The sequence below is a fragment of the Marinitoga lauensis genome (assembly GCF_004135675.1).
Classification (GTDB): Bacteria; Thermotogota; Thermotogae; order Petrotogales; family Petrotogaceae; genus Marinitoga; species Marinitoga lauensis.
Window position 1 is genome coordinate 1 of the sequence record NZ_QHLX01000001.1, and the last position, 57,671, is coordinate 57,671.

The window sequence follows — 57,671 nt, forward strand, 5'->3', positions numbered from 1 at the left end:
CACCACGCAGCATTATTTAATCCAGAACACATCATTGTAGGATGAGGAAATTCTTTAGCTAAAATATATCCTTCAATAGCCTTCTTATATGCTTCATCATATTTCTTTTCATCTCTAAACTTCCTTGCTTCAGAATATTTTAGTAATGACATCTGAACATAACTTTCATTATATTTATTACTGCATATATTTATATCACCTAAATCATCATTATAAATGGAACTTAAATGTTTTAAACCTGGAAAATTAAATTTCTAACATACTCTGGAATAACAGAAAAATCAAAAAAGTATTCTTTTTTAGCAAATAATAAGAATTTTATCTTTTCAAATCTTGTAAGTTCTTTTAGTATTGTTGTTGTTGTTGAAATAATAATATTTGCATATTTAAGAGCAATATTATGTTTTTTTCCATTTAGCTTTTAATAATTCAATATATAAATTTAAATGACTTTTTTTATCTAAAATTCCCATAACATAATTAAGGATAGGAAGAGAATATTTACCGTATTCAACAATACTAATAATTTTTTTTAAAGAAATTGCTTCCATTTTAATCACCTTGTATAACTATCTTAATATGATTGTTTCATAAAAATTCAAAATAAGTTAAAATTAAAAACCAAGGAAAAATCCAAAATGAAAAAACATGAAAAAATTTTTTGAATTTATTAATATAAGAGAAATACAAAAAATATTACATAAATGTAAAAGAAAACGAATTAATTAAAAATTAAAAAATTGCAGTTTCTAAAGCATTGATAAATAGCGGATTTTTATTTTGGTTTTGTTTAACAAAACCATAAAATTTCATTGATAAAATGAAAATTGTGGAGGTGAAAAAGTGAAAAAAATCATATTATTAATATTAATAATGTTTTTGTTTTCTATAATTATTTTCAGTGATGAAAATAATGAAGATATTTATTCTACCGATTCAACCAATCCTCAAATTCAAACTGAAGTTTCTGAATAAAAAACAGCTCTATGCTCAATTGTTTCATTAATATTATAACATATGATACTTTTGTAATACAATGTGGTTTTATAAACTAAAATCAAAATTTTTCAGCCGGCTGATTTTTCTTTAGTGCTAAAAATTATGGGTAAATTTTTATAGGTAAATTAGAAAGGGGAAGATGAATGGTATGGATTGAAAAAATCGAAGAAAAGAAAAAAACTGAATTTTGGTGCCCTTGCAAAGGACCTATATGTTTATTGGATTGCTGGTGGTTATGTACTTGTAATGGTCCAGGAGGATGTTATGAAGCATGTACAATAGTTCAATAACTAAATGTTTTAAAGAATAAGAAATAAAATCCTAGGAATATGAAAAAAGATAGTTATTTTATAAAATTTAAAATTATCATAAAATGGATTAATAATACTAATTTCAGAAATAAAAAACTTTGGGAGGTGAATGTATGCAATGGATCGAAAAAAATAATGATTATATGCTTGAATTTGAATTTTCTTGTGCAATTTTAAGACTTATATGCCCGTGTTTTGGAGAAAGTTGTTTGTTTAAATGTAATTGTCAAGGAGATAATTCATGTCATGAACGAAGGTAGAGAATGAAATAAATTATTTATCGGTATCTTGGTATGGTGGAGAACCGCTATTAGATTTAAAAACAATAAAAGAATTATCAAAAGAATTTATAAAACTTTGTGAAAATAATAGTATAAAATATAATGCATCAATAGTCACAAACGGATATTTGTTAAATGCAAAAATAGCAAAGGAATTAAAAAAATTAAAGGTAAAAACAGTTCAAATAACAATAGATGGGCCAAAAGAAATTCATGATAAAAGAAGACCTTTGATCAATGGAAAAGGTAGTTTTGATACAATAATAAACAATGTAAAAGAAGTAAAAGATTATTTTGAACATATAAGTATAAGGATAAACATAGATAAAACAAATGAAGATAAAATAATTGAATTATTAAAATATCTAAAAAATGAAAGGTTAACAGAAGGAAATTGCAGTCCGTATCTTGCATTTGTAGATGTATCAACAGAAGTATGTAGAGATATAGAAATAAACTGTATTGATATAAAAAATCGTTCAAAATACATGGAAGAAAAAGTAAAAGAAGCATATGAAGAAGGTATAAATATTATAAAATATCCAACTCCAATGTATTCACAATGTGGGGCAGTAAAACCAAATAGTTTTGTAATAGATCCAGAAGGATACATGTATAAATGTTGGCATGAAGTAGGAATAAAAACATTAGCAATAGGAAATATAAAAGGAAATGAAAAAAATAAAAATTTTGATAGATATTTAAAATGGAATACATTTAATCCTTTAAATTATGAAGAATGTAAAAATTGTAAGTTTTTACCATTATGTATGGGTGGTTGTCCTGATAAGACATTGTTTAAATATAGAGGAATAAATGAAGAAAGCTGTACAATGTACAAATATAATCTTGAAGAGATGCTAAAAATGCATCTAAAAGCAAAATTGAAAAAAGGTTTTTTACCAATACCAGTAAAATAAGGAGGGATTTCTATGTCATGGATAGAAAAACCAAAAAATCCAGAAGAAAAGATTTGTTGGTTCAAATGGTTAGAAGGCTTCTTTGATTGGTTTAGACACACTTTTCATATTTTTGAATGTAATTGTGAAGGTGAAGGTGTTTGTTTAGAAGTAAAGGAGTGAAATAATGAAGTGGATTGAAAAAATGAAGAATATTCAGAGGAATTCTGGTGTCCTTGTAAAGGACCTGATTGTTTAATACACTGGTGTAATTTATGTATAATTTTATGTGATTGTAAAGGCGAAAATTTTTGTAAAAGGAATTTTAATTAAACTGGTGAAATTATGAAAATAATAAAAAAGTTTTTGTATTTTCTTGCAAGAGACATATTAATATGGAAAAGCTATAAAACACAGGCAGTGTTGGGAATACTGAGTGGATTTCTGGATTATTACAATTTGGATTCATGGGCAGGTTTATAGCTCAAGGTAATTACTTCCCCATGATTGAACAGTATGGCGGAAACATACTTGCATATTTCATATCTGGAAGTGTATTCATGAGTTATACCACTCTCTCCCTGACAACATTTAAGAATGTAATAAGACAGGAGCAGGTAATGGGAACAATAGAATATCTGCTTCTGTCTGAAACGCCATTATGGGAAGTGTTTATATACACCATATTTTCAAAATTGGTATTTACAATATTAAACACAGGAATAGTCTTTATATTTTTAATATATACATTTGACGTGGAAATAAAAATGAATATAATAGCTTCAATAATACTATTAATAATAACAATGATAAGTCTAAGCGGAATAGGACTATTAAGTGCTGGATTCATTGTAATAACCAAAAAGGGAGATCCAGTAAGCTGGATATATTCATTTCTAACAGGAATGTTTTCAGGAATATATTATCCTGTAGAAATACTTCCAAAATGGTTAAGAGGAATATCCTATATATTACCAACAACATATGCAATGGATGGATTAAGAAAAACACTCATAAAAGGATATAGTTTATATCAAATAAAAGAAGATATAATAATATTAATAATAATGACAATAATAATATTACCAATAGGAATATACTGGTTTAAAAATAGTTTTGATAAAGCCAGGAAATATGGCACAATATCGCAATATTAGGAAGTGAAAAAATGGAAACAATAATAGAAATAAAAAATCTGACAAAAATATACAAAAATAGAATAAAAGCATTAAAAAACATAAATCTTACAATAAACAGAGGAGAAAAAATAACAATATTTGGACCTAACGGAGCAGGAAAAACAACATTAATAAAAACAATAGGAATGTTTATAATACCCGATGAAGGAGAAATAAAAATAAAGGGATATGACATAAAAAAAGAAGTAAAACAAATAAAAAAATTAATATCGATAGCAACATCAAATGAAAGGTCATTTTACTACAGATTGAGTTTAGAAGAAAATCTAAACTTCTTTGGAATGTTAAATAACCTAACAGGAAAAGAATTAAAAAAGAAAGTGGAAAAAGGATTAAAAGAGATGGGACTATACGAAAACAGAAAGATTAAATATATGGAAGCATCAACAGGAATGAAGAGGAGATTAAATTTAGCAAGAGCATTAATAAAAGAAGCGGAAATATATTTATTGGATGAACCGACAAATGGAGTGGATATAGAAACAAAGATAAAGATATATGAAATAATGGAAGAATTATCCAAAAATGGAAAAACGATAATATTGGCGAGTCATGATGTTAGTGAAATAGAAAAAACGGATAGAATAGTGGTATTAAAAAAAGGAGAAATAATAACAGACAGAAAAACAGGAGAATTACTGGAAAAAACAACAAGAAAGAATGAAGAGCGGTTACTGGAATTAATAAAATAAGGCGAATGCCTATGCTTCACTAATATTCTTCGCATCTAAAATAGATTTTAAGTATCTCTCAATGAAAGGAGTTGAATATGGGTAAAATAAAAATTATTTTTAAATTTGTATCTTCAAGATTTGGAAAGAAAATAAAACGAAATGTGCTTTTTATAATGTTAATTTCAATTATAGTGAATATTCTCACTATAATATTGCCATTACTTCAAAAGAATATAATAGATGCAATTATTAAAAATAATATTGAAAACGGATTAATTCTTGTTTTTCTTGTATCAGGATTAACCATTTCTATAATATATATAATAGAATCATTATTGTTAGAAAATCTATTCCTGAGTTTGACAGCAAATTCAAGATTTTTGAAAAATCGAAACGGTAGAATGCGGGTTTGCGACGATGAAAAGGGTGAAAATTGGGGTTGAAAAATTTTTGTAGTGACACAAATATTTTTAACAATAGCGTTATATTCTTGATTTCATAATATTTTTGTGGTATAATAAGTAATGGTATTATGAAATCAAGAGGTGATTTTTGTGTTTTTGAGAGTAGTTAAAAATAACAAAGGTGTTGAATATTTAAGAATTGTTGAAAGTTATAGGGAAAATGGTAAGATAAAGCAAAGAACTGTTGCAAACTTAGGAAGGATTGACTCTTTTAGTGAAAATGAAGCGAAAAATATAGTAAATAAACTCATACAAATATTTGATTTAAAAAATTATATTGATACGGAAGATATAAAAAAAGCACCAGATAAAAGAAATTACGGAGCCAAAGTAATAGTAAATAAGATATTTGAAAGATATGAGATGAAAAGATATTTTGAAAGACTGGATAAAGAAATAAAATACAATGCAGAAGAGATGCTAAAAATAATGGTGATGAATAGAATAGTAGAACCGAAAAGTAAATTGGGAATATTTAATAATTTAGAGTATTTTGGATATAACAAAGTGGAAGTTAAAAAAGAAAAAGACCTGGAAGAAAAAGATGTAATGCTGCACTGGTTATACAGAACATTGGATATATTGGCAGATAATAAAGAGTCGATAGAAAAACATATGTATAATCAAAGGATAAGTTTGTTTAATACAACGGTAGATTTAGTATTTTACGATGTAACGACATTAGCGTTTGAAACACAACAAACAAATGAAATATTACAAATGGGATATTCAAAAGATAAGAAATTTAATGAATCACAAATAGTATTAGGGATGTCAATAGATCAGGATAGAATGCCAGTTAGTTTTGATATATATGCAGGAAATACATTTGAAGGGCATACATTTAAAGATTCAATAGAAAAAATGAAAAAAGAATATCAATTAGGAAAAGTAATAGTAGTAGCAGATAGAGGAATGATGAGTAAAAAAAATATAGAAGTAGTAGAAAATTCTAATTATGAATTCATAGTAGGAAAATCAATAAAACAAATAAAAAAAGTAAATATATTTGAAGGAGAATTCATAGAACTAGCAAAAGGAATAAAATATAGAGAAGTAGAATATGAAAATAAAAGATTACTCATAATATATTCAGAAGAAAGAGCCAAAAAAGACAGAGCAGATAGACTACGATTAATAGAAAAAGCGAAAAAAATGTTAGAAGAAGGAAATATAGATTCAAAAAGTAAAAGAGGAGCGAAAAAATATTTAAAAGAACAGAATAAACAAAATTATATACTGGACATAGAAAAAATAGAAAATGATGAAAAATACGATGGATACTATGGAATAATAACAAACACAAAACTATCTCCAAAAGAAATATTAGAACAATATCATACATTATGGAAAGTAGAAGAAACATTTAGAACATTAAAAAATTATCTTGAAACAAGACCGGTATTTCATTGGACACCAAAAAGAATAAAAGGACATATTGTAATGAGTTTCATATCTTACATAATTCAAAGAACACTAGAATTAGAACTGGAAAAAAATAATGTTGAATACTCTCATGAAAAAATAAGAGAAGCTATTAAAAATATGGAATACATTGAATTTAAAACACAAAAGCAACATCTTGTAGCGAGAATGAATTTAAATAAATTAGGACAAAGAATATTAAATACATTAAATATTCCTGTACCAAAAATAATTTCACCCTATACAGAATTCAAAGAAAAATATAAAATTTAGGGGTGTAATGACACTTTTGTATTTAATAAAAAATTAACAATAACTGTTTTTTAGAATAATACAGCTTTTCCAAATTTTATTGAAATAAATACTGTCAAACTCAGGAAAAGAATATAATAGATGCAATTATTAAAAATAATATTGAAAACGGATTAATTCTTGTTTTTCTTGTATCAGGATTAACCATTTCTATAATATATATAATAGAATCATTATTGTTAGAAAATCTATTTAGAAGTTTAAAGGGCCGAATACAATATGAACTATTGTCTTCCATAACGAGACAGGATAATAAAATTATTGATCAAAGAGGACCCGGGCATATATGACAGGCCTTTTTGGGAATTCTGAACAAATATCAATGTTGTTAAAAAAGAATTACTTTTCCATGATTATAGGTGTTATGGTAAGTTTAGTTGCGTTAATAATCTCGGCAAAATGGACATTGATTTTTCCGGCATTAATTATAGTTTCTTATATATTAATATTTACTATAATAAAGATAACAAATAAAATACATATAAATAACTTTACAAAAGCACGGGAACTGGTATTTGAAACAAATCCAAAAGTGTTAGAGTTTATTGAAAACAAAAGAAGTATAAGTGGATATGGTAATATATTAAAACTTGAAAATATGGTATATGAACTATTTAAAAAAAGAGATAATTACTTTAAAAAAGCATCATACGCATCTATATTTGGTAATTCAGCGATAACCGCCATAAAAAATATAGTATTGACGTTATTTTTTATATTTGCAATGTTTCAAATACAGAAAGAGAAGTTGGAATTATCAGCATTTATTGCAATATTATCCTACTTTCCTATTGTATTTAAACCTATAGATTCAATTCAGGAAATATATTCTAATATAAATAAATTCGAAATGTTTTATAAGCGAATAGAAGATAATCTTTTAAAAAAGCCAAAATTATATTTACCTGAAAATAATACAATAAAAATAAACAATTGTTCATTTTCATATTCCAATGCGGAGATAATAGAAAACCTTAATCTGGAAATAAATAAAAAAATAGGTCTTGTGGGTTTATCTGGAGAAGGAAAAAGTACAATATTAAAAATGATTTTTGGAGAAATATCTCCTCTTAAAGGATATGTGGAATTAGGAAATATTGATGTAAGAAAAATACATAAACCTTTTATTTATTCCAGTATAAAGTATTATTCACAGGAAATGGAAATATTTGATGAAGATTTGAATTTTAATGTGACTCTTGGAAAAATTGGATTACCTGAGAATGAATACATGGAAAAGTTGAAAAATTACAAAAATCAATTATTTAAATTTATGGAAGAAATAAAAAAAATGAAAGAGCCTTTGAATATTAAAACACTAAACAATGAATATATAGAAATGATATATGAAATATATAATATTAATGACTGTTATACAGAAAAGGAGAAAATCCTGTATGAAATAACAGAAAAAATTAGAAACAATAAAATTAATATATCATTTATAGCTGAAGTACTATTTTCACGGAATTACTACATACGGGAAAAATATGAAAATATAATATCGGAATTGGAACTTGAAAAATTGGAAAATAGAAAGTTAGGTCAAAGAGGTAAAAAAATATCTGGTGGAGAAAAGAATAGAGTGTGTATGGCAAGATTTTTATTGCCAGAACATAATGGACCATTTATAATAGATGAACCATTTACAAGTCTTGATGCAATATCAGAAGAAAAAAATCTCAAAATATTGAAAAAATATATTGAAAATAAAAATGGCATAATAATATCGCATAAAATAAATGTCATAAAAGAATTGGCAGATGAAATAATAGTTATTGATAAAGGAAAAATAATAGAAAAAGGGAAACACGATGAATTAGTCAAAAATCAAAAATTATACAGTAAAATCTACAGGAACTTTGTGAAAATGAAAAATGTATAAGCTCATATTAAAAATAAATGAGGCAAAAGCCTCATTTTATTATTGATATGATATAATTGAATCAGGAGGTGGAATCGATGAAAAAATTGCCAATAGGGGTACAGGATTATAAAAAGATAATAGAAGGAAATTATGTATATGTAGATAAAACAAAATATATATATGACCTGATAAGTTCAGAAGTACCAATATTTTTATCTCGCCCAAGAAGATTTGGAAAGAGTTTAACAGTATCAACATTATATTATATATTCAAAGGAGAAAAAGAATTATTTAAGGATACATATATATATGATAGATGGGAATTTAAAGAATATCCAATAATAAAACTGGATATGTCTGATAATAATCTGAACTCATATGAAGAATTTATTAAATCATTATATGATAAAATTAATGAATTATATAAAGAACAGGAAATAGAACCAACAACAGATGATTTACCAACGATGTTTGGAAACTTAATAACTGGATTAAGCAAAAAACATAAAAAAAGAGTGGTAATATTAATAGACGAATATGAAGCACCAATATTAGAACATCTAAACAACAAAAAAGAAGCAGAAAAAGTAAGAAGATTTCTAAGGGAGTTTTATAAAAAAATAAAAACAAAAGATGAATACATAAAGTTCGTATTCATAACCGGAATAACGAAATTCACAAAAACAGGAGTATTCTCTGCATTAAATAATTTAAACGATATATCATTAAACAAAAAATACTCACAGATGTTAGGATATACACAGGAAGAATTAGAATTTTATTTCAAAGACCATATAAAAGAAACATCAGAAGAAATGGGAATAAGTGAAGAAGAATTATTAAAAGGATTAAAAGAGTATTATAATGGATTTTCATTTGATGGAGAACATTATGTATATAATCCATTTTCAATATTAAAATTTTTTGAAGAAAAGAAATTTCAAAATTACTGGTTTGAAAGTGGATCTCCATCATTCTTATACGAATACATAAAAAACAGAAAGATAACCTATGAGGATTTAGTAAAGGAAACAGTAAGTGCAATGGATTTCTCAACAAGAGAAATAGAAGATGCAAATGCAAATATATTCTTCACACAGGCAGGATATTTAACCTTTAAAGGAATAAAAAAATTGGGATTAAAAGAAAAATATATACTCGACTATCCAAACATAGAAGTAAAAAGCAGTTTCTCAAGATTAATATTAGAAGCAAACTATGGATTAAAAGGATTAGATGAAGCAGAAAATATAATATATGAAAAAATATATGACAATGATATAGAAGGATTAATAGAAGAAATAAAAAAAGTAATAAGTTCAATACCGTATAATCTACATGAAAAAGAAGAAAGATATTATCACTCATTAATATTTGCAATACTGGCAATAGCCGGATTAAATGTAAGAGCAGAAGAAATGACAAATATTGGGAGAAGTGATGTGGTATTAGAATTTAATGAAAGGGTATATATAATTGAAGCAAAATTAGATAAAAGTGCAGAAGAGGCGATAAAACAGATAAAAGAGAAGAAATACTATGAAAAATACAGAGGAAAAGAGATATATCTCATAGGAATAAACATAAGTTCAGAAAAAAGAAATATTGAGGATTATATTATTGAAAAAGACACTTCGCTACGTGAAGGATTTTAGGAATAATTATTATATAAAAAATAGAAAAAATAATTTTGCTTGGTAGCCTGTAAAATTTTGTGTAAATCCTCTTCTTGGATGGTAATAAAATAATAAAAAATTGATTGTTATTTTTTGATTTTTTCATATGAATAATCGACTGCATTCTAATAAGCTTTAATAGTTATTTTTAGTAATTTTTGATGGTGGTTTTTGGAATAAAAACCCTTTTGCAATTTCTACTGCAAGATTTAACATTATTAATTTTTATATTTTTTAGTATTATTTGTTATTGTATTTTAGCTATATTAACTGTTGTATATGTATTTTGTAATTCTGTTTTTGAAAAAGATGGATAGTTCGTTTAGGACTTTACTCCAGTCTCTATATCGAGCTGTCCATCTTTTTGTTGCGTTTATTGTTGCTAAATATAGTATTTTCATTAATGCATCGTCATTTGGGAATGAGGTTTTGTTCTTAGTTGCTTTTCTATATTGTCTATTCAATGATTCTATTACATTGGTTGTATACATTATTTTTCTTACTGGTTCTCCATAATCAAAATATGGCGATATTGTTTCCCAGTGTTTTTCCCAACTTTCTAATGCTAATCTGTATTTTGACCATCTATTATCTTTTAAATCCTGTAAATTAGCAAAAGCTACATCTTTATTTGGTGCTTTATATACTTTTTTTAAGTCATTTACAAATTCTTTCCTATCTTTGTAATTAACGTATTTTAATGTATTTCTTATTTGATGTATTATACATCTTTGCACTACTGTATCTGGGAATGCTGCTTTTATTGCTTGAGGAAATCCTGTTAATCCATCTACTGAAGCTATTAATATATCTTTTACCCCTCTATTTTTTAAATCATTTAATACCCTTAACCAGAATTTTGCTGATTCTATCTCACCTATGTATATTCCAAGCACTTCTTTAAATCCATCTATATTTACACCTATTACAACATATGCCGTCTTTTTTATTATTTCTCCATCTTCTTTTACTTTAAATACTATTCCATCCATGAATACGAATGTATATATTTCTTCTAATGGTCTGCTTTGCCATTCTCGTATTTCTGGTAATATTTTATTTGTTATTTTACTTATCATCTCTGCTGATGGTTCTACACCATATATATCATCTATATTTTTAGCTATATCTTTTGTACTTAATCCTAATCCGTACATCCCTATTATTCTGCTTTCTATATCTGATATATCTCTTTTATATTTCGGTATTAATCTTGGTTCATATTCCCCTTTCCTATCCCTTGGTATTTTTAATTCCATTTCTCCCATACTTGTTTTTACTGTTTTTGAACTATATCCGTTTCTGGAATTATCTGTCATCTTGTTTTCTTTATCGTATTTCTCATATCCTAACTCTTCTTCTAATTCCGCTTCCAATATTTCCTGTATTATTGGTCCCATCAATTCTTTTAATTTTTCATGCACATCTTTCATTGTTTTTACTTCTGGATCCCTTGCTATTAACTTTGCTAATTTTTCTATGTTACTTTCTTCTCTCTTTTTTCTCTTTGCCATTTTAAAAACCCCCTTCTTGGTTTTATTTTACCATACCAAGAAGAGGGTATTTTTTCCATTTACATAAAATTATTTAAGGTCTCTTTTGCTTTGCAAAAAGAGACCTTAAATAATTTTTATGGCCTCTAAAATTTTTCAATAATAGAATCAAGAAAAGCTCTTTCATTATCTTCAAAAGAATAATAGCCTAAAGCAACCATTTTTTGAGTAATGTTATACTTCAAAGCAAAAGATTTCAAATTACCATCAACTTTTGGAATAATAGCCCATTTTATATCATACCTAACAGCATTCCTTAAAAACACATCGAAAATATTTTTTTTCATTATCAGATAAATTAAAATAATTAACAATAAATTCTTTTTTGTTTTTCATATTCTTTAATAACTTCAAAATTAAATTTTTTCTAGCAATATAAAATAAACTGGCTTTGGCAGGAAGTATATCTTCAGTGAAATGAAAATTATTATAAAGATTATTTATCAGATTTTCTTCATGAAAATCTGATAACATCAAGTTAAAAAAATACATCTTCTCATAATCCCTTGAAAAGTATTTAATGATTTTATCTTTATTTCCTTCAAAAATCAATCTTAAAACATGACTTTTTGTAAAATGTGGTTTTTCTATTAATGCTGTATATGTTGCAAAAAACAATTTTGGTATCTTTCTTTCATTTTCTTTTTTAATTTGATTATATTATCCTTAAAGATTTTATTTATATGCATTTTATATAATTCATTTTTTATTTCATACGGATTGGTTTTGAAAAACTTCCGTACTCGACTATATCTATGATATTTTTAAGAAACATTTTATTAATCTTCATATATTATCACCAACCAAAATGTTACATAATTTACTAAAATTTAAAATCGAAATTCTCGCTATTTTTTAAAAAGTGAAATAAAAAGAATTATTATATAAAATATACTACTAAAACACATTATATAATTCACAAAATAATGTTACATAAACCTTATAACAGAAATGTAATTTTATTGCAAAATTAAAATCCTGATAAATAGAGACTTATTAACATTGTAGTAATAGTTGAAAACCATGTTAGAATTGCTAAAATAACAATTGGAGGTGATGGGATGAAAAAAATAGTGCTTTTATTTATTACTCTTTTATTAATTTCAACAAATATTATTTTTGCAGGCGATAATGAGGATAAATATAAAACCGATTCAACCAATACTCATATTTAAAATGATATTACTGAGTAAAAAACAAAAAATATAAATAGCAAAAAGGTTTATACCAAATTTTATTTGTGGAATATACTTAAATTATAGCATATGAGGTTTTATAAGACAAATATATTTATATATAAAAATTGGATTAGCGAGGTGACATTATGGATAAGATAAAAAATAAATCTCAAAAATATAAAAATTCAAGATTTAATGTTGAAATAAAAAAAGATGATGCCTGGATTATTTTTAATACATTCACCCATGGAATGCTTGAATTAAATGAGAAGTATTATAAAATTTATAAAAATTTTTATATTGAAAATCCAAAAATAGAGGAAAAAAATGAAAAGAATTATTATAAAAAAATATTAAGAAATCCATTCTCGGGAGAACGTTTAAATTGTAAAGTATTACCATGGTGTATGGGAGGATGTTTTTTGCTCGAAACAAAAAAACTTGAAAAATGTATACCAGAAAAATATATTTTGAATGACTTGATAAAACTATATTATGAGGAGGCAACAATTAATGAAAAAAATTCTAGAGTTTAGAGAAAAAAAGAATTTAGTAAAAATAATAGAATTGATATTATTTTCATTTATAGGAATATGTTTATATTATGTATTACCGCTATTTACTAAATATTTAATTGATGATATTATAAGCACTAATAGTATTAAAGGATTAAAAATCTGGTTATTTCTGGGATTGGGATTTTCAGTATTTTTGCATATATATATTTTTTATTTTTTAAAATATCAATGGGATAAAATACCATTATATTTTTCTGTGAAATTAAAAAAAATAATACTGAAAAAAATATTTAAAATAAAAAAATATAATTACAAAAATTTTGACAAAGGACAATTATTAAATTATCTTATTTCAGATAGTGGAACATATGCTAATGTAATGATTACTTATTTAGGAACTTTAACTATTGGGATATTAAGGGTAATTACAGGATATATAATCTTATTTATAATAAATCCAATTTTATCTTTAATAAGTGCGATATTTATTCCTTTATATGTATTTTCTATGGAATAAATAAGAAAAAACTGGAACAATATTCAAAATTAGAACGAATTAAAGCTGATGAGTTTATTACAAATGCAAATAAGAATATAGAAGGAAAGATTCATATTAATTTATATCAGAAAGAAAAATATTTTGAAAAGATATTTGAAAAAAAATTAGAAGAATGGAGAAGTATTAGATTAAAATATTCATATTGGTATAATTTTGGAAAAGAAGTACCTATGTTTGTAAATACATTATCTTCTTTTATAATAATGAGCATTGGTGGATATTATGTAATTTCACAAAAAATGACATTGGGAAGTTTAATAATGTTCTCACAATATTTAAGTATGCTTTTTGAACCATTAAGTCAAATTGCTCAGGCAATTGTAGAAAAACATTCAAATAAAGGAATATTAAATAGAATAGATGAATTTTATAATTATAATGAAGGAAAAAATTTAATCTTAGAAAGTAATAATAAAGATAACATTATAGAAATAAAGGATTGTACAATATATACGGAAAATAAAGAAAAATTATTAGAAATAGAAAATTTTATAATGAATAAAGATAATGGATTATATATTATAAAAGGAAAAAATGGAAGCGGAAAAACAACCATTTTAAATTTATTAACGCAAATATCCTCACCTGAAATAATCAAAAAAAATAAAAAGAATTCTGTATTTTCTTTTTCTAAAGACTTTATTGAAAGTTGTTCATATTTATATAATCCTGTATATCTTTTTGAAGGCGATGTGAAAACAAATATTACATTTAACAATACAGAAAATCCACAATATCTAAAAGAGATAATTTCTATGCTAAATATAAATAATTTAGATAAAAAAATAAATTTCCAAAATTTGAATATTTCATTAGGTGAAAAACAAAAAATACATCTGGCAAGAGTTTTATATTTTTCAAAAGAAAAAAATATTTTATTATTAGATGAACCCCTTTCAAATCTTGATTATAAGACCAAGGAAAATATTAAAAACTACTTGAGTAAATTAAAAAAGGAAAAGATAATATTAGTTGTATCCCATGAAAATCTATTTGATGATATTGCTGATAAAATTTATAACATAATTGATAATAAAATTTTTGAGGAAAGGAAGGAGGTGGTAGAATGAAGGGTTCGCCCTTCTACTTTTTTACAATGTATCACGGAATATGTTAATTTGTATAAATTCTCAATTGGATTTACACAAAATTTACATGTTACCCGATAAAAACTTCTCAATAATAGAATCAAGAAAAGTTCTTTCCTCATCTTCAAAAGAGTAATAGCCTAAAGCAACCCTTTTTTGAGTAATGTTATACTTCAAAGCAAAAGATTTCAAATTACCATCAACTTTTGGAATAATAGCCCATTTTATATCATACCTAACAGCATTCCTTAAAAACACATCGAAAATATTTTTTTCATTATCAGATAAATTAAAATAATTAACAATAAATTCTTTTTTGTTTTTCATATTCTTTAATAACTTCAAAATTAAATTTTTTCTAGCAATATAAAATAAACTGGCTTTGGCAGAAAGTATATCTTCAGTGAAATGAAAATTATTATAAAGATTATTTATCAGATTTTCTTCATGAAAATCTGATAACATCAAGTTAAAAAAATACATCTTCTCATAATCTCTTGAAAAATATTTGATGATTTTATCTTTATCTCCTTCAAAAATCAATCTTAAAATATTATTTTTGGTAAAAAATGTTTTTTTTATTAATGATGAATATGTAGCAAAAAATACAATTGAGAAATTAGAATCAAATATAGTCGTAATTTGATTAATGTTATTTTTAAATAAAAAACTAATATGTTTTTTATTAGAACTATCATAAAAATCTTTATTAAATTTATTATCAATACTTATATTCAAAGAATTTTCTTTCAATTCATTCGTAATTCTTGAAATATCATATAAACCAATATAATTATTAATTGAATAAACATCAAAAATAGTATCGAACTAATTATAAATTTTAAATAAATCTTCAAAATAATAACCGATATAATACTCCAGTAAATTTGCTACATATAAAGCTTCCCTTTTATCAATATTCCTTATCCACCATGCAGCATTATTTAATCCAGAACAGATCATGGTAGGATGTGGAAACTTTTTTGCAAGGTTAAAACCTTCAATAAACAAATCAAAAGCTTTAAAAAATCTTTATTATTTAAATATTTTCTTGCTTCAGAATATTTTAATAATGATTTCTGTGCATAACTACTTTCATACTCTTCACTCCAATATCTAATAAGTTTATCATCAATTGAATTTGAAAATCTTATCTCCATAAATCTTAAAGCAGGAATAATAATTTTTCTTGCTTTTTTATTAAGAGATTGAATATTATTTTTAATCTTTCTTAGTTCAATATTAGCTTTTTTAATTTTATTATTATTGAATAAAATACTAATCTTTTCAAGGGTAGCAAGTTCATTTAAAATTTTAGTAGTAGTAGTAACGAGTTCAGCATATTTAAAAGCTTCTCTGTATTTGTTTTTCCATATGGATTTTAAGCATAAAAGATAATAAACCAACCCTTCATCTTCAGTATTAGTTATAATATAATTCACAATAGGTTTAGAAAAAGCTCCATATTCTATAATATCAATTAGCTTATTTAAGGAATAATGTTTCATAAAACACCTCTTAAACAAAAAATTATAAATATCGAAACAAAAACTTAAAATAAGCAGTTCGATTAAGATTGAGTTACGGATTATTACAAAATAATTACTTCAAAATATGAAAATATCAAAAACAAAGAATTTCAGAAGTTGAAGTTATATGTCTAAAATATTACCATCGATTAAAAACGATGTTACGGTTTAGAATATTTATAAAAAGCTAATTTCAGGCTACAAAAGAAACACTTGACAGTCATATGAGAAATGCTAAGATAAATGCGGGGGTGAAAAAATGAAAAAAAATAATTATATTAATAATGACAATCATAATATTATCTTCAACGATGGTATATGGTGGTGATAAAAATAATTCAACTACTCATTCAACCAATCCTCAAACTCAAACTGAAGTTTCTGAATAAAAAGCAGCTCTATGCTCAATTGGTTCATTAATATTATAGCATATGACACTTTTGTAATACAATGTTGTTTTGTAAAATAAAATTAAATAAAAATTTTTCAACCGGTTGTTAAAATCCAGTACTGGAAGAAAATATAATTGAAAGGAGGGATAAAATGCAAGGTGTAAAAGTAATAAAAAAACCTAGACCAAAATTATCAAGTATTTTCACTAATAATGATGGATGTACAAATACAAATTGTAATTGCAATGGCAAATAAAATTTTTAATAGGAGGAGTATTCCCTCCATGCTAGTTAGAATGATATAGAACAAACTACATAGTTAAAACCAATTAAAATTAATATTTAGTTTTTTAGAGGTGATCTTATGAAAAAATCAAAATATACAATATATAAAAAAATAGATGACAAAATAATATTATTTAATACATTATACCATTCTCCTGAGTTTGACACTATTATTATCAACAAAATTCTAAAAAGTAGAATTATTCAAAAAAATAGCTATTGTTAACTTTTTATAAAAAGAGAAATTAGCCACACACCTCCTCCTTTTTGGCTTTTCATGCGTGTTTTAGGAGATTATTTTTTTAAATTCATCTAATTCCATCATTTTTTTCGGTTTTTCTATTTTTAATGTTTTTAATATGGCTTTTTGAAAATCGTTTAAATTGGCTCTTAATGCAAATAATTTGTCTTTTAATCTTATTTCAGAGTATTCCATTTTTTTTATAGCTTCTCTTATTTTTTCATGAGAGTATTCAATATTATTTTTTTCCAGTTCTAATTCTAATGTTCTTTGAATTATGTAAGATATGAAACTCATTACAATATGTCCTTTTATTCTTTTCGGTGTCCAATGAAATACCGGTCTTGTTTCAAGATAATTTTTTAATGTTCTGAATGTTTCTTCTACTTTCCATAATGTATGATATTGTTCTAATATTTCTTTTGGCGATAGTTTTGTGTTTGTTATTATTCCATAGTATCCATCGTATTTTTCATCATTTTCTATTTTTTCTATGTCCAATATATAATTTTGTTTGTTCTGTTCTTTTAAATATTTTTTCGCTCCTCTTTTACTTTTTGAATCTATATTTCCTTCTTCTAACATTTTTTTCGCTTTTTCTATTAATCGTAGTCTATCTGCTCTGTCTTTTTTGGCTCTTTCTTCTGAATATATTATGAGTAATCTTTTATTTTCATATTCTACTTCTCTATATTTTATTCCTTTTGCTATTTCTATGAATTCTCCTTCAAATATATTTACTTTTTTTAACTGTTTTATTGATTTTCCTACTATGAATTCATAATTAGAATTTTCTACTACTTCTATATTTTTTTTACTCATCATTCCTCTATCTGCTACTACTATTACTTTTCCTAATTGATATTCTTTTTTCATTTTTTCTATTGAATCTTTAAATGTATGCCCTTCAAATGTATTTCCTGCATATATATCAAAACTAACTGGCATTCTATCCTGATCTATTGACATCCCTAATACTACTTGCGACTCATTAAATTTCTTATCCTTTGAATATCCCATTTGTAATATTTCATTTGTTTGTTGTGTTTCAAACGCTAATGTTGTTACATCGTAAAATACTAAATCTACCGTTGTATTAAACAAACTTATCCTTTGATTATACATATGTTTTTCTATCGACTCTTTATTATCTGCTAATATATCCAATGTTCTGTATAACCAGTGCAACATTACATCTTTTTCTTCCAGGTCTTTTTCTTTTTTAACTTCCACTTTGTTATATCCAAAATACTCTAAATTATTAAATATTCCCAATTTACTCTTCGGTTCTACTATTCTATTCATCACCATTATTTTTAACATTTCTTCTGCATTGTATTTTATTTCTTTATCCAGTCTTTCAAAATATCTTTTCATCTCATATCTTTCAAATATCTTATTTACTATTACTTTGGCTCCGTAATTTCTTCTTGCTATTTCTTCCATTAAATCATCTTCTATTTTTTCATATTCATCTATTTCAAATATTTTAAAAAGACTATCTACAAGTTTTGTTATATCTTTTTTACTATACTTATCTATATTTCCAAAATTTATTACTGTATGCTGTTTCACTTTTCCATTTTCTCTTTTGCTTTCCATTATCCTTAAATATCTTTTTCCTTTCACTTTTGATATTTTAGGATACATTTTAAAACATCTCCTTTCAGTGGTTGTCATATATATTATACCACCAAAAGGACTAATATATTACTAATTATAGTTAATTCTCTGTAACAAAAGTTAGCCACACAATTTTTCGACTTCCTGAAAAATACACGCCTCAAACCCGCATTCTACCGTTCCATTTCCCTTAAAATCGCCAAATTGCTGTCAAAGGCAGGAAAATATAATTGAAAGGAGGGATAAAATGCAAGGTGTAAAAGTAATAAAAAAACCTAGACCAAAATTATCAAGTATTTTCACTAATAATGATGGATGTACAAATACAAATTGTAATTGCAATGGCAAATAAAATTTTTAATAGGAGGGAGTATTCCCTCCATGCTAGTTAGAATGATATAGAACAAACTACATAGTTAAAACCAATTAAAATTAATATTTAGTTTTTTAGAGGTGATCTTATGAAAAAATCAAAATATACAATATATAAAAAAATAGATGACAAAATAATATTATTTAATACATTATACCATTCTCTTGTTATATTTGATAATTACTATGAAAAAGAACTAATGAAATTATTGATTTCTCCTAATGAATTTCTAAAAAATACTAATAAAAATTTTTATAAATTATTAATAGAAAATAAATTTTTAGTAGAGGATGATATAAACGAATTAGATTTATTAAAAAAATATTACGAATCATTTATTAATGAAAATTTAATAATTAAAATATTTCTAACCCATTATTGTAATTTTAATTGTTCATATTGCTATCAAAATCATCAAAGAATTCATATATCGGATATTTATGAAAATGCTATAATTAATTTTATAAAAAACAAAATAAATTCAAACATTAAGTCGGTTGTCTTGACGTTTTTCGGTGGAGAACCTATGTTATTAAAGGATAAAATTTTTAAAATTTCAGAATCTGTATATAACATAATAAATAATAAAAATATAAAATTAATTGCGAATATAGTAACAAATGGTTCGATCTTCGATGAGAAATTTTATACAAAACTATCAAAAGTTTCTGAACATATTAATATTCAAATAACACAGGATGGTTCAAAAAAGCGACATAATAAAAAGAGACCTTTTAAATCGGGTAATGGTTCATATGAGATTATAATAAAAAATTTAAAAAAGTTAGATAATTTAAAAATTAAAAATATTAACGTCGTTTATAGATTAAATATTGATGAAGATTTTACAAAAAAAGATTTTGATGATTTGTACAAATTCAAAAATATAAATTATTTTCTTTCTATTGTAGGAATATTTAATAATCCAGAACAAGAAAAAAATGCAAATAACGATAAATATGTATATGATTTGTTAAAAAAAGCGAAAGAAAAAGGTTTTGAAATTTCTAGCTTTTTTAAAAATCCATTATATAGTTGCAGTGCAGGATTACCAAATACTTTTACATTTACACCAGATGGTAAGATTACAATATGTACGGGAATAGAACCACTTAATAATGAAAATAATATGGGATATCTTGATCTAAAAGGTAATTTAATAATAACAAATAAAAAATTATATAATAAATTATATAGCAGAAATAGAGATGTTTTTGAATTTGAAGAGTGTAGAAAATGTAACTTACTTCCTATTTGTTTTGGTGGTTGTGCCTATGCAAGAAAAATAAAAGAGAAAAATGATTTTTGTATTCCAGAAAAATATTATCTTAAAGAAGCGATAGAAGTGGAATTAGAGGTGTAAAAATGGATTTGAAGTTAAAAAATAGATTATTGTTTTTATTTGAAATATTATTAAGAGTTGTGAAAGCTGTATTATTACCATTATTACTTAAATGGATAATAGATATGATTACACAAAATCCTCAAATGTCGTTATATGGAGCATATTTGTATTCAATAATATTAATTATTGAATTAACTCTATTATTATATTTTGGAGTTGCAAATAGACATATATGGCCTATATTTTATAAAGAAAAAATAAAATTATACTTATTTAAATCATTACATGACAAGAAAAAACTTTTTGATAATGGGACATTGCTAAACATGATATTTGATGATACATATAATGACGTTGAACCAAATCAAATATTTTTTGCTATGTTTTATGGAAGACTGATAATAAGTATAATATCGCTTGGCCTTATAGGATATATTGCAGGAGAAAAATATTTTATATTATCCTTAATTTATATAATCTTAATAGCTTTAAATTTACAATTACACCATAAGATAAAATATGACAAAGTTAATGAAAAATATAAAAAACTTGTAGATAATCAAATGGATTTTATTTCTGGATATAAATCAATTTCTCAATATAATGTATTTGATAAATTTTATAAAATGAAAGAACGATATGAGAATGAAAATATAAAAGAACATATGAAATATTATATAAAATATGCCTTTTTGAATCAAATCAATACTTTAATAATGATTTTTTTTAATGTAATTATGATTTATATGCTATTAACGGATATAAAAAATGGTTTGATAACATTAGGAACATATTTTATGATATTTGAACTCAAAGAAAATGTTGTGGATCCAATAGAAGTTTTTAAATTTCTAATAAATGAATATAAAAGAATAAAGGTTAGTAGAAATAAGTTGAAAGAAATAGATAAAATTGAAGAAATAGAATTAAATGAAAATATTGAAAGGATATTAGAAATAACAGAAAATCCTCAAATAGAATTAAAAAATATAAATTTTCAATATAATGACAAAAAAACAATATTTGAAAATTTAAATCTAAAATTATCCGGTAAAGGATTGTATGTAATAAAAGGAGAAAGCGGTAGAGGAAAAAGTACATTGATAAAAATGATATTAAGAATTATAGAACCACAATCTGGTGAAATAAAATTAAATGGAATAAATATAAAAAAGCAGAATATTAATTATATAAAAAATAATATAAAAGTATTAATGCAAGATAGTTCTTCTGTATATGGTTCTATAAAAGAAAATATAGATTTTGGAAGAAATTATGGAAGGGAGCAAATAATTGAGACACTTGACAGAATAGCCTTAAATAAATTCAAGGAAAATATTGATTATATAATTGATTTTAATGGTGAAAATATTTCTGGAGGACAATTAAAAAGAATATTAATAGGAAGAACAATAATTGACAATTCAAAAATAGTAATATTTGATGAACATTTACAAATTTAGATGAATACAATAAGAATTTAATAATAAAAATAATAGAGGAAATAAAAGAAAAAAAGATGTGTATAGTAATAAGCCATGAAAACATTCTTGACAAAATAGCGGATAAAATCATAAATTTATAAGGTGAGACTATGTGGAAATTATTAAAAAATGTCGGATATAAAAATTTGATTATTTTCTTTTTAGCTGTAATATTTGGAGTGTTATCAATGGTATTTCAAATTGGAATACCATTACAAATAAGAGAGATACTTGATTATACTATTAATAATAAAGATATAAAAATTCAAATGATTATAACACTATTTTTGATATATATAATATCAGAAATTACTGAATTAATAAGTGGAATATTATCAACATATACAGAAATTTCTTCAGAAAAAGAATTAAGAAAAAAATTATTAAAAAATATAATAAATAACAAGAGCGAAAAAATATCCGAAAAAGGGGTAGGATATATTCAGACATTAATATTTGATGATATAGAAACATTTTTATCCATAATGCAACCAAGGATAGTAATAACATCATTATATACATTATATATACTTATTTCAGGATATATAATGTTCAAGATAAATATATTATATACAGTAATAATAATTTTTTATCTCATAAGCATATTTTTTTACTTTAAAATAGCTTTTAAAAAAATTCAAAAGGATTTCAGGAAGTTCAAAATAGTAAAAGAGAATTAAAAGCAAAAATCGAAAATCTATTAAAAGCACGTATAGATTTATATTTATATAATAAAATCAAATATTTTTTTGAAAAACAAAATAAAGGCTTTGATGAATTTACAGAAAAAAATACAAGAGCATATTCGATTAACCATATATATATTAATATGATGCCAGAATATATAAGAACAATATCTTTTTCAATGATATTGATAATATCTATATATCAATTAATTTCTGGAATAATTACAATTGGAACATTTCAGATGATATTAAATTATTCTGGAACAATATTTATTATAGCTCAACAATTATCAATAATTACATCAGATATATCAAGAGCTCTCTCAACCAAAAATATTTTATTAGAATATATTGAAGATAATAAAAGAAAATCCTATAAAAAACCTAAAGAAGAAATAAATAATATTTTAGTTAAAAACTTATCATATGGATATAATGGATCTAATTTAATTGAAAATCTTTCATTTTCTGCATATAAAAATGAAATTATAATAATAAAAGGACAAAGTGGAATAGGAAAAACAACTTTATTGGATATTTTAAGTGGAAGAAAAGAAATAGGAAAAGGTGAAATAAAAATAAACAATAATAATGATATAGGTATTAAAGATATAACTGACAAAATATCTTATATGACACAAAATGATTATATATTTAATGAGAGTGTATATGAAAATATATCCTTGGGAAGAAATATAGATAAAGAAAAAATAAGGGAAATACTTGACTTTCTTAAATTAAAAGATATCCCTCTTGATTATAATTTAGAAAAAAATGGAAATAATATATCTGGAGGACAAAAATCAAGAATTTTACTTGCACGAGCATTAATAGCTAAAGAAAAAGAAATAATATTACTTGATGAACCTTTAAATGGTGTTGATAAAAAAACTAAGAAGAAGATTCTTGATGGATTAAATAAGTTTTTAAAAAATAAAATTGTAATAATATCAACGCATGATAAAGATATAAGCAAAATAGGAAAAATTGTAGACATTGAAAAATATTCAAACTATTCTATTTAAAAAGTTATTAGGATTAATAAAAATTCTTCATTCAACAACATCGCCTGATCTTAAATTTCAATGTTCTGAACCAGAATATTAGTTCGGATTTATAAAATTGAACACAAACCAGTTTTTCAGAAATCTTCAATATAAATCTTAATGATCAACAACACAATACGCCACAATAAAATAAAAAATTAACAATATAAATAAATCAGTCGATATAATAAAAATGTAAATTTATTAAAATTAATAAAATAAAAATTCACACAGAATTTATATTAATGTTATTGTTTTTTTGATAAAATTATTGTAAATTGAAAATAAAAACAATATTTATTGTAATATGATAAAAATCATTAAGAGTTTTAAGTTCTTAACTGAATATTATTAGCAATAAGAAGCTAAAAAATACTTTAAATTTAAAAATATAATCAAATTCGAAAGGGGGACAACATGAAAATAATAGAAGCAAAAAATATAAAGAAAAAATTTAAAGATTTAGAAGTTTTGAAAAATATAAATTTTTCAATTAATAAAGGTGACTTTGCGGTAATCATTGGAAAAAATGGAAGTGGGAAAAGTACATTATTAAAAATTGCAATAGGTTTATTATTACCTGATGAAGGTGATATAAAAGTGCTTAATCGTGATGTAAAAAAGAATGGAAAAAATTATCAAAAGAAATAGGAGTGGTTCTTACCAACGAAAGAAGCTTATATTGGAAATTAACTGCTTATGAAAATTTAGATATTTTTGGTGGTATATATGGAGTAAAAAGAAATTGAGAAAGGAAAAAATTAATTTTTTACTTGACAAATTCAATCTCTCTCAATTTAAAGATAGACCAGTTGAGAATTTTTCAACAGGAATGAGAAAGAAATTAATGTTATGTAAAGCACTTATTCATGAGCCGAAAGTATTATTTTTAGATGAAATACTAAATGGCCTTGATCCAGAAGCAACATATGAAATGATAGAATATTTAAATGAATTAAATAATAACGGATTAACCATCTTTATGATCAGTCATATTCTTCATGTTTTTTCAGAAGATACAAATATATATTTATTAAAAGAAGGAACATTTAAATTAAAAACAAGATTTGGAGATATAAAAGAAGAGAACGATAATATTTATGAATATTTTAAAGATATAGTAAAAAGCGAGGAATTAGCATGAAAGAATTAATGACTCTGGTAAAGAAAGACTGGCTTATAAGAAAAAAATATAAATTCATATGGATAAATATGGCATTAACTCCATTTTTCATGATAGGACCGTATATATTCACATCTAAATTATTTAATAAAATTGACTTTTCTGAAAGCATATTAATTGGAACATTATTATGGTATTGGTTAAATCAATACTTTTGGGGGTTGGAGATGGTTTTGGAGAAGAAAGGCTGAAGGTACATTAATTTCTATAATAATATCCCTATATCTTCGTTAAAATTTTTATTTTCAAAAAGCATTGATACTTTTCTCACAAATATTTATTTAACTATATTTACATTAATATTCTTTTCAATATCTGGAATAACAATAAAAATAAGTATATGGATATTTATTCTATTATTGATGAGCGGTATATACATAACCTTTTTTTCAATATTCTTTGCCGCATTAGCTTTATGGAAAAAGAAAATAGGAAGTATTAATTATACACTTCAGTATTTTATAGGGCTTCTTTCTGGAATGACCAGTCCTGTAAATTATTATCCTATATATATAAAAGCGATATCATATATAATCCCACTAACTTACTTAATATCTATAGGAAGAAATATTATTCAAAATGGAAGTGTCGATAATAAAAGTATATATATGCTTTTAATATTAACAATAATAAGTTTTTTATATTTGATTATAGGAATATTAATGTTGAAAAAAGTGGAAAGATATACACGTGAAAAAGGTGAGTGGGAATCATGGTAAATAGCCTATATCTTGCAAAAGCAAACTTTTTAACAGCAAGAAAATATAAAATAGATTGGTATGGAGCTTTTTTTACACCGCTATTGACAATAATACCGGTTTTTTTATTATATATTTTTGGTGAAAAAAGCGGGTTAGCACAATTTTTTTATGGAAATACAAATACGAAAAACATATTTGGATATGTTTTAATTGGTGCAGCATATTGGAATTATATAGAAATATTATGGGGAGTAATATTCACATTAAGGCATTATATGAAAATAGGACAATTAGAAGAAATATTTCTGATGCCTGTAAGTCCATTGGGTTATATATTCGGATGGTCAGTATTAGGAATATTAAAAGTTACTTTAGAATCAATACCAATAATAATATTAGCAATAATCTCAAATATAACAACAATTAATATTTTTAATTTTTGGGAGCAATTGTTGTATTTATAATTTCTATGCTGGCATCATTTGGCTTTGTTTTTTTCTTTTTTGGTGTTACATTATTATTCAAAGATGGAGATGAACTGGTTAGTTTAATGGGAAACGCTGCACCTTTAATAGGAGGAATGTTTTTCCCAATAACGATTTTACCGGCATTTTTGAGGGAATATCATATATATTTCCTTTTAGCTGGGGATTGGATATAATGCGACACTTATTAATGAACACAAATACTATTACAGATATAAAATTGGAATATATGATATTAATAATATTATCTTTTAGCTATTTGTTAATCGGAATAATTTCTTTCAAAATATTGGAGAAAAAATCCAGAAAACAGGGAATTCAAGGTTTTTAACATTATGAAAATAGTTGAAAATCATAAAATATAATTCCTGTATATTTATAGATTAATTTTAAATGAAAATTGAAGATTTTTTATATTGTTTATTTAAAATCAGATATAATAATGTTTTTTCATTAAGAGGTGTATATATGTTAGAAAAAATAATAAATAAAAGAAACTATTTTATGCATATAAATAAAATTACCATTTCTATAAATATGCTTTTCTTTTTTTATTTTATGATTCATGATAGTTTAGAGATTACGATGCCATTGTTTTTTGAAAAATATAAAATAAACATAGTTTATTTAGGAATATTAATATCAATTAGTAAAATATTGAGATCTATTATTATTATACCAATTTCAAATATAAGAATGGATAAAAAGATAAAAATATTATATTTTGTATTATTTACCAATATTTTATTAAATGTTTTCTCAATCATATTAAGGAATGTGTATCTTATCCTCTTTTATTTTTTATTTTTTCTTATTTCTACAAGTGTTTTTAATGTAATTATAAATCCTATCCTGGCAATAAACACACCAGAAGATAAATTAGGAATCACTTTTGGTATAAGGACGTATTTTTATATATTGGGTGTTTCACAGGATTATTAATTACAGGAAAAATTATTGATATAAGCAATAATTATAATAATCTTTCTTTTATGTATATTATTCTATTTGTTTTCTTAATATTGAATTTAAAGAGTATACAAAAATTAAATGGAGTTAATTTATCATATTCGGAGAATAAAAAAATAAACACTCAGCAAATAAATTAGTAAATATATTTAAGATCGAAAAAAGATTTCTTTATTATATTGTTGTTAGTACAATAATAATTCTTGGAACAAGTAGCCTGACATACATGCCATTAATTGGAAAAGAATATGGAATAAGTGATAGTGGAATATATTATATATTTTCATCTTCAATATTTTTTTCTGCTTTTATGTCTTTAATAGGTGGAATAATAATAGATAAATTCAATAAGAAAAAATATATATAATAAACACATTTTTATATTTAATAGTATTATATTTGTTTAGTATAAATAACAAAATTCTGTTTGTTATAGGTATTTTAATTACTTCAGTTCAAATGGCATTTGCAAATATCAATAGCACATATCTTTTGAAACGTTTTCAAATGAAAAAATTGAAAAATATTGGGGAATAATAAGTGTAGTTTCTTTAATCTCTTCAAGTATGGGATATTTTTATCTGGATATTTATGGGAAATAAATCCATCGATTATGTTATTATTTTCTTTTCTAACAACTTTTTTAGGATTTATTTTAACGTTTAAATTACCAGTAAAAAATGATAGGATGTGATTTAGAAAGTTATACAGATAGAAATATTGAAAAATTTTTATTGATACATATTTATCCGAACTAGTAGAAAAATATTAGAAATGAATTTGAAAATAAAAACAATATTTATTATAATATGATAAAAATCATTAAGAGTTTTAAGTCTTTAACTGAATATTAATGACAATGAAAAGTGAAAATATTTTAAATTTAAAAATATAATCAAATTCGAAAGGGGATAATATGAAAAAATATTTGAAGATAATAAAAAATAAAAGATTAGAGTTTATTATCCTTTTAATTTTCACATCAGCATTAAGTTTTTTTGAGGGATTAATACAACCATTAATGGTTAAATGGTTGTTTGACGAAGCAATATTGAAAATGAATTTCAAAAAATTTGTATTACTCAGTATTATTTATCTTGGTTTGGGAATAACATTTGTAATATTGTTCTATATACACAGTCTCTGGAAGAAAAAGTTTGAAAATAAAATAGTGCTTAATCTGGAATCTGAATTATTAGAAAAAACTTTAAACCATGATTTGAAAGAATATAAAGAAAAGGGTTTTGGATATTTTGTAAATTCAATACATAAAGATGTTCAAGAAGGAATAGTTCCATATATTGAAATGATTTTAACTATAGTATCAATGATAATATCGGAAATAGCATTATTAATTGCCATGTTTTATATATCCTGGAAAGCATCATTGATATTATTTATAATAGTTCCACCATTAATGTATATATCGACTATTGTCAGTCAAAAAGTAAGAGATAAGACGGCAATAGAAAGGGAAAAAGAAGGAGAATATATTAATTATTTAACCAATACATTAAAAGCTTTCAAAATATTAAAAACATTTATCAGGATATTTGAAAAAAGCGCATTCAAACATAGAAAGTATTTAGAAGAATATTTAAATAGTAGTTATGAAAGTCATAAAGCAATAAAATCGGCACAGGTATTAGGAGATATAATAAGGAACTCAGCAGATGCAACTTCATTAATTGTTGCAGGATACTTTGTATTAATAGGAAAATTAAGTTTTGGTGGATTTGTAGCAATAATAAACTCATTCTGGAGAGCAGTTTCATCACTATTTGGAATAATACAGTCAGTACCGGAATTACAAAGGTTTTCAGAAATACTTGAAAGAATAACGAAATTATTAGAATTAAAAGATAAAAGATATTATGAAATAGACAATAAAATAAAACTGGAAAATATCAAGTTGTCATATAAAAATAAAAAAATACTGGACATAAAAGATTTAAATATAGAACTAAATAAAAAAATGTTAATAGTAGGACCTAATGGAAGTGGAAAAACAACAATATTGGATATAATATCAGGGCATCTAGCTCCAGATAATGGAAAAATAATAAGACCGAAAGAAGTATTGTCATTAACCGCACCATTAGAATTACCTGAATTAAAAGTAACTGAATTAATAGAAAATGAAGAAATAATAAAAAAATTAGGATTGGAAAAATTAAAGGAAAAAGAAGCATCAAAATTATCAGCAGGTGAAAAACAAAAAGTTGGAATAGGATTAACTCTTGAAAATGAAAGTGTAGCATATATTTTTGATGAACCACTCACAAACATAGATGAAAATAGTAAAAAGAAGATAATAGATTTAATATTGGAAAAAACAAAAAATAAGACTTTAATAATGGTCTTACACGGAGAAAAAGAATTCCACAAACTATTTGATGAAAAATTACGTATAGATACAATTAACAATGTAGAAAGTGAAACACTATAAGCTCATAAATCTTCTATACTGTTTTTGCAATTTAGAATTAATATAATGAAACCTTTTAAATCCTCACTATAGATTTTTGATAAAACATATAAAAAATAGTGAATATTCAAAATAGGAGATATAAAATGAAAAGTTTAAAATTATTGTTTAAATACATTATAATATATTCTTTTAAAAAAGCACCATTTCTATCAATAGCATATTTTATTATAGAAATACTAAGTTATGCTATTCCGGGAATAAAAATAATAATTGCTGCATTATTTATCGATGCAGTTCAAATTGTTATTAATAACGGGAATTTAAATAAAAATTTCTTACTAATATCTTTTTTATTTTTTATAATGTTTTTAATAAATCATATTATAAATCTAATATCAAAACATATTTACATTAAACTATCTAAAAAAGTTGATAGTCAAATTGAAGGAGAAATTTTAAGGAAAAATGCCAGATTGAAATATGATATATTAGAAAATCATGAAAATTATGAATTAATTGAAAGAATATATGATAATTCCGAAAATGCAATAACAATGGGATTAAACGAAATAAGTTCATTTATGAAAATTATAGTGGAAATATTATCAATATCAGCAATAATAATGAAAAACAGCATATTAATAGGAATAATAGTATTTGCATTATTAATACTTATGGCAATAATAGGTTATTATAGTGGAGAGCAGGAATATGAATCATATACAAAGTCTATGAAGTATTTTCGCAAAGCAAAAGTTTATGATTTGATGTTAAATGCAGGTGAAATGGCAGATGAACGAATATTATTTGATTATGGAGATAATATAGCAAATAAATTTGAGGAACTATATGAAAAAGGTAGAAGAATAGATATAAAAATAACAAAGAAAAATATAATAAGAATCAAACTTTTAAGTATATTAATGTCTGGGTTGGCTTTTGGCATTTCTGCAAGTTTATTACTAGTTTTAAAATCTGGAAAAATAACCTCAGGAATGTTTATCAGTATAACAGGTGCAGTATTCAACTTAATACATCCCATGTCCTGGACATTTTCAAATATAGTAAAGGACTTAATAAGGCGTATAAATTATATAAAAGATTATAAGGAGTTTATGAAATTATCAGAAATAGAAAGAGATATACATGAAACAATAAAAAATATTGAAGATGTTGAAATAATAGAATTAAAAAATATTTCATTTAAATACCCAAAATCAAATAAATGGATATATAATAATCTTAATCTAAAATTAGAAAAAGGAAAAACATATGCATTTGTAGGTGAAAATGGAGCGGGAAAAACAACAATAATAAAATTATTACTTGGATTATATGAGGATTATAAAGGAGAAATATATATTAATAACAAGAGACAAAAAATACGAATTTAGAAGATTGGTATAAATATTTTTCAGTTGTTTATCAGGACTATGTAAAATATTCATTATCTTTAGAGAAGAATATAAAAATAGGAGACATAAAAAAGAATAATAATGAATTATATAATAATATACTTAAATTAACTGATATTGAGAAAATAATTGAAAATCTACCTGAAAAAGAAAAAACAAAACTTGGATATATTAATGGGAATGGTCATAATTTATCAGAAGGCCAATGGCAAAAAGTAATTATGGCAAGAGCTTTATACAGAGATGCTCCAATACAAATACTTGATGAACCAACAGCATCACTTGATCCTATAGCTGAAAGAGAAGTATTTGAAAAATTTTTTTCTATTCCATATAAATCGATAAAGATTTTAATTACACATAGATTGGGCGGAATAAGATATACAGATGAGATAATAGTTTTTTCAGATGGAAAAATCATCGAAAGAGGAAGCCATGATGAATTAATTAGAAAAAAGGGTGTATATTATGAAATGTTTGAAAAACAAAGAAGATGGTATGGTGAATAACACAACAAAACTGTTTGATGTATTTATCGATATTGCAAAAATATCACCTATAAGATTTTCTTTGCAATACGTATTTTCAATAATTGATGCAATATCATTAGGTATGGTTACAGTTCAAATGCAAAAGGTGTTTGATAATGCTATCAATTATTTTAATAATAATGGTGAATACAAAATAATATTAATAAATCTTATATATTTAATGGTGTTTGCGATACTATCAGAAGTTTCAAGTGGAATATCAGAATATTTTGGAGAGTATTATCATGACATCACATTAAAAACAGTATTAAAAAATTTAAATTTAAAAATTTCAAAAATATCACCAAATTATTTTAATGTTCCAGAAAATAGAAATATGATTAATTCTGCAATAATAGGTGCTAAATCAGTAAGAGGATTATTAAATATAATTATGGATATATTATTTTTGTATATTCCGTACTATATATTTATAGAGTTGTATCTGATATATTTAAGCCCATTATTGGGAATAAGTATATTATTAATATTTATTCCAACATTGATTTCACAAATTATAAAAAGAAATATTATGAAAAAATTGAAGAAGCACATGCTCCTTTGCGAAGAGAAAAGGAAACATATTCAGCTTATATAAAAAATAAAAATTATTTAAAAGAAACACGTACATTAGGTGCAACAGAATTTATATTTAATTTATTTAAAACAACTACGTATAATTACTATGACTTAAAATTGCTTTATCAAAAAAAATTAAACAAAATAGAGGCAATATCAAAATTAATAAATATAATCGGTTACATGAGCATTTTGGGATTAAGCATATATTTAATAATAGATAATAAAATAACTGTTGGAGCATTCGCTGCTGTATATGCATCTATTTCAAATTTATTTGGATTATTTGAAGAAATATTTGAATACAGACTCCATGATGTAGTAGAAATATTTGTGAAAGTAAAAAAATACATAAACTTTTTAAATTTTGAGGAAAACTCAAATGGTGGAAAAAATATTATAGATGAAATAACAAACATAGAATTAAAAAATGTATATTTTACATATCCATCAGGAAAAGCTGCAATTAAAAATGTCAATTTGAAAATAAAAAAAGGAGATCGAATAGCGATTATAGGAAAAAATGGTGCAGGAAAGACAACATTATCGAAATTAATATTGGGATTATATAAACCGGAAAAAGGAGAAATATATTATAATGGAATAGCCTCTTCTTTATTATCCTCAGAAACAATAATAAAAAAAGGAACAGCAGTATTTCAGAATTTTAATAAATATAAGATTACCTTAAGAGAAAATATTGCTATTAGTAATATGAAAGATGAAAATAATGAAGAAAAAATAAAAAATACGTTGAACTATATAGGAATAAATTATAACGATAAAAAATTTATTAACAGCATAAATACAATATTATCAAAGGAATTTGAAGGTATCGAACTTTCAGGAGGACAATGGCAAAAAGTAGCAATAGGAAGAGGAATATTCAAAGATTACGATATTATAATCCTTGATGAACCAACAGCATCACTTGATCCTATAGCTGAAAATGAATTATATGAAAAATTTGAAGAAATAAGCAGAGAAAAAATAGCGATAATAATAACTCATAGATTAGCCTCTATAAAATATTGCAACAAAATAGCGATTATGGACAATGGAAAAATAATTGATATAGGAACTCATGAGGAATTGATTAATAGGTCAGAATATTATAGAAACTTATGGTATGCTCAGGCGGAATTATATATTAATGACTCAAAAAATAAGATCCCTTCCTGACTTTATAAAATAAAAACAGGAAGGGATTTTTCTTTTTATAATCCTTTATTTATGCTATGTTTGATAAATTTACTTCAGTAAATCTACGTTTACCGAAGTAAAAAAACATTATTTAGTTTAATTAAAATCCAATAATAATGCTTCTTTAGTATTTTTACTCTACTGATTTTTCTTTTCTCATAATTTTTGTTTCCTATAATTTTTCTTTTATATTATATATAATAAAATGGATTATATGATATTTACTGCTGTATACATTATATATAATATATACAATGCATAATATCATACAATTTAAATATTTTGTTTTATAAAGAATGGGATTGTTTATATTTTATATTATATAATACATTTTATTATATACAATGCATTTAATATTGGGCGTTATAAAATAACTTTTTCTTGTATAAATAATATAAAATTTATAACGATGTATATAATATATATTGTATTTGTATATTCTATAAAAACAAACAAAAGACTATTTGGTCATAAGTGTATTTTATATTTTGTTTAAAAATAATAAACAAAATATATAATGCATATATGATATATATTATATATTTTCATTAGAAGAAATAACAGATTTTTTCTTTTTTCTCTTTAAGATATATTTGCTAATATCAATATTTCATCTTTTAAAAAACAATATATAAGCTATTTTATGCTTTATTAAAGGCTTTTTATTAACTTCGGTAAATTTCGATTTACCGAAGTTAATAATTAAAAATTTTATCAAAAAATATATCTATTAAAAATTTGCGATTTTAAGAGTATATTTTTCAGAAAATATATAATTTATTATAGAAAATTTTTATCAACTCTTATAGCTCAAAATTCTTTTTAAGATAAAGTAACGGAAATATTATTAAATAATTATGGATGTTTATTGTTTTAAAAAAATTGGTTTGACAATTTGATATTAAATATATATAATTATATTAGATAAACTTCAAGTGGGTGAAAGATTATGGGATTGCTTGATGAGATAAAAAAAGGAGAAAATAAAAAATTAGAATTTAAAGAAAAATTATCGTCAGATTATAATACTTTCTTAAAAACAGTTGTAGCATTTGCTAATGGAAGTGGTGGTAAAATTGTTTTTGGTATTAATGATAAAACAAAAAGAATAATTGGCATTTCTGATGATGAACTTTTTAGTCTTTCAGATAAGATTTCAAATTTAATATCTGAAAAATGTTATCCTATGATAATTCCGGAAATATATGTTCAAAACATTGATGGAAAAAATTTATTAATAGTGGAGATTTATCCAGGACAATCAAAACCATATTTTTTAAAACATAAAGGAAATATTATGAAATCTTATATAAGAGTTGGAGCAACAACAAGGGTTGCCGATGAAAATATTATAAAATCACTGGAGAGAGAAAAATTAAATATTTCTTATGATGAAGAAATACTTTTTTCTTATGAACCTGATGAGAAAGATTTTAATGAATTAAAAAAGGATTTTTATAATTTTACTAAAAAAGAACTATCAAAAAATAAGATGTTAAATCTTAAAATTTTGAGAATGTATAATAAAAAAAGCTTTTTGTCTATTGGTGGCGCTTTAATTATTGGGAAAAACGATATTTTTGAATTTTCTGGTATTAAATGTGCTCGATTCAAAGGAAATGATGTTTCAGAATTTATAGATAGTAAAGATTATTATGGACCTTTATATAAAATTGCAGATGAAGCTATGACTTTTGCAAAAACACACATTGAAAAAAGGATTATAATAAAAGATTTACAACATGAAGAAAATTTTATTATACCGATTCCGGTAATAAGAGAAGCAATAATTAATGCAATTGTACATCGGGATTATACAATTAATTCTGATATTAAGTTTGCGATTTTTGATAATCGAATTGAAATAACTTCACCTGGAGGATTACCTGGAAATCTTGATGTCGATGCAATTAAAGATGGACGCTCTGAAATCAGGAATAAGGTTATTGCAAGATTTTTTAAAGAAATTGGTTATATTGAACAGTGGGGACAGGTATAAAAAGAATTATTGAATTATGTAAAAAAAATGGTTTAAAAGAACCAGAATTTGTAGATGATGGAAGATATTTTAAAGTTATTATATATAAGGTAACCAAAGATAATCTCAAACCAGAAATAAATTATTTTTCGGAAACTGCCGGAAAAGTGCCGGAAACTGCCGGAAAAGTGCCGGAAACTGCCGGAAAAGTGCCGGAAACTGCCGGAATATTATCAAAAAATATAGATTTTAATGAAAAAATAAAAGAATTTTTATTGCTTAATAATAAGATAACTCGAAAGGATGTTGAAGCCATTCTTAATGTAAAGGAGCGAAGAGCTAGAGATATTTTGAAAAAATATGTTGAAAAAGGATTTTTACAAAAATATGGGCAGGGAAGAAATACTTATTATAAATTAAAATAATATATCGAAAGGAGATAAATATGGAACTTCACAAAATTAAAGAAAATATATACTATATTGGTGATACTACAAATATTGGAGTAATAGTAGTAAATGAAGGTAATGATGTATTAATTATAGATAGTGGAAGTGATGATTCAAAAGGAAGAAGGATATTAAAAACATTAGAAGACAATGGTTTTAAGATTAAATATATAATAAATACTCATATGCATGCAGATCACATTGGAGGAAATCATTATATTCAGAAACATAGACCAGATGTAAATATCTTAACTACAAGAGCAGAACTAAGTATGATAGAAAATCCTATATATATGCCATATTTTCTATATTCTGGAGCATACCCGATAAAGGAATTGCGACATAAATTTCTTCTTGCTAAGCCATCTCATGTAACACAAATTATTGATAATGAAAATACATCAATAAAATTAGATGATATTGAAATTAATTTAATTCCCCTTGATGGACATACGGAATATCAAAAAGGAATATTATACGATAATGTTTTGTTTTGCGGAGATTCTTTAATTTCCAAGGAATTGTTGGAAAAACATAAAATCCCTGTTAATGTTAATATAGAAAAGACTAAAGAAACACTTTTGAAATTACAAAATTCCAAATACGATTATTATATTCCTTCTCATGGCCTTTATTAACTAATGTTGAAATTAAAGATTTGGCTCAGTTAAATTATCAACGTATTGAAGAAATTGAAATAAAGATATTAAAATATTTGGAAGAAGATAAATCAACAGAAAAAATTGTTTCCTACTTACTTTACTCATATGGTTTAGAAATAAACAATGCAACATTATATTATTTATACAATACTACAATTTTAGCCTTTTTACAATATTTAAGGGAAAATAAAAAAATTGAATTTAAGATAAAAAATAACATTCCATATTGGCATAACTTAATATAATATATGCCCCTAAAAGTAATTTAGGGGTATATTTTTTAGATTGTCTTACCTTTTTCCTCATTGCTGTTGGAATCTATATATAAGTAAGTTCCTGAGATATCCTTTAAATAAATTTTTCCTTCATTAGTATAATATATTTGATATTTATTATTATCAGCAAATGCAAGAATTGAATTTTTATTCAATTCTAACTCTGAAGCTTTTTTTAATTTTTTGTAATATTTAAGTTCATCAATATCATTATAAAATAACTCTTTTACTTTTTTTCTATAGTCCATAATCCCACATCCATAACCCTTATATAAATATTATATCATATAAACCCATTAATGTCAATAATTATTATAAAATTTAACATTTTTTCTAATTGATTTAATTATAATAAAGTGTGGTTTTTTAATTAATTTAATATAATTTTTCTTATCTACTTCTAAAAATTTTTTTGTTGGTTTGGGTTCAACAACTTTTTCTACTAAGAAATGATTTTTATTTAATGCATCGAAAATATCGTTAAAAGATCTATGATAAAAATAAACAGGTACTTTATTTATATAATCTTCCAACAAAACTTCTTCAAAATAATTATCTAAACTAAAATATAAATAAGTCATAATAGGATGATGTATTGAAAAAACGAGACGTCCTCCTTTTTTTAAAATTCTACTGAATTCATTTAAAGTGAAACTTAAATTTTTTACATAATGCAAAGTTAAAGAAGAGATTATTAAGTCGAAATACTCATTTTTAAATGGAAGTTTCTTATTTAAATTTGCTTCTATAATAGTAGCCTTATTTCCCACTCTTTTTTTTGCTGCGTCAATCATTTTATTTGAAAAATCAATTCCTGCAACTTTTTCTGCTTTATTTTTTATTAACCATTCTAAATAATATCCAGCTCCACAACCTGCATCTAATACTTTTAGTCCTTTTACATTTCCAATAGTTTTTATCATAGCAGGTCTTTCATAATATGCATTAAAAGACTTTGTATCTACATCATTTTCATAATGTGAGGCTAATTTATTATAATTTATTTTCAATTTTTTTTCCATGGAAAAACCTCGCTTTTATATTTTTTTTATTATATCATGTTATGTTTTCAATACTTTCTCTATGGTATAATAAAAATGAAAATATTATTATTTGGGGTGAAATTATATATAAAAAAGATATTTCTAATATAAAATTAGATTTTAATATTATAGAAAAAATAAAAAAACATATATTAAATAAAAAAATCCTGCATACAACTCATTATCTCTCAGATTGCGACGGAATAGCTTCAGTATACTGGGTAAAAGTGTATTTGGTGGTAATTATTATATATCATATCCAGAGTTAAGAAGTGGTAGTGGATTGATTGATTTTCTTGATTTACACAATAATTCAGCTGATGTTGATTCATATGATATATACTTTATATATGATACATCAAATTATGAAGATATTAATTTTATAAATTTAAAAAATAAAGAATATATTGTTTTTGACCATCATTCAAAAATTGATGAATATTTTATAGAAAAAGCTAATTTTCATTATATAAAAAAATCAAGTGCAAATGTTATAAATTTATATGAATTGTCAGTAAAGAATTCTATAGTTTTAAAAAATGAAATATTATTATCTTTTGCTATTGCTTTATATACAGATACTTTAATGTTTAGAACGGCAAGGGAAAAAGAATTTTTTTATTTCTCAAAATTTCTGGGAAATAATAAATTTGAAACTATACTTAATATTATTTATTCTAAAAATATTGATTTAAACGAATTTCTTCATTCATTGAATCAAATGAAATTGTATAATATAAATAGATTAAAAATTGCGGTTATCAAGTTTAATGATATTAACTTATATCAAGCTTTTTTAGATGGTTTGTTAGATGTTTTAGGAATAGATATAGTAATTGGTATATTGCCATTTGGAATTAAGATTCAAATGAAAAAGAAATATGTTCAAAAGATATATCATAAATTACTTATACCCATTCAAAAAAAATTTAATATAAAAAAAGTTCATGGAATATGGATTGATTTTTTTGATTATAAAATAATTCTAGATATTTTGAAACATTATTAAACAGATAAATTTTACTTTATCTTTATTTCTTTATCCTTTTTTAATGATATAATAAAAATAAATATGAATTTATTTTAAACCAGGAGGGATTATTATGGATAATATTTTGAATATTACGGATTCTATTTATTATGTTGGATTAAATGATAGAGATACGCATTTATTTGAAAACATGTGGCCATTACCAAAAGGAGTTACGTATAATTCCTATATAATAAAAGATGAAAAGAATGTACTTTTTGATACAGTAAAAGCAACAAAAACACATCTATTTATCGAGAAAATAAATAATATTTTAGATGGTGGAAAATTAGATTATCTTGTAATTAATCACATGGAACCAGATCATTCAGGATCTATTTCAGATATTTTAAGAGCATATCCAGAAATTAAAATTGTAGGTAATAAAAAAACATTTGAATTTTTAAAAGCTTTATATGGAATAGAATCTAATTTATATGAAGTAAAAGATGGTGATGAGATTAATCTTGGAAAACATAAGTTAAAATTCTATATGACTCCAATGGTTCATTGGCCAGAAACAATGATGACATATGAGGAAACAGAAAAAATATTATTTGCTGGTGATGCTTTTGGGGATTTGGAACTTTAGATGGTGGGGTATTTGATGATGAAGTTGATATAGAATACTATGAAAATGAAATACGAAGATATTATTCTAATATAGTCGGAAAATTTGGTCCTATGGTTCAAAGAGCTATGAAAAAATTATCAGGTTTAGATATTAAAATAATAGCTTCCACTCATGGACCTGTATGGAGAAAAAATCCTGAAAGAATTATTACATTATACGATAAATGGAGTAAATACGAAACTGAAGAAGGCGTAGTAATTGCATATGGTTCAATGTATGGTAACACTGAAAAAATGGCAGATTTTATTGCAAGATGTTTAGCAGATGAGGGAATTAAAAACATCAGAGTTATGAATTCATCAGAAGTGCATGAATCATTTATTATAAATGAAATATGGAGATTTAAAGGGGTTCTCTTTGGTACAAATACGTATAATAATGGTATATTCCCAAGAATGGAAAATTTATTAATTAATTTAGAACATAAAGGAATTAAAAATAGAGTATTTGGAGTATTTGGTACATATGGTTGGAGTGGTGGTGGAGTTAAAGGTATTGTTGAATATATAAATAAAAACAAATGGGAAATGGTTTGTGATCCTGTTGAAGTTCAATTTTCTGCCCATGAAGAGCATTATGAAAAATTAAGACATTTAGCAAAAAAAATGGCGAAAAGAGTAAAAGAGAATTAATCATTAAAAATAACGTCTTGCTTTTGCAAGACGTTATTTTTTAAAGGATATCGCCTCAACCGGACAAACTCTTTGGCATTCAAAACACATTAAACATTCCTTATTAATAATTTTTCTTTTATTATTATCTAATGTAATTATTGTATTGTTTGGACAGACTGTTTGACATAAGCCACATCCAATACATTTATCTTCATCTATTTTTAATTTAAAAGAAGATATTCTTTCTCCAATATTCAAGATTGTTCCATATGGACATAGATTTTTATGCCAAAACGTTTCTTCAAAGAAAAGTGTTATTAAAAGTGCTAATCCTATTACATACAGTAATATATTTAGTTTTATTTTTAATATCTTAGTTGTAATAAACAATGATATGAATAGAAAAAGTAGTGCATATCTTAAAATATTAGATTTTAAAAACTCAGGAGTTTTGAATCGCTTTATGTTTAGCTTTTTATAAATGAAATTTATAGGTTTAAATAAAGTATTAATAGGACACATCCAACCGCAATAAACCCTTCCCATAAATGTTGAAAGAAATAATCCAGCAATAAATACAAATATCCATCTTATTAATATGTGATTTTCTAAAAGCAGAAAAAATAATACAAAAAATATTATTTCAGATATATACATGAATATGATTTTTGAACTTATCTTTTTTTTCATAAAACACCTCCTGGAATTCTTTCTATATTTATTATACTAAAATTATTTTTTAATGTACGTGATTAAAATTACACATATTCATTTCTAAGAAAATTTTAAGTATATTTCAAAATAATGGGAATGAATTTATAAATAAAATAAGTTTGACTTATTATCTCTAATAATGAAAAACTAAAAAATGGGTATTAGTTATTTACTAATACCCAATAATGTCATTCTTTTTATAAATTATATAAAGGAGAGGTGTAAAAATTTTATTCATCATCTTTTAACACTTTACATAATTCAGGAACAATATCAATAGATACCGATTCACCTTCTGCGTATACATGTTTTAAAGAAGGATTATCTATTTGAACCATTATTTCACCAAATTCCGTTTCAATAAATGACTCTACAGTATTTCCAAGATAAACATTAATTTTTACTCTTCCTTTTATTAATCCTTTATCCTGATCTTTTAAAACTAATGATTCAGGTCTTGCCATTAAAATATTTCCTTTTCCCGTTTTAATATTAAACTCATATTTCGGAATTTCTAATATTTTTCCTTGAAAGTCAATAATACATTTATTTTCTTTCTTTTCCTTAACTTCAATATCAAAGAATGCTACTTTTCCGACAAAACCCGCAACAAATTTAGAATTTGGATTTTCATATATATCATTAGGAGTACCTATTTGTTTTATCTTACCATCTTTCATAACGATTATTCTATCAGATAAACTCATTGCTTCTACTCTGTCATGAGTAACATATATAGCAGTTATTCCTAACGATTTTTGTATTCTTCTAATTTCTATTCTCATTTGTTCTCTTAACAAAGCATCTAAATTTGATAATGGTTCATCCAATAATAATATTGATGGTTCTACAATAATAGATCTTGCTAACGCAACTCTTTGTTGTTGCCCACCTGATAATCTTGATGGAGCTCTATTAGCAAGATCTTTTAAACCAACCATATCAAGAGTTTTTAAGACTTTTTCTTTTATTTTTTCTTTAGATAATTTTTTTAATTTAAGACCATATGCAACATTATCAAAAACTGTCATATGCGGAAAAAGACCATAACTTTGAAAAACTGTAGCTGTATCTCTTTTATTTGGTGGGAGATAAGTAATATCTTCATTTCCAATATAAATTTTGCCTTTTGTAGGTAATTCAAACCCAGCTACCATTCTTAATGTGGTGGTTTTTCCACAACCAGATGGACCTAATAATGTAATTAATTCTCCTGGTTGTATTTCAAAAGAAGAATTATTAACCGCAATTACTTCGGTATTGTACTTTTTATCATAAAAAATTTTAGTTACATTTTCTAATCTTAAAGAAACCTGTTTTTTTGTCATCATTCCACCTCTCACTGAGAAACTGTTTTTTCTAATGTTTCGCTTTCTCTAACTAGCAATCTCATTAATCCAAATGCTGCTAAAACAATAATTATTAATGTAGTAGCTAAAACACTAGCTAAACCAAATCTTAAATTTTCAGAAAAATTATATATAAGAACAGTAATATGATACCATTTTGCTGAAATCAAAAATATTACAGCGCTAACAGCTGTCATAGATCTAACAAAAGTATAAGATAAACTCGAAATAAAAGCAGGACGTAATAATGGTAGAACAATAGTTTTAAATACTGTAGGTACATCTGCACCTAAATCTTGAGCTGCTTCTTCAATAGAAGGGTCTACCTGTCTTAGTGCTGCAACTCCACCTTCAACACCAACAGGAAGTTCTCTTATTATATAATTTATGACTATAATAGCACCTGTTCCAACGAGTATCAAAGGAGGTTTATTAAAAGCTAATATATAACTAATACCAATTAAAGTTCCTGGAATAGCAAAAGGAGCCATAATTAATATCTCAAAAATTCTTTTTCCCGCAAATCTTTTTCTTACTAAAATTAAAGCTGTCATCATTGCTAAAATACCTGCAAGTGGTGTAGCTATAGAAGCAAGAGTTACAGTATCTGCAATTGCATCTCTTCCTCTTTGCAATGCTTCTTTTATATTTTCTAAAGTAAATGTATAATCAATACCCCAGTTTTTTACAAAACATCCTGCTACAATTGTTCCATATAGGGATACCAAAAATACTATTATTAAAATCATCAAAGTTACAAGAGTTACTTTAACAGGTTTAGATACAAGTTCAGTGATTCTCGGTGAAGGTTTTCCAGTAACAGTAACAAAAGATTTACGTGAAACCCAAAACCTTTGAACTAAAAAGGCTGTTATAGTTGGTAATAACAATAAAATAGATAATGCAGCACCATTTCCCAACCTATTCATACCTGTAACTTCCAAATATGCTTCAACAGATAAAACTCTATAATTACCTGATAATATTAAAGGATTTGCAAAATCTGCTAAAGAATTGGTAAAGACTAATAACCATGCGCTTAATATTCCAGGCATTGAAAGTGGTAATGTAACTTTTAAAAAGGTCTCTAATTTAGATGCATTTAAATCAAGTGAAGCGTCTTCAAGGGTTGAATCAATTGAATGTAAAATACCAACCATAGTTAAATAAGCGATAGGAAACATTCCCATTGTTTGAACTAAAGTTAATCCTGTTAATCCATATATACTAAAGTGTTGTAATCCTAATATTTTTTTCGTTATTAAACCGTTATTTCCAAAGAGAAGTAATATGGATAATGTTAAGGAAAAAGGAGGAGAAATAACGGGCAATGTTGCCATTGTACTGAAGAACTTTTTTCCCTTTATTTGAGTTCTTGTTAATACAAAAGCAAATAAAAATCCAACAAGCGTAGAAAATGTTGCTGTAGAAATTCCCAATTTAATACTTCCCCAGAATGCATTTAAATACTGTTTTGTTGTTAGTATTTTTCTCCATATTTCAATGGAAAATTCTCCATTTTTTATAAAGGTTAATCTAAAAGCTTCAAATAATGGATATGCGGTAAATATTGCAACTATAACAAAAATCATAAGAATAATAAAACTCATTACAGGATCTCGTGTGAAATTTATTATTCCATACATCAAAACAAAATTATTATAATTGAATACATAAAAACGTTAATTAATCTATAAAACTTTAAATATTCATCCATTTGAAAAAAGATAATAGCTATTCCTAATACATCAAAATCATCATTTATTACAGGTGAAAAAATAATTCTATATTTAGAATTATTTATTTCATAATCATTTTTTGAAAAATAAACCTCACTATATTCCGCACTTTCAATGCCATCTTTAAAATCTTCAGAATTTAAATTATTTTTATAAAATTCATAAAGACTTTTATCACTATAAAAATCTTCCGTTTCAAAAAAACTTGGAAGACCATTAATATATATAATTTTTAAATCTTCATTTTCCTCTTCAGTTTTCTGAATCCAATCATTATATTTATCTTCAACTAAAGATACAGATTTAGACAATATTTGACTTGTCTTTAAAAGATTATCATTTAGAACCTTATTAAAAGAGTTTTTTATACTGGAAAATATCCAAAAATCCAAACCACTTACGAAAATCAGCAAAATCAAAAAATATAAAACCTTTTTCTTTGTAAACATATAATTCAACTCCTGTTTGAATTTTAAGAGAGGCGGCTATACGCCGCCTTATAAATTTATTATTTTGCACCAATTTCTCTATTCCATCTTTCAACTAATCTTTCTCTATTAGCAGCGTCCCAAACAAAATTTTGATTTACTATTCTTAATTCATCAATATTTAATGGTGCTTTATCTTTCGGAGCTAATTTTGAAACAGGTAATACAAACCATTCTGCAATCATTGCTTGTGCTTCTTTTCCTAACATCCAATTATATAATTTTTTAGCATTAACAGGATTTGGACCATTTTTAATCAATGACATTGAAGCTAATTCAAATCCAGTTCCTTCCATTGGTACAGTAACTTCTAATGGAGCTCCATTAGCTATTAATTTGAATAAATCATGAGCATATCCTATAGCAAATGGAATTTCACCTATAGCTGCTTGTTTTCCACCAGCAGAACCTGATTTTGTATATTGATCAATACTCTCATCTAATTGATGTAAAAACATAAAGGTTAACTCTTCATCTTCATGGAACATATGAAGAATAGTTGTTATAACATTATAAGCAGTTCCAGATGTATTTGGATTAGCAACCCTAACAAGGCCTTTATATTTTGAATCAATAATATCGAACCAGCCTTTTGGTGCTTCTAATCCTAATTCTTTTGCTCTATCTTTATTAGTAGCAAAAGCCAATACACCAATATATAATCCAATCCAATAATTTTCTGGATCTCTAAATTGTGCAGGTGTATATTGGGCTAAAGGTGATTTATAAGGAGTAGTTAATCCCTTTTGTTTTGCTTCAACATGTCCTAAACCAACACCACCAACCCAGATTGAAGCTTGAGGATTTTCCCTTTCTGCTTCTAATCTTGCAACTGTTTCACCTGTTGATAATCTAACCCATTCAACTTTAATTCCTGTTTCTTCTTCAAACTTGTCAAATAATTCTTTTGCTAAAGGCTCTTCAAGTGTTGTGTAAGCCTTTACAACATCTCCTGCTGAAAAAGCAAAAATACCAACTAACAATACTGTTAACACAAATACTAACTTTTTCATAAATAACACCCCCATATTTAAAGTATCAATCTTCTTTTTTTATAATCCATGTAGCTTTATCGCTGAAATACAACCTTACAACTTCTCCATTTTTAACGATCTTATTCTCAATCGGATTATATAAAACACCATTTATAATCTGATTATTTTTTAATATAATTTCGTATTCAATATGTGAGCCTAAAAATACAGATTTATTTAATTTTCCTTCTAAATAATTAGTTTTTTCGTTATAATCTAAAGATTCAGGTCTAATCACAATTAAAACTTCATCACCAATATTAAAAGAAGATTTACTAGTTCCATAAAATTTTTGTTTTAAATCCTTATTAAATACAACATAATTATTATTTTCTACTTCTATTATTTCACCTGCAATAAAATTCACTTTACCTATGAAATCAGCTACAAATTTATTTGTAGGATGTGCATAAATCTCAAATGGAGAACCAACTTGCATAATTTTTCCTTTATTCATTACCACAATGACATCTGAAATACTCATGGCTTCTATTTGATCATGTGTAACATAAACACTGGTAATTTTTAATTCCTGTTGAACCTTTCTAATTTCAGTACGCATAGATTCTCTTAACTTAGCATCTAAATTAGATAATGGTTCATCAAATAGTAAAACTTTAGGCTCCATTATTAAACTTCTGGCTAATGCAACACGTTGTTGCTGCCCCCAGAAATTTGATCTGGTCTTCGATCTTCTAATCCTTCTAATCCTGTTAAATTAATTATCTTAGAGACTTTTTCTTTAATTTCTTTTTTGCTTAATTTTTTTAATTTTAATCCAAATTCTATATTTTCTTTTATTGTCATATGTGGGAATAGAGCATAACTTTGAAACATCATGGATATATCTCTTTTATTTGGTGGATCATTGGTTATATCTTTTCCTTCAAGATAAATTTTCCCATTAGTTGGAGTTTCAAAACCTGCAATCATCCTCAAGGTTGTAGTTTTTCCACATCCTGAAGGCCCCAGAAACGTAACTAATTGTCCTTTTTGGATATTTAAAGAAAAATTATTTACTGCTACTGTTTCAGTATTACCACTTTTGAATATTTTATAAATATTTTTAAGTTCTAAACTCATATAAACACCTCATTCAGAAGCAAAATTACTGTTTGATAACGATATTTTATTTTTCAAAAATAGTTTTACAATTAAAACAAAGGATAATATCAATAAAATTAAAACCACAGAAAAAGCACATGCTTCAGATAATCTTCCGGAATCAGTCTGACTCAATATTTGAACAGTCATCAAATTCCAATTCGCTGAAACCAGAAAAATAGCCGCACTAATTGCAGTCATTGCTCTAACAAAAGAATAAACAAGAGCAGAAAAAAATGCAGGAACAATCAAGGGTAATGTGATCTTTGTGAATACAGTTCTATCATCAGCACCTAAGGTATATGCCGCCTCTTCAATAGCAGGATCAACCTGATTTAAAAGGGCAACTCCTGACTGTATTCCAACAGGAATATACCTAAAAATAAAATTTAATACTAAAATTGCAAATGTACCAGTTAATAACAAAGGTTTTGAATTAAAAGCAAGAATATAACCTATACCCACAACTGTCCCGGCACTGCAAAATTTAACAAAGAAATGAATTCAAGAGTCTTTTTCCCGGGAAATGTTTTTCTAACAATTAAGAATGCTATTATCATACCCAATACAGCAGAAATAGGTGTTGAGGTCAATGCAATTGTTAATGTATCTTTTATCGCTTCCTTACCAACATCAAAAACATATTTAAAATTATCCAGGGTAAATTCATTATTTAATCCCCACAATTTAGTAAATGCTCCCAGAAAATCGTTGCATAGATTAAAAGAATAAATAAGGAAAAAATTAAAACTAAAGAAAATAACATCCATTTTGCAAATGTGTTTACACTTTTTATTTGTGAAGTACTTGGTTTTCCAGTAACAGTTATATATTTTTTCTTTCCAATCCAATATTTTTGAACTATAAAAGCTATTAAAGATGGTAAAAGAAGCCAAACCGCTAAAGCAGCACCACTTCTTAAATCAAACATTCCAGTAATTTGCAAATAAGCTTGAACTGATAAAATCGGGAATCTTGAACCTGCTAAAATTAAAGGATTACCGAAATCTGCTAATGACTCTATAAATAAAACCAACATAGTGCTTGCAATACCTGGAACGGATAAAGGTAATATAATTTTTGTAAATACTTGCCATCTATTAGCTTTTAGATTAAAAGCGGCATCTTCTAATGTTGGAGAAATTGTTGAAATTACACCATCGAGAGTAATAAAAGCAACAGGGAAAAAAGTAACTATTTGTGCAATCATTAATCCCATAAACCATAAACAGGAAATGTTCTAATACCAAATAATTTAGCAGTTAATAAACCATTAAATCCAAATAGCATTATAATTGCCATTGCACCTATAAATGGTGGAAAAACCATAGGTATAATAGCTATTGTTCTAAAAAATTTTTTAAATGGGATATTAGCCCTATTTAATGTATATGCGTATAAAAAACCTACAAAAGTTCCAATAACAGAGGTTAAAATGGCTATTAAAATACTATTTTTAAAACCCTGTCTCATATAATCATTTGCTAAAGCATTTTTATATGTTTCGAGAGAAAAATGATTTTCAGAGTTTGTGAAACTAACGAGAAAAACTTTATATAATGGAAAAATTATAAATATAAACATTGAAATAAATATTAATATAATTAAAATAAGTAAAGAAGGATTTTTCATCATTTTTTTGAATTTATTAGAAAGTTCTTTATTAGTTATATCCATAATTTCATTCCTCCAAAAAAAGGGGATAACCCCCTTTTTATTATTTAACTGGCAATACTTCTTTAATCCATCTATCTACAATTCTCTTTTTATTTTGTGCTGCCCAATTTTCATCAACAGTAATTAATTTAATTGTAGATAATGGTTGTAATGTACCAAAATCAACATCGCTTCTTACTGGATAGAAGAAGGTCTTTTCATCAACTATAGTTTGTTGCCCTTTCTTTGATAATAACCAATCAACTAAAACTTTAGCTTCATATTTATTCTTTGCTCCCTTAACTATTGAAACACATGCAGCTTCATAAGGTACTCCTTCTTTTGGGAATACAACTTCTATAGGATATCCTTGTTCTTTAAATTGGAAAAATGCAGGAGTAAATTGAATACCCAATCCTGCTTGACCAACACCAACTGATTTTGATGGACCTGTACCACTTTGTGTATAAGATTGAACATTCTTAGCTAATTTCTTTAAATAATCTATCATACCATCTTCACCATAAATGGAGATTAATCCTGTAATAAATGCATATGCTGTACCAGAGGTTTGTGGACTTGGATATTGAATCATATTTCTGTATTCTGGTTTTAATAAATCCATCCAACTTTTTGGTAAATCTGCTTTAATTTGTTCTAAAACTTTTAAGTTTACCCCAATACCAAGAGGATTCATATAAAATGCATGGAAATAACCATCAACATCGTAAAAATTTGGAGCAATACCATATACACTTAATGTTTTATATGGTTCAGTTAATCCTTTTTCTTTTGCAATAATATGATTTGGCATTGGAGCTCCAAACCAAACATCTGCTTGAGGATTATTTTTTTCCGCCTCTAATCTGGCTAAAGCAGGTCCTGAGGAAAGAAAGACATACTTAACTGTAATACCTGTTTCCTTTGAAAAAGCATTTAAAATTTTTCTGGCATTTGCTTCATCTACACTACTATAAATAATCAATTCAGCAAATGAAAATACTAATACTGTTAGCATCAATCCTACCAAAATAAGTTTTTTCACTATACTCCCCCTCTATTTAAGATATCAATATAATATTAATAAAAAAAGAAATAAAAATCATCATAAATGTATTAAAAAAGTAACAAATTTAAATGGTGGGAAACATAATTACAGAGGCTTTTTCAGGAAAGATAAAAGATTCCCCTTTAGCAGGTATAGGAAAGAATCAAGATAATAAACAGAAAAGTATTTTTCATTATAAATATTAATAGTCAAAAATTCTGAGTCATTATCAAAAACTCTTATAATATATAATGGAGTATTGTTACCTTCAAATAATGCACTAATTTCTTTAGAAGAATCAACTTCTTTAGCATTTTTAAAGATATCATATAATTTTATTTTTTCCTTTTGATTTAATAAAAATCCTGTATTTTCATTAAAGGCTATAATTTTATCTTTTAATAGAACTTTAGAAATATTTGTTTTTGAAAAAATCAATCTTCTAATTAAACTTTTTGCATCTTCTAAATCCTTACTTTGATTAATTCCATAAATAAAATCATCTATAATAAGATTATTATTTATTTCATAATAATATTTATTCCCATCTAAAAGATAAATATATCCATATATTTTATCTTCAGCATTATCGTTTGTGTTAATATATTTAAATTTAGGCATTTTATTTACTTTTTCCCATAATTTGAAAAGAATATCAGGATCAGTTAAAGTAACTGTAGGAAGATATTTTATATTAATCTCTAATTTTATAGGGTCGTCGAATAATATTCCTCTATAATTTTCTCATGGTCGTTTATAAAATGCACTTTATCAAGATCTTTATTTAAAATATAAGTTCCAATAAGAATTGTAAAAATAATACCAGAAATAAAAATTATAATATATTTTTTAGACTTATCCATCTTTATACCCTCTTTTAAACTTTAAAATGAATTTCACTCTTTTATCTGTGTTAACCAGCAAATCCCCCTTATGCTTTTGCATAATTTCTTTTGAAATACATAATCCTAAACCATTTTTTCCTTTTTTATTTGATGTAAGAGGAGTAAAAATATTTTTTAATACATTTGGTTCAATAGGAACTCCATCGTTTTCTATTATTAGATAATAATTCATATAATCACTTTTTGAATAAATAAAAATATTCTCACACTTTCCATGTTTAATAGCATTATCTAATATATTCAATATAACTTCTTTTATTCTTTCATAATCAAAAAATAATGTTTCAGAATCAATTTCATTTCTGACATTAATAGAAAATTTTTTAAATCGAGGTTTTAATGTATTAATAGAATCTATAACCAATGATTTGATATCTGCATTTTTAAAATTAAACTCAAAGGAATTTTTATTTAACTTTGATACATATAATAACTCTTCTACCATTTTTAATAATCTATTGCCTTCAGATATTATATAGTTAATAGAAACATTTTTATCTTCATCATATTTCAATTTTTTTAAAAGTTCAGCATGACCTAAAATGGAAGTTATAGGGGTTTTAAATTCATGAGTCATATTATCTATAAAATTTTTTTGTTTTTCTTTTTCTTCTTTTAACGATTTTATATAATGAATTAGTTTATCTTTCATAATATTAAAAGAATTAACTAAGGAATTAATATCTTCATTACTAACTATATTAATCTGAAAATCAAAATTTCCTTTTGCAATCTCTTCTGTCTCTTTCTTTAACTTTATTAACGGAGTAGTAATAGAGTTTGCAAGAATATAATTTATAAATATAATAAAAAGTATAAAAACAATATCTACAATAAACAGCGTCATTTTTACCTTATTTATTATTTGAAATTCCTCAGTTAATGGATATATAAATCTTAAAACACCAATTGTTTCATTGTTATAAAAAATAGGACTGGAGAAAAAAAGAATATATTTATCATCGGTTTTTTTTATAATATAATTTTTCATATTATTTGCAGCATAATGAATATCTTGATAAACGTAAAATTTTTCATTCGGCGATGTATCCGCTAATAAATTTTTTCTTATATCATATATTTCAACATGAGCATTATATTTATTAGAAAAATATTCAGATACAAATGGTGCAATATTATTTAAATGAACAAAGGCATTTTCATATTTCTCATTATTAAAAATCTTTAAAAAATATATTTGACTTTCCTGGCTATATTCAGTCAAATTTTTTATAGTATTATTAATGATATTCTTTTGAAAGGTAAAGATAGAAATTATAAAAATAATAGTTAATATTAATAGTGTGGATGAAATATTTAAAAATAATATCTCATTTCTTATACTATTTTTCATCCTTCACCTCTAATTTATATCCAATACCATACAAAGATCTTATTTGAACATTACTTTCTTTAATTTTCTTCCTCAATCTTTGTATTGCCATATCTACAGCTCTTGTATCTATTTCTGAATCAAAACCCCATATCTTTTCTAATAATATCTCTCGTTTAACAACCTGATTATAATTATTCATTAAAAATTCCATAACTTCAAATTCTTTTTTAGTTAAATAAATTTCTTTCGATCTTAAATACATGGTTCTGGAATCTTTTTTTAACTTCAATTCACCGATAATTAATTCATTATTACTTAATCCTTGCTTTTTAATTCTCTTTAATATGTTTCTTATTCTCAAAATTAATTCTTTACTATCAAAAGGTTTGGTTATATAATCATCCGCTCCTAATTCTAGTCCTAAAAGTTTATCATTCTGACTATTTTTAGCCGTTAAAATAATAATAGGTGTTTTATAACTAATTTCTTGAATTTTTTTCAAAACATCAAAACCATCAATATCAGGCAACATTAAATCCAGCACAACAAGATCAGGATTTTCTTTTTTAAAAACTTTTAATCCTTTTTCACCTGCTTCTGCCTCTACAACATCAAATCCTTCAAGTATTAAATTCATTTTTATAAGATCTAAAATACTTTTTTCATCTTCAATAACTAATATTTTCATAAGACCCCATTGTTTTATTTTATTTTATTTTGTTTTTATTTATTTTTATTATATCATTAATCTTATTTTCTTTCAAACCTATATTTTCTAAGGAATTTCTAAGGAAAAACTAAGTTTCCTTTAAGTTTTGAATTTTATCATATATATGTCGAAAAAGAATAAATAAAGATAAAACTTATAAAGGGGTTGATAAAATGAATAAAAATTTCTCTAAAAATTACAATAAAAGTAAAAAAGAATTGGATGAAGTTTTTGGAAAAATAGAAAAAATAGAAGCTATAAATAATTCTAAATATTTACGAAACGTCTATATCAAGGATAAAAAAGGATATCTTTATAAAACGCTTATAAATATTAGACATATCGGTAATCTTGCATTAAATCAGGAAATATGTGTCAAAGGTGTTGCTATTAAAATCAACAATATTTATAAATTAATATCTTATAAAATAGAATATAACAATAGTACTTTTAGTACAATGTAATTAAACTTTTTCATCAATTAACGATACAAAAAGTATTTCCAATATATTTAAGCCAATAATTATAAAAAAACCATATAATAAACCATACATACTACCAATCACTCCAATAAGATACGAAAATCCTCCAGAAATAATTGAAGTGCTTGCTGAAGCTACACTTAAGGCAATTCCCTTATTATTCTTATATTTTTCTACAACAATTGCCTGAATTGTAGGATAAGTTGTTGAAAAACCAATACCTGTCAAAATGGTTCCTATGGAAGAAATAACAATATTTTTTCCAAAAGCAACCGTAAAGATTGAAAATATCAATGAAAAAGGAACTACAATTAATAACCATTTTTTATAACCAAATTTTTCTGGAAAGTGCGATAAAAATGCTCTTCCTAAAAATAAACCTAACCATAAAAAGGAAGGGTATAATGCTGCTGTAGAAATATCAAAATTCCTAAATTCAAATAAAAAAGTGGATATCCATGATGAAAAGTTCATTTCATATCCTACATAAAAAGATAATGATAAAACAAGTATTACCAATGAAAAATTGAAAACACCTTTTAATGAAGATTTTTCCTGTAATAAATAATTATTATGCAATGAGTCTACTTCTTTTTTTATCAAAATTAAAAATATAAAAGGTATTATATTCATCAACACAGCAATAAAAAAAGTCCCTTTCCAATAATTACTATATTTAAGAATTAAAGATGAAATAATAGGACTCGTTAAAGCTCCAACTGCAAAAGATGAATGTAAAAGATTCAGCTTTTTCCCTTTTTTTCCATTGCCTGATACACCGATTAAAAATGGAATGGAGATTTCCAGAGCTCCTCCACCAAAATTAATGAAAAATATTCCTAAAATCATAAATATATATGAATTCATAAAAAGCATTAATAAATTACCAAAAAAGAAAAATATAATTCCAGATAATATCGTCTTAAAAGCATTATGCTTTTCCAATAAATACCCATATATTACAGAAGATAATAAAAATCCTAAAGTTCCTAATGTAAATGCCAATCCAACTAAAGAATGATCTATATTATATGTTTTTTCTATCATCGGAATCAAAGAACTGGTCATTATTAAAGAATAACCAAAAAGAAAAAAACTGCTAAAACCAAAAATTAATTCATTTTTATTCATATCTACCTCCAAAGTAAATAAGGCGGAATTTTTCCGCCTATAATAATTACAATGATTCAATTTCTGACATTATAAAATTAACAAGTTCAGAAATATATTTTTCAGAAAAATCAAATCTTATTCCTGCTATTTCATATAATTTTTTTACAGGATATTTAAAACCAGAACTTAAAAAATTCTTATATTGTTCAATAGCTTTTTTACCATTTTCCTTATAATTCTTATATACTGCAATAGCACCAAGTTGAGACATAGCATATTCAATATAATAAAATGGCACTTCAAATATATGTAATTGCCTTAACCATCGGATTCTTTTTTCCTTCTCCAATCCATTCCAATCAATTCCTGTATTAAATCTATCCATTAATTCACCAAAATACGAATCTCTTTCTTCAATAGTATGGTCAGGATTAAGATAAATCCAGTGTTGAAATGCATCTACTATCATAACCCAGGGTAATATTTTTAATGTTCCTTCTAATTGTTCTCTTTTAGCTTTTTTTAAATCTTCTTCATTATTATAATATTCATTTAAATATTCTAACGTTAATAACTCCATTGACATAGAAGCTAATTCTGCAATTTCACTTGGAAATTCTTTTAAATGTGATATTGAAATATCTTTTGAATAAAATGTATGTTGTGCATGTCCTGACTCATGCAATAATGTTCTAACATCTCTATGAATGCCAACTGCATTCATAAAAATAAATGCAGCTCCAGTTTCTCTTAGAGGATAATTATATCCTCCAGGGGCTTTACCTTTCCTATTTACTAAATCCAAATATCCTGAATTTCTCATCATTTCAAGATTTTTTGCAAAATCAATATCTATTTTTGAAAGAATTTTTATAGCTTTTTCTATAAATTCTTCTTCTTTTTCAAAAGGTTTTAATACTTTTCCATCTACGTCGACCTCAGTATCCCATGGTTTCAAAGTGCTTAACCCCAATTTTTCTTTTCTTTCCTCATTTAATCTTTTCAAGGCAGGAACCACAGCTTTTTCTACTGCTTCATGAAATTTATACAAATCTTCCGGTGTGAAATCAAATCGTCTTTTAGCATCATGCATATAGTCCCTATAATTGTTATAACCCGCATTTTTAGCTATATTAATTCTGATGTTTTTTAATTCATCAAATAATTTTTCTAACTCTTCATGATGCTCTAATACTGCTTTATTTATTAATTTCCATGCATTTTCCCTGATATTTCTATCTGGATTTTTTAAATATATTCCCATTTGAGATAATGTTTTTTCTTCACCATCAAAGGATACTGTAATTTTTGAGATTATTTCACCATATTTTGAAGATAATTCCTGTTCTTTAACCTGTAAAGGCAAATTTTCTTTTCTAAATATTTCAATATCTCTGGAAATTAGTTTATTCATATGTTCAAAACTTTCACCTTTTAATTCTTTTCTATATGGTGATTCATAGAATTTCTTTTTTAATAAAAAATCATATTCATTAGCGGGAGAAATAATATTTGCATAAAATTCATTAAAGGCTTTTGAGTTTTCTTCCTTTGTATCACATGTCATTCTTATATATCTCCATGCCATCTCTTCTGATAAAATACTATTTAATTCACTCCATTTTTCTAAAAAATTCAATAGTTCTTCTGCAGATTTTATTTTTTCGTCTAATAAATTTTCAAATTCTTTTTTAACCTCATTCCAATCATTTAAATTGATATTTTTATTATAATATTTTCTGGGTTTTTTTTCTATTTTTTCATCAGTTACTATCATTGTTTTTCCTCCTTTAAATTTTGTTAGTTATACTAATTATACAATAATATTTTATTTTTACAAAACAAAGTAGTCAGATTTTCATCTGACTACTTTCATATCGATAACAGCTCCATAAACTTTATCTAAAGATAAAATTGAATTTCTACCAACACCTCTAAAAGCATCTCCAAACATTCTATATAGATCAGAATTTAATTTAAACTCTGGAACTCTACCTAAGATACGTTCTCCATCATACATGAATGCTAATTGCACAGGTGTCCCAAACTTTCCTTCTGGTGTAAAATCTCCACCAGAAGCAACAAAAACTAATATTCCATTTTCTCCATTTAATAATTCTTTTATTGTTTTATCTGATTTTTTTATAATCAAAGGTACATATCCTATTGAAGGAACTGAATCATATTCTCCACCTGCTGCGCCAGTTAAAGGTAGATTAAACATCTTAGAAGTTTTTTTATCAGTATATGGTGATTTTAAAACACCATTTTCAATTAAACTACATCTATCATCTGTATTAGTAGTACCCTCAGCATCAAAAAAATCCCAAATTATTCCATCATCATAATTTCTGCTTTGATATAAAGTAAAATTATCGGAAAACAATTTTTTATTTAATTTATCAGAAAAAATAGAACTTCCTCCTCCAAAAGATAATCCGTTTAAATCAGTATAAAACTTTTTCAATAAGGTGAAGTCGCTTGACGTAAAAATAATTGGATACTCTCCTTCTTTAATGTCAATTATAGTATTATATGCATTACAGATTTCATCAATCATGTTTATAAATTTATCATATGAAAAATCAAAACTCTCATACCCAATAAATCCATCCAATATATTTATTGAATCTTTGTGCTTAAATCCTAATTCGAAAGAAAAATATTTGTTTTCAGAGTATAATCGTGTGTTTAAATCATTTTCCAACAATTTGATAGAATCTTTTAAAACTATTTTATTTGAGAATATAAAATCATTATGTTTTTCCTTTATTGTTTTTAACATCTTTTCAGTTTGATTGACAAATTCATTTTCAGATAATTCGGCTATTTTTACTTCTTCTCTATTAACGTTTTTTGTTAGAGGATATTCATATGGTATGTTTAAATTCAAATTTTCTATTGCATCATGTTCTAACTTATTTTCATCATATTTCCCCAAACTACCTGCTACTCCTATTTTTCCGTCTTTATAAATTCTGATACCTGTTTTTAATATATCTTTTCTTCTTATAGAATTAATCTCGGTTTGAACGATATTTATAGAAATTTCCTTTGTATGAAGTTGATATTTTTCCTTATTCATCACTATCCCCCAATTATTGAACATTCATTTTTTTTACCCTAACATAGGACCACCAAATCCAACAGGTAATGGATATTGTTCAAACTTGCCACATCCACCTATTGTAAACGATACTATTTTTAAATTATCCGATAAACCATCAATTTCATTCAACGTTTCAAATACTGTTCCGTAATAACGGAAACTTTTACAGGTTTATAAATCTTTCCATCTTTAATTCTATAAGCTAAATTTGGCGCAAGTGTGAACGTTGACATTCCTGACCCATGTTTTATAGTTTCAACGAGAATACCATCTTTTATTTCAGAAATTAACTCATCAAAAGATTTATTACCTGCTTCTATATAGGTTGTTGTCATTCTTACAATAGGTTCAAACTCAAAATTTAATGCTCTTGCATTACCGTTAACTCTTCATCTAAAGAAGCAGCCGTTATAGAATTATGTAATCTACCTGATAATATTCCATTTTTAATTAAATATGTTTTCTTTGTCTTTGTTCCTTCATCGTCAAAAGGGATGTATCCCATTCCTTCCTTATTACCGTTATCAACAATACTTAAAATATCAGCCCCACTTTTTTGCCTATTTGCCATTCTTCTTTCATCTTTTCATCACCAATCATAAAATCTGCTTCAGATTTATGTCCAAAGCTTTCATGCGCAAAAACGCCAGCAGCTTCTGGTGATAGCACAACTGTATATTCGCCAGGAGTAATATTT

Annotated in this window: 64 protein-coding genes and 5 pseudogenes; 39 read left to right on the plus strand and 30 right to left on the minus strand. The window is 24.8% G+C overall.

What is annotated here, in order from left to right; all coding sequences use genetic code 11:
• Window positions 1–398: 398 nt before the first annotated feature.
• Complete coding sequence (locus DJ007_RS14395) at window positions 399–551, minus strand: hypothetical protein (RefSeq protein ID WP_165973912.1); 153 nt, start codon at window positions 549–551, stop codon at window positions 399–401.
• 292 nt (window positions 552–843) lie between these two features.
• Here DJ007_RS14395 and DJ007_RS18485 point away from each other — a divergent pair, with 292 nt between their 5' ends.
• The 9 genes from DJ007_RS18485 to DJ007_RS00035 all read left to right on the plus strand — a co-directional run bounded on the left by DJ007_RS18485 (window position 844) and on the right by DJ007_RS00035 (window position 10,086).
• Window positions 844–975 carry a hypothetical protein gene (locus DJ007_RS18485; RefSeq protein ID WP_276318581.1) on the plus strand — a complete coding sequence of 44 codons (132 nt, stop codon included), beginning with the start codon at window positions 844–846 and terminating at the stop codon, window positions 973–975.
• 603 nt (window positions 976–1,578) lie between these two features.
• Window positions 1,579–2,511, plus strand: a complete 933-nt coding sequence (locus DJ007_RS00005) for a radical SAM/SPASM domain-containing protein (protein WP_276318612.1) — start codon at window positions 1,579–1,581, stop codon at window positions 2,509–2,511.
• Between the two features lie 12 nt (window positions 2,512–2,523).
• Window positions 2,524–2,673, plus strand: coding sequence for a hypothetical protein (locus DJ007_RS14400; protein ID WP_165973913.1), 150 nt, complete (start codon window positions 2,524–2,526; stop codon window positions 2,671–2,673).
• 320 nt (window positions 2,674–2,993) lie between these two features.
• On the plus strand, window positions 2,994–3,647 hold the full coding sequence (locus DJ007_RS00010; RefSeq protein ID WP_240739110.1) for an ABC transporter permease: 654 nt from the start codon (window positions 2,994–2,996) through the stop codon (window positions 3,645–3,647).
• Between the two features lie 11 nt (window positions 3,648–3,658).
• Window positions 3,659–4,381, plus strand: a complete 723-nt coding sequence (locus DJ007_RS00015; RefSeq protein ID WP_129407796.1) for an ABC transporter ATP-binding protein — start codon at window positions 3,659–3,661, stop codon at window positions 4,379–4,381.
• A gap of 77 nt (window positions 4,382–4,458) precedes the next feature.
• Window positions 4,459–4,806 (plus strand): hypothetical protein, encoded by a 348-nt coding sequence (locus tag DJ007_RS00020; protein WP_129407797.1) that lies wholly within the window; start codon window positions 4,459–4,461, stop codon window positions 4,804–4,806.
• A 111-nt stretch (window positions 4,807–4,917) separates the two neighbouring features.
• Window positions 4,918–6,525 carry an IS1634 family transposase gene (locus tag DJ007_RS00025; protein ID WP_129407798.1) on the plus strand — a complete coding sequence of 536 codons (1,608 nt, stop codon included), beginning with the start codon at window positions 4,918–4,920 and terminating at the stop codon, window positions 6,523–6,525.
• A 361-nt stretch (window positions 6,526–6,886) separates the two neighbouring features.
• The gene (locus tag DJ007_RS00030; RefSeq protein WP_206075967.1) at window positions 6,887–8,449 is read left to right on the plus strand and encodes an ATP-binding cassette domain-containing protein; all 1,563 of its coding nucleotides are present in this window, start codon (window positions 6,887–6,889) and stop codon (window positions 8,447–8,449) included.
• A 77-nt stretch (window positions 8,450–8,526) separates the two neighbouring features.
• Complete coding sequence (locus tag DJ007_RS00035; RefSeq protein ID WP_129407800.1) at window positions 8,527–10,086, plus strand: ATP-binding protein; 1,560 nt, start codon at window positions 8,527–8,529, stop codon at window positions 10,084–10,086.
• A gap of 287 nt (window positions 10,087–10,373) precedes the next feature.
• Here the strand turns inward: DJ007_RS00035 and DJ007_RS00040 are convergent, their stop codons facing one another.
• The 3 genes from DJ007_RS00040 to DJ007_RS16530 all read right to left on the minus strand — a co-directional run bounded on the left by DJ007_RS00040 (window position 10,374) and on the right by DJ007_RS16530 (window position 12,278).
• Entirely contained in the window at window positions 10,374–11,621 is a 1,248-nt protein-coding gene (locus tag DJ007_RS00040; RefSeq protein WP_129407801.1) for an IS256 family transposase, read from the minus strand.
• Between the two features lie 125 nt (window positions 11,622–11,746).
• On the minus strand, window positions 11,747–11,926 hold the full coding sequence (locus DJ007_RS16525) for a hypothetical protein (protein WP_240739111.1): 180 nt from the start codon (window positions 11,924–11,926) through the stop codon (window positions 11,747–11,749).
• The gene (locus DJ007_RS16530; protein ID WP_240739112.1) at window positions 11,904–12,278 is read right to left on the minus strand and encodes a hypothetical protein; all 375 of its coding nucleotides are present in this window, start codon (window positions 12,276–12,278) and stop codon (window positions 11,904–11,906) included. Before DJ007_RS16530 ends, DJ007_RS16525 begins: the two co-directional genes overlap by 23 nt.
• Window positions 12,279–12,984: 706 nt before the next feature.
• Between DJ007_RS16530 and DJ007_RS00050 the strand changes: the two genes are divergently transcribed.
• From DJ007_RS00050 to DJ007_RS16535, 3 genes and pseudogenes are all read left to right on the plus strand, one after another.
• Window positions 12,985–13,374, plus strand: a complete 390-nt coding sequence (locus DJ007_RS00050; RefSeq protein WP_129407802.1) for a hypothetical protein — start codon at window positions 12,985–12,987, stop codon at window positions 13,372–13,374.
• Window positions 13,352–14,154 (plus strand): annotated as a pseudogene (locus tag DJ007_RS00055) (ABC transporter transmembrane domain-containing protein); the annotation flags it as partial. The gene DJ007_RS00050 and the pseudogene DJ007_RS00055, both read left to right, overlap by 23 nt.
• Before the next feature lie 255 nt (window positions 14,155–14,409).
• The gene (locus tag DJ007_RS16535; RefSeq protein WP_240739196.1) at window positions 14,410–14,985 is read left to right on the plus strand and encodes an ATP-binding cassette domain-containing protein; all 576 of its coding nucleotides are present in this window, start codon (window positions 14,410–14,412) and stop codon (window positions 14,983–14,985) included.
• Between the two features lie 81 nt (window positions 14,986–15,066).
• Here the strand turns inward: DJ007_RS16535 and DJ007_RS16540 are convergent, their stop codons facing one another.
• The 3 genes from DJ007_RS16540 to DJ007_RS16545 form a co-directional block, all read right to left on the minus strand.
• Window positions 15,067–15,741, minus strand: a complete 675-nt coding sequence (locus DJ007_RS16540) for a hypothetical protein (protein WP_240739113.1) — start codon at window positions 15,739–15,741, stop codon at window positions 15,067–15,069.
• Window positions 15,742–15,831: 90 nt separating this feature from the next.
• Complete coding sequence (locus tag DJ007_RS18490) at window positions 15,832–15,966, minus strand: hypothetical protein (RefSeq protein WP_276318582.1); 135 nt, start codon at window positions 15,964–15,966, stop codon at window positions 15,832–15,834.
• Window positions 15,963–16,511 carry a hypothetical protein gene (locus tag DJ007_RS16545; RefSeq protein ID WP_129407805.1) on the minus strand — a complete coding sequence of 183 codons (549 nt, stop codon included), beginning with the start codon at window positions 16,509–16,511 and terminating at the stop codon, window positions 15,963–15,965. The genes DJ007_RS18490 and DJ007_RS16545 overlap by 4 nt, the downstream gene beginning before the upstream one ends.
• Window positions 16,512–17,288: 777 nt before the next feature.
• Between DJ007_RS16545 and DJ007_RS14410 the strand changes: the two genes are divergently transcribed.
• Complete coding sequence (locus DJ007_RS14410) at window positions 17,289–17,435, plus strand: hypothetical protein (RefSeq protein WP_165973915.1); 147 nt, start codon at window positions 17,289–17,291, stop codon at window positions 17,433–17,435.
• A 60-nt stretch (window positions 17,436–17,495) separates the two neighbouring features.
• Here DJ007_RS14410 and DJ007_RS00075 read toward each other — a convergent pair whose 3' ends face one another.
• The gene (locus DJ007_RS00075) at window positions 17,496–19,130 is read right to left on the minus strand and encodes an IS1634 family transposase (RefSeq protein WP_129407806.1); all 1,635 of its coding nucleotides are present in this window, start codon (window positions 19,128–19,130) and stop codon (window positions 17,496–17,498) included.
• A gap of 404 nt (window positions 19,131–19,534) precedes the next feature.
• Between DJ007_RS00075 and DJ007_RS00080 the strand changes: the two genes are divergently transcribed.
• The 23 genes and pseudogenes from DJ007_RS00080 to DJ007_RS00160 all read left to right on the plus strand — a co-directional run bounded on the left by DJ007_RS00080 (window position 19,535) and on the right by DJ007_RS00160 (window position 36,837).
• On the plus strand, window positions 19,535–20,809 hold the full coding sequence (locus DJ007_RS00080; protein ID WP_129407807.1) for a radical SAM/SPASM domain-containing protein: 1,275 nt from the start codon (window positions 19,535–19,537) through the stop codon (window positions 20,807–20,809).
• A gap of 2 nt (window positions 20,810–20,811) precedes the next feature.
• A complete protein-coding gene (locus DJ007_RS00085) occupies window positions 20,812–22,254 on the plus strand; it encodes an ATP-binding cassette domain-containing protein (RefSeq protein WP_129407808.1) in 1,443 nt (480 codons plus the stop codon).
• Between the two features lie 131 nt (window positions 22,255–22,385).
• Entirely contained in the window at window positions 22,386–22,955 is a 570-nt protein-coding gene (locus DJ007_RS00090; protein ID WP_129407809.1) for an ABC transporter transmembrane domain-containing protein, read from the plus strand.
• 149 nt (window positions 22,956–23,104) lie between these two features.
• Complete coding sequence (locus DJ007_RS00095) at window positions 23,105–23,986, plus strand: ATP-binding cassette domain-containing protein (protein WP_129407810.1); 882 nt, start codon at window positions 23,105–23,107, stop codon at window positions 23,984–23,986.
• A 438-nt stretch (window positions 23,987–24,424) separates the two neighbouring features.
• Window positions 24,425–24,658, plus strand: a complete 234-nt coding sequence (locus DJ007_RS18495; protein WP_206075968.1) for an ATP-binding cassette domain-containing protein — start codon at window positions 24,425–24,427, stop codon at window positions 24,656–24,658.
• A gap of 94 nt (window positions 24,659–24,752) precedes the next feature.
• Window positions 24,753–25,151, plus strand: coding sequence for an ATP-binding cassette domain-containing protein (locus DJ007_RS18500; RefSeq protein WP_206075969.1), 399 nt, complete (start codon window positions 24,753–24,755; stop codon window positions 25,149–25,151).
• A complete protein-coding gene (locus DJ007_RS16555; RefSeq protein WP_240739114.1) occupies window positions 25,148–25,381 on the plus strand; it encodes a hypothetical protein in 234 nt (77 codons plus the stop codon). Before DJ007_RS18500 ends, DJ007_RS16555 begins: the two co-directional genes overlap by 4 nt.
• 171 nt (window positions 25,382–25,552) lie before the next feature.
• Window positions 25,553–25,909, plus strand: a complete 357-nt coding sequence (locus DJ007_RS16560) for a hypothetical protein (RefSeq protein WP_368359171.1) — start codon at window positions 25,553–25,555, stop codon at window positions 25,907–25,909.
• Entirely contained in the window at window positions 25,903–26,355 is a 453-nt protein-coding gene (locus DJ007_RS16565) for a hypothetical protein (protein WP_240739115.1), read from the plus strand. The genes DJ007_RS16560 and DJ007_RS16565 overlap by 7 nt, the downstream gene beginning before the upstream one ends.
• 5 nt (window positions 26,356–26,360) lie before the next feature.
• Complete coding sequence (locus DJ007_RS16570; protein WP_240739116.1) at window positions 26,361–26,552, plus strand: hypothetical protein; 192 nt, start codon at window positions 26,361–26,363, stop codon at window positions 26,550–26,552.
• Window positions 26,552–26,707 carry a hypothetical protein gene (locus DJ007_RS16575; protein WP_240739117.1) on the plus strand — a complete coding sequence of 52 codons (156 nt, stop codon included), beginning with the start codon at window positions 26,552–26,554 and terminating at the stop codon, window positions 26,705–26,707. Before DJ007_RS16570 ends, DJ007_RS16575 begins: the two co-directional genes overlap by 1 nt.
• A gap of 137 nt (window positions 26,708–26,844) precedes the next feature.
• On the plus strand, window positions 26,845–27,318 hold the full coding sequence (locus tag DJ007_RS00115; protein ID WP_129407811.1) for a hypothetical protein: 474 nt from the start codon (window positions 26,845–26,847) through the stop codon (window positions 27,316–27,318).
• A gap of 253 nt (window positions 27,319–27,571) precedes the next feature.
• Entirely contained in the window at window positions 27,572–27,712 is a 141-nt protein-coding gene (locus DJ007_RS14415) for a hypothetical protein (protein ID WP_165973916.1), read from the plus strand.
• Between the two features lie 549 nt (window positions 27,713–28,261).
• A complete protein-coding gene (locus DJ007_RS00120; RefSeq protein ID WP_129407812.1) occupies window positions 28,262–29,794 on the plus strand; it encodes an ABC transporter transmembrane domain-containing protein in 1,533 nt (510 codons plus the stop codon).
• Window positions 29,795–29,919: 125 nt separating this feature from the next.
• Window positions 29,920–31,170, plus strand: coding sequence for an ATP-binding cassette domain-containing protein (locus DJ007_RS00125; protein ID WP_129407813.1), 1,251 nt, complete (start codon window positions 29,920–29,922; stop codon window positions 31,168–31,170).
• A gap of 44 nt (window positions 31,171–31,214) precedes the next feature.
• Window positions 31,215–31,409, plus strand: a pseudogene (locus DJ007_RS19710) (ABC transporter ATP-binding protein); the annotation flags it as partial.
• Between the two features lie 3 nt (window positions 31,410–31,412).
• Window positions 31,413–31,700 (plus strand): hypothetical protein, encoded by a 288-nt coding sequence (locus tag DJ007_RS16580; RefSeq protein ID WP_129407814.1) that lies wholly within the window; start codon window positions 31,413–31,415, stop codon window positions 31,698–31,700.
• On the plus strand, window positions 31,660–32,319 hold the full coding sequence (locus DJ007_RS00135; RefSeq protein WP_129407815.1) for an ABC transporter ATP-binding protein: 660 nt from the start codon (window positions 31,660–31,662) through the stop codon (window positions 32,317–32,319). Before DJ007_RS16580 ends, DJ007_RS00135 begins: the two co-directional genes overlap by 41 nt.
• On the plus strand, window positions 32,283–33,482 hold the full coding sequence (locus DJ007_RS00140; protein ID WP_129407816.1) for an ATP-binding cassette domain-containing protein: 1,200 nt from the start codon (window positions 32,283–32,285) through the stop codon (window positions 33,480–33,482). The genes DJ007_RS00135 and DJ007_RS00140 overlap by 37 nt, the downstream gene beginning before the upstream one ends.
• 970 nt (window positions 33,483–34,452) lie before the next feature.
• Complete coding sequence (locus tag DJ007_RS00145; protein ID WP_129407817.1) at window positions 34,453–35,502, plus strand: RNA/DNA-binding domain-containing protein; 1,050 nt, start codon at window positions 34,453–34,455, stop codon at window positions 35,500–35,502.
• Window positions 35,487–35,906, plus strand: coding sequence for a putative DNA binding domain-containing protein (locus DJ007_RS00150; RefSeq protein WP_129407818.1), 420 nt, complete (start codon window positions 35,487–35,489; stop codon window positions 35,904–35,906). Before DJ007_RS00145 ends, DJ007_RS00150 begins: the two co-directional genes overlap by 16 nt.
• 20 nt (window positions 35,907–35,926) lie before the next feature.
• Entirely contained in the window at window positions 35,927–36,568 is a 642-nt protein-coding gene (locus DJ007_RS00155) for an MBL fold metallo-hydrolase (RefSeq protein WP_129407819.1), read from the plus strand.
• Between the two features lie 20 nt (window positions 36,569–36,588).
• On the plus strand, window positions 36,589–36,837 hold the full coding sequence (locus DJ007_RS00160) for a hypothetical protein (RefSeq protein ID WP_129407820.1): 249 nt from the start codon (window positions 36,589–36,591) through the stop codon (window positions 36,835–36,837).
• A gap of 35 nt (window positions 36,838–36,872) precedes the next feature.
• On the opposite strand, the gene DJ007_RS00165 is transcribed toward DJ007_RS00160, so the two are convergent.
• Together DJ007_RS00165 and DJ007_RS00170 are read right to left on the minus strand one after the other, a co-directional pair.
• On the minus strand, window positions 36,873–37,115 hold the full coding sequence (locus DJ007_RS00165; protein ID WP_129407821.1) for a hypothetical protein: 243 nt from the start codon (window positions 37,113–37,115) through the stop codon (window positions 36,873–36,875).
• A 54-nt stretch (window positions 37,116–37,169) separates the two neighbouring features.
• Window positions 37,170–37,889, minus strand: coding sequence for a class I SAM-dependent methyltransferase (locus DJ007_RS00170; protein WP_129407822.1), 720 nt, complete (start codon window positions 37,887–37,889; stop codon window positions 37,170–37,172).
• A 214-nt stretch (window positions 37,890–38,103) separates the two neighbouring features.
• Between DJ007_RS00170 and DJ007_RS00175 the strand changes: the two genes are divergently transcribed.
• Both DJ007_RS00175 and DJ007_RS19715 read left to right on the plus strand, forming a co-directional pair.
• Entirely contained in the window at window positions 38,104–38,919 is an 816-nt protein-coding gene (locus DJ007_RS00175) for a DHH family phosphoesterase (RefSeq protein WP_206075970.1), read from the plus strand.
• Between the two features lie 94 nt (window positions 38,920–39,013).
• Window positions 39,014–40,206 (plus strand): annotated as a pseudogene (locus tag DJ007_RS19715) (FprA family A-type flavoprotein).
• A 33-nt stretch (window positions 40,207–40,239) separates the two neighbouring features.
• Here the strand turns inward: DJ007_RS19715 and DJ007_RS00185 are convergent.
• The 15 genes and pseudogenes from DJ007_RS00185 to DJ007_RS00230 form a co-directional block, all read right to left on the minus strand.
• Window positions 40,240–40,878 (minus strand): 4Fe-4S binding protein, encoded by a 639-nt coding sequence (locus DJ007_RS00185; protein ID WP_129407823.1) that lies wholly within the window; start codon window positions 40,876–40,878, stop codon window positions 40,240–40,242.
• 254 nt (window positions 40,879–41,132) lie between these two features.
• Complete coding sequence (locus DJ007_RS00190; RefSeq protein ID WP_129407824.1) at window positions 41,133–42,230, minus strand: ABC transporter ATP-binding protein; 1,098 nt, start codon at window positions 42,228–42,230, stop codon at window positions 41,133–41,135.
• 11 nt (window positions 42,231–42,241) lie between these two features.
• Entirely contained in the window at window positions 42,242–43,861 is a 1,620-nt protein-coding gene (locus tag DJ007_RS00195; RefSeq protein WP_206075971.1) for an ABC transporter permease, read from the minus strand.
• A gap of 35 nt (window positions 43,862–43,896) precedes the next feature.
• Entirely contained in the window at window positions 43,897–44,439 is a 543-nt protein-coding gene (locus tag DJ007_RS15065; protein ID WP_206075972.1) for a hypothetical protein, read from the minus strand.
• Window positions 44,440–44,498: 59 nt separating this feature from the next.
• Entirely contained in the window at window positions 44,499–45,491 is a 993-nt protein-coding gene (locus tag DJ007_RS00200) for an ABC transporter substrate-binding protein (RefSeq protein WP_129407825.1), read from the minus strand.
• 25 nt (window positions 45,492–45,516) lie between these two features.
• A pseudogene (locus DJ007_RS20685) lies at window positions 45,517–46,595 on the minus strand (ABC transporter ATP-binding protein).
• 9 nt (window positions 46,596–46,604) lie between these two features.
• Window positions 46,605–47,081: an ABC transporter permease gene (locus DJ007_RS15070; protein WP_206075973.1), complete on the minus strand. Its 477-nt coding sequence runs from the start codon at window positions 47,079–47,081 to the stop codon at window positions 46,605–46,607.
• Window positions 47,072–47,302, minus strand: coding sequence for a hypothetical protein (locus DJ007_RS15075; protein ID WP_206075974.1), 231 nt, complete (start codon window positions 47,300–47,302; stop codon window positions 47,072–47,074). Before DJ007_RS15075 ends, DJ007_RS15070 begins: the two co-directional genes overlap by 10 nt.
• A complete protein-coding gene (locus DJ007_RS15080) occupies window positions 47,290–47,835 on the minus strand; it encodes an ABC transporter permease (protein WP_206075975.1) in 546 nt (181 codons plus the stop codon). Before DJ007_RS15080 ends, DJ007_RS15075 begins: the two co-directional genes overlap by 13 nt.
• A complete protein-coding gene (locus DJ007_RS15085; RefSeq protein ID WP_206075976.1) occupies window positions 47,826–48,293 on the minus strand; it encodes an ABC transporter permease family protein in 468 nt (155 codons plus the stop codon). Before DJ007_RS15085 ends, DJ007_RS15080 begins: the two co-directional genes overlap by 10 nt.
• A 40-nt stretch (window positions 48,294–48,333) precedes the next feature.
• On the minus strand, window positions 48,334–49,290 hold the full coding sequence (locus DJ007_RS00215) for an ABC transporter substrate-binding protein (protein ID WP_129408232.1): 957 nt from the start codon (window positions 49,288–49,290) through the stop codon (window positions 48,334–48,336).
• Between the two features lie 135 nt (window positions 49,291–49,425).
• Entirely contained in the window at window positions 49,426–50,049 is a 624-nt protein-coding gene (locus tag DJ007_RS00220) for a DUF3919 family protein (RefSeq protein WP_129407826.1), read from the minus strand.
• Window positions 50,028–50,183: a hypothetical protein gene (locus DJ007_RS14425; protein ID WP_165973917.1), complete on the minus strand. Its 156-nt coding sequence runs from the start codon at window positions 50,181–50,183 to the stop codon at window positions 50,028–50,030. Before DJ007_RS14425 ends, DJ007_RS00220 begins: the two co-directional genes overlap by 22 nt.
• Window positions 50,176–51,579 carry a HAMP domain-containing sensor histidine kinase gene (locus DJ007_RS00225; RefSeq protein ID WP_129407827.1) on the minus strand — a complete coding sequence of 468 codons (1,404 nt, stop codon included), beginning with the start codon at window positions 51,577–51,579 and terminating at the stop codon, window positions 50,176–50,178. The genes DJ007_RS14425 and DJ007_RS00225 overlap by 8 nt, the downstream gene beginning before the upstream one ends.
• Window positions 51,569–52,249, minus strand: a complete 681-nt coding sequence (locus DJ007_RS00230) for a response regulator transcription factor (protein ID WP_129407828.1) — start codon at window positions 52,247–52,249, stop codon at window positions 51,569–51,571. Before DJ007_RS00230 ends, DJ007_RS00225 begins: the two co-directional genes overlap by 11 nt.
• Before the next feature lie 194 nt (window positions 52,250–52,443).
• Here DJ007_RS00230 and DJ007_RS00235 point away from each other — a divergent pair, with 194 nt between their 5' ends.
• Window positions 52,444–52,734, plus strand: coding sequence for a hypothetical protein (locus DJ007_RS00235; protein ID WP_129407829.1), 291 nt, complete (start codon window positions 52,444–52,446; stop codon window positions 52,732–52,734).
• On the opposite strand, the gene DJ007_RS00240 is transcribed toward DJ007_RS00235, so the two are convergent.
• The 5 genes and pseudogenes from DJ007_RS00240 to DJ007_RS18505 form a co-directional block, all read right to left on the minus strand.
• Window positions 52,735–53,883, minus strand: a complete 1,149-nt coding sequence (locus DJ007_RS00240; RefSeq protein WP_129407830.1) for an MFS transporter — start codon at window positions 53,881–53,883, stop codon at window positions 52,735–52,737.
• A 46-nt stretch (window positions 53,884–53,929) separates the two neighbouring features.
• Entirely contained in the window at window positions 53,930–55,642 is a 1,713-nt protein-coding gene (locus DJ007_RS00245; protein ID WP_129407831.1) for a M3 family oligoendopeptidase, read from the minus strand.
• Between the two features lie 81 nt (window positions 55,643–55,723).
• Entirely contained in the window at window positions 55,724–56,950 is a 1,227-nt protein-coding gene (locus DJ007_RS00250; protein ID WP_165973918.1) for a metallopeptidase TldD-related protein, read from the minus strand.
• A 149-nt stretch (window positions 56,951–57,099) separates the two neighbouring features.
• A pseudogene (locus DJ007_RS19720) lies at window positions 57,100–57,545 on the minus strand (metallopeptidase TldD-related protein).
• Window positions 57,509–57,643 (minus strand): hypothetical protein, encoded by a 135-nt coding sequence (locus tag DJ007_RS18505; protein WP_276318583.1) that lies wholly within the window; start codon window positions 57,641–57,643, stop codon window positions 57,509–57,511. The pseudogene DJ007_RS19720 and the gene DJ007_RS18505 overlap by 37 nt, the downstream one beginning before the upstream one ends.
• Window positions 57,644–57,671: the final 28 nt, after the last annotated feature.

Bases quoted from the DNA above. Each gene is read 5' to 3' on its own strand.
- DJ007_RS14395 (WP_165973912.1), bottom strand. From the start codon at position 551: ATGGAAGCAATTTCTTTAAAAAAAATTATTAGTATTGTTGAATACGGT.
- DJ007_RS14400 (WP_165973913.1), top strand. From the start codon at position 2,524: ATGTCATGGATAGAAAAACCAAAAAATCCAGAAGAAAAGATTTGTTGG.
- DJ007_RS00010 (WP_240739110.1), top strand. From the start codon at position 2,994: ATGATTGAACAGTATGGCGGAAACATACTTGCATATTTCATATCTGGA.
- DJ007_RS00015 (WP_129407796.1), top strand. From the start codon at position 3,659: ATGGAAACAATAATAGAAATAAAAAATCTGACAAAAATATACAAAAAT.
- DJ007_RS00020 (WP_129407797.1), top strand. From the start codon at position 4,459: ATGGGTAAAATAAAAATTATTTTTAAATTTGTATCTTCAAGATTTGGA.
- DJ007_RS00030 (WP_206075967.1), top strand. From the start codon at position 6,887: ATGTTGTTAAAAAAGAATTACTTTTCCATGATTATAGGTGTTATGGTA.
- DJ007_RS00035 (WP_129407800.1), top strand. From the start codon at position 8,527: ATGAAAAAATTGCCAATAGGGGTACAGGATTATAAAAAGATAATAGAA.
- DJ007_RS00040 (WP_129407801.1), bottom strand. From the start codon at position 11,621: ATGGCAAAGAGAAAAAAGAGAGAAGAAAGTAACATAGAAAAATTAGCA.
- DJ007_RS00050 (WP_129407802.1), top strand. From the start codon at position 12,985: ATGGATAAGATAAAAAATAAATCTCAAAAATATAAAAATTCAAGATTT.
- DJ007_RS16535 (WP_240739196.1), top strand. From the start codon at position 14,410: ATGAATAAAGATAATGGATTATATATTATAAAAGGAAAAAATGGAAGC.
- DJ007_RS18490 (WP_276318582.1), bottom strand. From the start codon at position 15,966: ATGATCTGTTCTGGATTAAATAATGCTGCATGGTGGATAAGGAATATT.
- DJ007_RS16545 (WP_129407805.1), bottom strand. From the start codon at position 16,511: ATGAAACATTATTCCTTAAATAAGCTAATTGATATTATAGAATATGGA.
- DJ007_RS14410 (WP_165973915.1), top strand. From the start codon at position 17,289: ATGAAAAAATCAAAATATACAATATATAAAAAAATAGATGACAAAATA.
- DJ007_RS00075 (WP_129407806.1), bottom strand. From the start codon at position 19,130: ATGACAACCACTGAAAGGAGATGTTTTAAAATGTATCCTAAAATATCA.
- DJ007_RS00080 (WP_129407807.1), top strand. From the start codon at position 19,535: ATGAAAAAATCAAAATATACAATATATAAAAAAATAGATGACAAAATA.
- DJ007_RS00085 (WP_129407808.1), top strand. From the start codon at position 20,812: ATGGATTTGAAGTTAAAAAATAGATTATTGTTTTTATTTGAAATATTA.
- DJ007_RS00090 (WP_129407809.1), top strand. From the start codon at position 22,386: ATGTGGAAATTATTAAAAAATGTCGGATATAAAAATTTGATTATTTTC.
- DJ007_RS00095 (WP_129407810.1), top strand. From the start codon at position 23,105: ATGATGCCAGAATATATAAGAACAATATCTTTTTCAATGATATTGATA.
- DJ007_RS18495 (WP_206075968.1), top strand. From the start codon at position 24,425: ATGAAAATAATAGAAGCAAAAAATATAAAGAAAAAATTTAAAGATTTA.
- DJ007_RS16555 (WP_240739114.1), top strand. From the start codon at position 25,148: ATGAAAGAATTAATGACTCTGGTAAAGAAAGACTGGCTTATAAGAAAA.
- DJ007_RS16560 (WP_368359171.1), top strand. From the start codon at position 25,553: ATGAGCGGTATATACATAACCTTTTTTTCAATATTCTTTGCCGCATTA.
- DJ007_RS16565 (WP_240739115.1), top strand. From the start codon at position 25,903: ATGGTAAATAGCCTATATCTTGCAAAAGCAAACTTTTTAACAGCAAGA.
- DJ007_RS16570 (WP_240739116.1), top strand. From the start codon at position 26,361: ATGCTGGCATCATTTGGCTTTGTTTTTTTCTTTTTTGGTGTTACATTA.
- DJ007_RS16575 (WP_240739117.1), top strand. From the start codon at position 26,552: ATGCGACACTTATTAATGAACACAAATACTATTACAGATATAAAATTG.
- DJ007_RS00115 (WP_129407811.1), top strand. From the start codon at position 26,845: ATGTTAGAAAAAATAATAAATAAAAGAAACTATTTTATGCATATAAAT.
- DJ007_RS14415 (WP_165973916.1), top strand. From the start codon at position 27,572: ATGCCATTAATTGGAAAAGAATATGGAATAAGTGATAGTGGAATATAT.
- DJ007_RS00120 (WP_129407812.1), top strand. From the start codon at position 28,262: ATGAAAAAATATTTGAAGATAATAAAAAATAAAAGATTAGAGTTTATT.
- DJ007_RS00125 (WP_129407813.1), top strand. From the start codon at position 29,920: ATGAAAAGTTTAAAATTATTGTTTAAATACATTATAATATATTCTTTT.
- DJ007_RS16580 (WP_129407814.1), top strand. From the start codon at position 31,413: ATGGCAAGAGCTTTATACAGAGATGCTCCAATACAAATACTTGATGAA.
- DJ007_RS00135 (WP_129407815.1), top strand. From the start codon at position 31,660: ATGAAATGTTTGAAAAACAAAGAAGATGGTATGGTGAATAACACAACA.
- DJ007_RS00145 (WP_129407817.1), top strand. From the start codon at position 34,453: ATGGGATTGCTTGATGAGATAAAAAAAGGAGAAAATAAAAAATTAGAA.
- DJ007_RS00155 (WP_129407819.1), top strand. From the start codon at position 35,927: ATGGAACTTCACAAAATTAAAGAAAATATATACTATATTGGTGATACT.
- DJ007_RS00165 (WP_129407821.1), bottom strand. From the start codon at position 37,115: ATGGACTATAGAAAAAAAGTAAAAGAGTTATTTTATAATGATATTGAT.
- DJ007_RS00170 (WP_129407822.1), bottom strand. From the start codon at position 37,889: ATGGAAAAAAAATTGAAAATAAATTATAATAAATTAGCCTCACATTAT.
- DJ007_RS00185 (WP_129407823.1), bottom strand. From the start codon at position 40,878: ATGAAAAAAAAGATAAGTTCAAAAATCATATTCATGTATATATCTGAA.
- DJ007_RS00190 (WP_129407824.1), bottom strand. From the start codon at position 42,230: ATGACAAAAAAACAGGTTTCTTTAAGATTAGAAAATGTAACTAAAATT.
- DJ007_RS00195 (WP_206075971.1), bottom strand. From the start codon at position 43,861: ATGAGTTTTATTATTCTTATGATTTTTGTTATAGTTGCAATATTTACC.
- DJ007_RS15065 (WP_206075972.1), bottom strand. From the start codon at position 44,439: ATGTTTACAAAGAAAAAGGTTTTATATTTTTTGATTTTGCTGATTTTC.
- DJ007_RS00200 (WP_129407825.1), bottom strand. From the start codon at position 45,491: ATGAAAAAGTTAGTATTTGTGTTAACAGTATTGTTAGTTGGTATTTTT.
- DJ007_RS15080 (WP_206075975.1), bottom strand. From the start codon at position 47,835: ATGGGATTAATGATTGCACAAATAGTTACTTTTTTCCCTGTTGCTTTT.
- DJ007_RS15085 (WP_206075976.1), bottom strand. From the start codon at position 48,293: ATGGATATAACTAATAAAGAACTTTCTAATAAATTCAAAAAAATGATG.
- DJ007_RS00215 (WP_129408232.1), bottom strand. From the start codon at position 49,290: ATGCTAACAGTATTAGTATTTTCATTTGCTGAATTGATTATTTATAGT.
- DJ007_RS14425 (WP_165973917.1), bottom strand. From the start codon at position 50,183: ATGGATAAGTCTAAAAAATATATTATAATTTTTATTTCTGGTATTATT.
- DJ007_RS00225 (WP_129407827.1), bottom strand. From the start codon at position 51,579: ATGAAAAATAGTATAAGAAATGAGATATTATTTTTAAATATTTCATCC.
- DJ007_RS00230 (WP_129407828.1), bottom strand. From the start codon at position 52,249: ATGAAAATATTAGTTATTGAAGATGAAAAAAGTATTTTAGATCTTATA.
- DJ007_RS00235 (WP_129407829.1), top strand. From the start codon at position 52,444: ATGAATAAAAATTTCTCTAAAAATTACAATAAAAGTAAAAAAGAATTG.
- DJ007_RS00240 (WP_129407830.1), bottom strand. From the start codon at position 53,883: ATGAATAAAAATGAATTAATTTTTGGTTTTAGCAGTTTTTTTCTTTTT.
- DJ007_RS00245 (WP_129407831.1), bottom strand. From the start codon at position 55,642: ATGATAGTAACTGATGAAAAAATAGAAAAAAAACCCAGAAAATATTAT.
- DJ007_RS00250 (WP_165973918.1), bottom strand. From the start codon at position 56,950: ATGAATAAGGAAAAATATCAACTTCATACAAAGGAAATTTCTATAAAT.